The 51,570-nt window shown below is 69.2% G+C and carries 54 protein-coding genes and 2 pseudogenes; 35 read left to right on the forward strand and 21 right to left on the reverse strand.

Annotated features, from left to right (window positions below; genetic code table 11):
* The 6 genes and pseudogenes from QM572_RS14505 to QM572_RS14530 all read right to left on the reverse strand — a co-directional run.
* Positions 1–1,594, reverse strand: a pseudogene (locus tag QM572_RS14505) (hypothetical protein); the annotation flags it as partial.
* A gap of 68 nt (positions 1,595–1,662) precedes the next feature.
* Positions 1,663–2,763, reverse strand: a complete 1,101-nt coding sequence (locus QM572_RS14510) for a YgfZ/GcvT domain-containing protein (RefSeq protein ID WP_415094320.1) — start codon at positions 2,761–2,763, stop codon at positions 1,663–1,665.
* Positions 2,747–3,184 carry a Fur family transcriptional regulator gene (locus QM572_RS14515; RefSeq protein ID WP_415094322.1) on the reverse strand — a complete coding sequence of 146 codons (438 nt, stop codon included), beginning with the start codon at positions 3,182–3,184 and terminating at the stop codon, positions 2,747–2,749. Before QM572_RS14515 ends, QM572_RS14510 begins: the two co-directional genes overlap by 17 nt.
* 29 nt (positions 3,185–3,213) lie before the next feature.
* Positions 3,214–3,726, reverse strand: coding sequence for an FABP family protein (locus QM572_RS14520; protein WP_415094324.1), 513 nt, complete (start codon positions 3,724–3,726; stop codon positions 3,214–3,216).
* 10 nt (positions 3,727–3,736) lie between these two features.
* Positions 3,737–4,618 carry a mycothiol synthase gene (gene mshD, locus QM572_RS14525; protein WP_415094326.1) on the reverse strand — a complete coding sequence of 294 codons (882 nt, stop codon included), beginning with the start codon at positions 4,616–4,618 and terminating at the stop codon, positions 3,737–3,739.
* Positions 4,619–4,621: 3 nt separating this feature from the next.
* The gene (locus QM572_RS14530; protein ID WP_415094328.1) at positions 4,622–5,374 is read right to left on the reverse strand and encodes a response regulator transcription factor; all 753 of its coding nucleotides are present in this window, start codon (positions 5,372–5,374) and stop codon (positions 4,622–4,624) included.
* Between the two features lie 126 nt (positions 5,375–5,500).
* On the opposite strand from QM572_RS14530, the gene QM572_RS14535 reads away from it, so the two are divergent.
* From QM572_RS14535 to QM572_RS14595, 13 genes are all read left to right on the forward strand, one after another.
* The gene (locus QM572_RS14535; RefSeq protein ID WP_415094330.1) at positions 5,501–5,908 is read left to right on the forward strand and encodes a thioredoxin family protein; all 408 of its coding nucleotides are present in this window, start codon (positions 5,501–5,503) and stop codon (positions 5,906–5,908) included.
* Between the two features lie 78 nt (positions 5,909–5,986).
* On the forward strand, positions 5,987–6,430 hold the full coding sequence (locus QM572_RS14540) for a DUF4395 domain-containing protein (protein WP_415094332.1): 444 nt from the start codon (positions 5,987–5,989) through the stop codon (positions 6,428–6,430).
* Between the two features lie 53 nt (positions 6,431–6,483).
* The gene (locus tag QM572_RS14545) at positions 6,484–7,332 is read left to right on the forward strand and encodes a sulfurtransferase (protein ID WP_415094334.1); all 849 of its coding nucleotides are present in this window, start codon (positions 6,484–6,486) and stop codon (positions 7,330–7,332) included.
* Position 7,333: 1 nt separating this feature from the next.
* A complete protein-coding gene (locus tag QM572_RS14550) occupies positions 7,334–7,633 on the forward strand; it encodes a DUF1416 domain-containing protein (RefSeq protein WP_415094336.1) in 300 nt (99 codons plus the stop codon).
* Between the two features lie 223 nt (positions 7,634–7,856).
* Entirely contained in the window at positions 7,857–8,147 is a 291-nt protein-coding gene (locus tag QM572_RS14555; protein ID WP_415094338.1) for a hypothetical protein, read from the forward strand.
* A 91-nt stretch (positions 8,148–8,238) separates the two neighbouring features.
* Positions 8,239–9,987 carry a DUF4012 domain-containing protein gene (locus QM572_RS14560; RefSeq protein WP_415094340.1) on the forward strand — a complete coding sequence of 583 codons (1,749 nt, stop codon included), beginning with the start codon at positions 8,239–8,241 and terminating at the stop codon, positions 9,985–9,987.
* A 9-nt stretch (positions 9,988–9,996) separates the two neighbouring features.
* The gene (locus QM572_RS14565) at positions 9,997–11,427 is read left to right on the forward strand and encodes a polysaccharide biosynthesis tyrosine autokinase (protein ID WP_415094342.1); all 1,431 of its coding nucleotides are present in this window, start codon (positions 9,997–9,999) and stop codon (positions 11,425–11,427) included.
* Positions 11,424–12,542, forward strand: coding sequence for a glycosyltransferase (locus QM572_RS14570; protein ID WP_415094344.1), 1,119 nt, complete (start codon positions 11,424–11,426; stop codon positions 12,540–12,542). Before QM572_RS14565 ends, QM572_RS14570 begins: the two co-directional genes overlap by 4 nt.
* Positions 12,539–13,471 carry a glycosyltransferase gene (locus tag QM572_RS14575; protein ID WP_415094346.1) on the forward strand — a complete coding sequence of 311 codons (933 nt, stop codon included), beginning with the start codon at positions 12,539–12,541 and terminating at the stop codon, positions 13,469–13,471. The genes QM572_RS14570 and QM572_RS14575 overlap by 4 nt, the downstream gene beginning before the upstream one ends.
* Positions 13,472–13,476: 5 nt before the next feature.
* The gene (locus QM572_RS14580; protein WP_415094348.1) at positions 13,477–14,415 is read left to right on the forward strand and encodes a glycosyltransferase family 2 protein; all 939 of its coding nucleotides are present in this window, start codon (positions 13,477–13,479) and stop codon (positions 14,413–14,415) included.
* Entirely contained in the window at positions 14,415–15,830 is a 1,416-nt protein-coding gene (locus tag QM572_RS14585; RefSeq protein ID WP_415094350.1) for a Coenzyme F420 hydrogenase/dehydrogenase, beta subunit C-terminal domain, read from the forward strand. Before QM572_RS14580 ends, QM572_RS14585 begins: the two co-directional genes overlap by 1 nt.
* Entirely contained in the window at positions 15,827–16,876 is a 1,050-nt protein-coding gene (locus QM572_RS14590) for a polysaccharide pyruvyl transferase family protein (RefSeq protein WP_415094352.1), read from the forward strand. The genes QM572_RS14585 and QM572_RS14590 overlap by 4 nt, the downstream gene beginning before the upstream one ends.
* 12 nt (positions 16,877–16,888) lie before the next feature.
* The gene (locus QM572_RS14595) at positions 16,889–18,136 is read left to right on the forward strand and encodes a lipopolysaccharide biosynthesis protein (RefSeq protein WP_415094354.1); all 1,248 of its coding nucleotides are present in this window, start codon (positions 16,889–16,891) and stop codon (positions 18,134–18,136) included.
* Here QM572_RS14595 and QM572_RS14600 read toward each other — a convergent pair.
* Positions 18,102–19,397, reverse strand: coding sequence for a hypothetical protein (locus QM572_RS14600; RefSeq protein ID WP_415094356.1), 1,296 nt, complete (start codon positions 19,395–19,397; stop codon positions 18,102–18,104). The two genes, QM572_RS14595 and QM572_RS14600, sit on opposite strands and share 35 nt — an antisense overlap.
* Positions 19,398–19,487: 90 nt before the next feature.
* Here QM572_RS14600 and QM572_RS14605 point away from each other — a divergent pair, with 90 nt between their 5' ends.
* Positions 19,488–20,597, forward strand: a complete 1,110-nt coding sequence (locus QM572_RS14605) for an acyltransferase family protein (RefSeq protein ID WP_415094358.1) — start codon at positions 19,488–19,490, stop codon at positions 20,595–20,597.
* Here the strand turns inward: QM572_RS14605 and QM572_RS14610 are convergent.
* Positions 20,554–22,992: an acyltransferase family protein gene (locus QM572_RS14610; RefSeq protein ID WP_415094360.1), complete on the reverse strand. Its 2,439-nt coding sequence runs from the start codon at positions 22,990–22,992 to the stop codon at positions 20,554–20,556. The genes QM572_RS14605 and QM572_RS14610 overlap by 44 nt on opposite strands.
* Between QM572_RS14610 and QM572_RS14615 the strand changes: the two genes are divergently transcribed.
* From QM572_RS14615 to QM572_RS14625, 3 genes are read left to right on the forward strand one after another with little or no spacing between them, the layout of a single operon-like run.
* A complete protein-coding gene (locus tag QM572_RS14615; RefSeq protein WP_415094362.1) occupies positions 22,991–24,604 on the forward strand; it encodes a glycoside hydrolase family 30 beta sandwich domain-containing protein in 1,614 nt (537 codons plus the stop codon). The two genes, QM572_RS14610 and QM572_RS14615, sit on opposite strands and share 2 nt — an antisense overlap.
* A 21-nt stretch (positions 24,605–24,625) precedes the next feature.
* On the forward strand, positions 24,626–25,270 hold the full coding sequence (locus tag QM572_RS14620; RefSeq protein ID WP_415094364.1) for a hypothetical protein: 645 nt from the start codon (positions 24,626–24,628) through the stop codon (positions 25,268–25,270).
* Between the two features lie 14 nt (positions 25,271–25,284).
* Positions 25,285–25,647, forward strand: a complete 363-nt coding sequence (locus tag QM572_RS14625; RefSeq protein WP_415094366.1) for a hypothetical protein — start codon at positions 25,285–25,287, stop codon at positions 25,645–25,647.
* Between the two features lie 507 nt (positions 25,648–26,154).
* Here QM572_RS14625 and QM572_RS14630 read toward each other — a convergent pair.
* Positions 26,155–26,379, reverse strand: a complete 225-nt coding sequence (locus QM572_RS14630) for a hypothetical protein (protein ID WP_415094368.1) — start codon at positions 26,377–26,379, stop codon at positions 26,155–26,157.
* Positions 26,380–26,425: 46 nt separating this feature from the next.
* On the opposite strand from QM572_RS14630, the pseudogene QM572_RS14635 reads away from it, so the two are divergent.
* From QM572_RS14635 to QM572_RS14655, 5 genes and pseudogenes are all read left to right on the forward strand, one after another.
* Positions 26,426–26,620, forward strand: a pseudogene (locus tag QM572_RS14635) (Fic/DOC family N-terminal domain-containing protein); the annotation flags it as partial.
* Positions 26,621–26,906: 286 nt separating this feature from the next.
* Positions 26,907–27,236, forward strand: a complete 330-nt coding sequence (locus tag QM572_RS14640; RefSeq protein WP_415094423.1) for a hypothetical protein — start codon at positions 26,907–26,909, stop codon at positions 27,234–27,236.
* A gap of 50 nt (positions 27,237–27,286) precedes the next feature.
* Positions 27,287–27,526, forward strand: coding sequence for a type II toxin-antitoxin system VapB family antitoxin (locus tag QM572_RS14645; protein ID WP_415094370.1), 240 nt, complete (start codon positions 27,287–27,289; stop codon positions 27,524–27,526).
* Positions 27,513–27,941, forward strand: coding sequence for a TA system VapC family ribonuclease toxin (locus QM572_RS14650; RefSeq protein WP_415094372.1), 429 nt, complete (start codon positions 27,513–27,515; stop codon positions 27,939–27,941). The genes QM572_RS14645 and QM572_RS14650 overlap by 14 nt, the downstream gene beginning before the upstream one ends.
* Before the next feature lie 122 nt (positions 27,942–28,063).
* Positions 28,064–28,414 (forward strand): hypothetical protein, encoded by a 351-nt coding sequence (locus tag QM572_RS14655; protein WP_415094374.1) that lies wholly within the window; start codon positions 28,064–28,066, stop codon positions 28,412–28,414.
* On the opposite strand, the gene QM572_RS14660 is transcribed toward QM572_RS14655, so the two are convergent.
* The 5 genes from QM572_RS14660 to cysC form a co-directional block, all read right to left on the reverse strand.
* A complete protein-coding gene (locus tag QM572_RS14660; protein WP_415094376.1) occupies positions 28,415–29,686 on the reverse strand; it encodes a sulfate adenylyltransferase subunit 1 in 1,272 nt (423 codons plus the stop codon).
* Positions 29,686–30,594 (reverse strand): sulfate adenylyltransferase subunit CysD, encoded by a 909-nt coding sequence (gene cysD, locus QM572_RS14665; RefSeq protein WP_415094378.1) that lies wholly within the window; start codon positions 30,592–30,594, stop codon positions 29,686–29,688. The genes QM572_RS14660 and cysD overlap by 1 nt, the downstream gene beginning before the upstream one ends.
* 62 nt (positions 30,595–30,656) lie before the next feature.
* On the reverse strand, positions 30,657–31,823 hold the full coding sequence (locus QM572_RS14670) for a nucleotide sugar dehydrogenase (protein ID WP_415094380.1): 1,167 nt from the start codon (positions 31,821–31,823) through the stop codon (positions 30,657–30,659).
* Between the two features lie 10 nt (positions 31,824–31,833).
* On the reverse strand, positions 31,834–32,610 hold the full coding sequence (locus tag QM572_RS14675; RefSeq protein WP_415094382.1) for a 3'(2'),5'-bisphosphate nucleotidase CysQ: 777 nt from the start codon (positions 32,608–32,610) through the stop codon (positions 31,834–31,836).
* A 315-nt stretch (positions 32,611–32,925) separates the two neighbouring features.
* Complete coding sequence (cysC, locus tag QM572_RS14680; protein WP_415094384.1) at positions 32,926–34,299, reverse strand: adenylyl-sulfate kinase; 1,374 nt, start codon at positions 34,297–34,299, stop codon at positions 32,926–32,928.
* A 23-nt stretch (positions 34,300–34,322) separates the two neighbouring features.
* On the opposite strand from cysC, the gene QM572_RS14685 reads away from it, so the two are divergent.
* From QM572_RS14685 to QM572_RS14710, 6 genes are all read left to right on the forward strand, one after another.
* On the forward strand, positions 34,323–35,285 hold the full coding sequence (locus QM572_RS14685; RefSeq protein ID WP_415094386.1) for an asparaginase: 963 nt from the start codon (positions 34,323–34,325) through the stop codon (positions 35,283–35,285).
* Between the two features lie 58 nt (positions 35,286–35,343).
* The gene (locus tag QM572_RS14690; RefSeq protein ID WP_415094388.1) at positions 35,344–35,739 is read left to right on the forward strand and encodes a helix-turn-helix domain-containing protein; all 396 of its coding nucleotides are present in this window, start codon (positions 35,344–35,346) and stop codon (positions 35,737–35,739) included.
* 12 nt (positions 35,740–35,751) lie between these two features.
* Positions 35,752–36,144, forward strand: coding sequence for a hypothetical protein (locus QM572_RS14695; RefSeq protein ID WP_415094390.1), 393 nt, complete (start codon positions 35,752–35,754; stop codon positions 36,142–36,144).
* Between the two features lie 52 nt (positions 36,145–36,196).
* Positions 36,197–36,478, forward strand: a complete 282-nt coding sequence (locus tag QM572_RS14700) for a DUF2516 family protein (RefSeq protein WP_415094392.1) — start codon at positions 36,197–36,199, stop codon at positions 36,476–36,478.
* Between the two features lie 35 nt (positions 36,479–36,513).
* Positions 36,514–36,879, forward strand: coding sequence for a phosphomannose isomerase type II C-terminal cupin domain (locus tag QM572_RS14705; protein WP_415094394.1), 366 nt, complete (start codon positions 36,514–36,516; stop codon positions 36,877–36,879).
* Positions 36,880–37,533: 654 nt separating this feature from the next.
* Positions 37,534–38,217, forward strand: coding sequence for a hypothetical protein (locus QM572_RS14710; protein WP_415094396.1), 684 nt, complete (start codon positions 37,534–37,536; stop codon positions 38,215–38,217).
* A 120-nt stretch (positions 38,218–38,337) separates the two neighbouring features.
* Here QM572_RS14710 and QM572_RS14715 read toward each other — a convergent pair whose 3' ends face one another.
* Positions 38,338–39,759: a sugar nucleotide-binding protein gene (locus QM572_RS14715; RefSeq protein WP_415094398.1), complete on the reverse strand. Its 1,422-nt coding sequence runs from the start codon at positions 39,757–39,759 to the stop codon at positions 38,338–38,340.
* A gap of 3 nt (positions 39,760–39,762) precedes the next feature.
* On the reverse strand, positions 39,763–40,791 hold the full coding sequence (gene rfbB / locus QM572_RS14720) for a dTDP-glucose 4,6-dehydratase (RefSeq protein WP_415094400.1): 1,029 nt from the start codon (positions 40,789–40,791) through the stop codon (positions 39,763–39,765).
* A gap of 43 nt (positions 40,792–40,834) precedes the next feature.
* On the opposite strand from rfbB, the gene rfbA reads away from it, so the two are divergent.
* A complete protein-coding gene (gene rfbA, locus QM572_RS14725) occupies positions 40,835–41,698 on the forward strand; it encodes a glucose-1-phosphate thymidylyltransferase RfbA (RefSeq protein ID WP_415094401.1) in 864 nt (287 codons plus the stop codon).
* A gap of 36 nt (positions 41,699–41,734) precedes the next feature.
* Here the strand turns inward: rfbA and QM572_RS14730 are convergent, their stop codons facing one another.
* Both QM572_RS14730 and galE read right to left on the reverse strand, forming a co-directional pair.
* Positions 41,735–43,192 carry a sugar transferase gene (locus tag QM572_RS14730; RefSeq protein WP_415094403.1) on the reverse strand — a complete coding sequence of 486 codons (1,458 nt, stop codon included), beginning with the start codon at positions 43,190–43,192 and terminating at the stop codon, positions 41,735–41,737.
* A 131-nt stretch (positions 43,193–43,323) separates the two neighbouring features.
* The gene (galE, locus tag QM572_RS14735) at positions 43,324–44,283 is read right to left on the reverse strand and encodes a UDP-glucose 4-epimerase GalE (RefSeq protein ID WP_415094405.1); all 960 of its coding nucleotides are present in this window, start codon (positions 44,281–44,283) and stop codon (positions 43,324–43,326) included.
* On the opposite strand from galE, the gene QM572_RS14740 reads away from it, so the two are divergent.
* The 5 genes from QM572_RS14740 to QM572_RS14760 are packed head-to-tail and all read left to right on the forward strand — an operon-like array spanning position 44,282 to position 48,012.
* Positions 44,282–45,214: a glucosyl-3-phosphoglycerate synthase gene (locus QM572_RS14740; protein WP_415094407.1), complete on the forward strand. Its 933-nt coding sequence runs from the start codon at positions 44,282–44,284 to the stop codon at positions 45,212–45,214. The genes galE and QM572_RS14740 overlap by 2 nt on opposite strands.
* 24 nt (positions 45,215–45,238) lie before the next feature.
* Positions 45,239–46,099 (forward strand): dihydropteroate synthase, encoded by an 861-nt coding sequence (folP, locus tag QM572_RS14745; protein ID WP_415094408.1) that lies wholly within the window; start codon positions 45,239–45,241, stop codon positions 46,097–46,099.
* Positions 46,096–46,635, forward strand: a complete 540-nt coding sequence (locus QM572_RS14750; RefSeq protein ID WP_415094410.1) for a hypothetical protein — start codon at positions 46,096–46,098, stop codon at positions 46,633–46,635. The genes folP and QM572_RS14750 overlap by 4 nt, the downstream gene beginning before the upstream one ends.
* Positions 46,628–47,236 (forward strand): dihydrofolate reductase family protein, encoded by a 609-nt coding sequence (locus QM572_RS14755; protein ID WP_415094412.1) that lies wholly within the window; start codon positions 46,628–46,630, stop codon positions 47,234–47,236. The genes QM572_RS14750 and QM572_RS14755 overlap by 8 nt, the downstream gene beginning before the upstream one ends.
* Positions 47,233–48,012, forward strand: a complete 780-nt coding sequence (locus QM572_RS14760; RefSeq protein WP_415094414.1) for an enoyl-CoA hydratase-related protein — start codon at positions 47,233–47,235, stop codon at positions 48,010–48,012. The genes QM572_RS14755 and QM572_RS14760 overlap by 4 nt, the downstream gene beginning before the upstream one ends.
* A 394-nt stretch (positions 48,013–48,406) precedes the next feature.
* Here QM572_RS14760 and QM572_RS14765 read toward each other — a convergent pair whose 3' ends face one another.
* The 3 genes from QM572_RS14765 to QM572_RS14775 all read right to left on the reverse strand — a co-directional run bounded on the left by QM572_RS14765 (position 48,407) and on the right by QM572_RS14775 (position 50,280).
* Positions 48,407–48,976 (reverse strand): TetR/AcrR family transcriptional regulator, encoded by a 570-nt coding sequence (locus QM572_RS14765; protein WP_415094416.1) that lies wholly within the window; start codon positions 48,974–48,976, stop codon positions 48,407–48,409.
* A gap of 84 nt (positions 48,977–49,060) precedes the next feature.
* Entirely contained in the window at positions 49,061–49,633 is a 573-nt protein-coding gene (locus tag QM572_RS14770; protein WP_415094418.1) for a mismatch-specific DNA-glycosylase, read from the reverse strand.
* Positions 49,630–50,280, reverse strand: a complete 651-nt coding sequence (locus QM572_RS14775) for a hypothetical protein (RefSeq protein WP_415094419.1) — start codon at positions 50,278–50,280, stop codon at positions 49,630–49,632. Before QM572_RS14775 ends, QM572_RS14770 begins: the two co-directional genes overlap by 4 nt.
* 56 nt (positions 50,281–50,336) lie before the next feature.
* Between QM572_RS14775 and QM572_RS14780 the strand changes: the two genes are divergently transcribed.
* On the forward strand, positions 50,337–51,518 hold the full coding sequence (locus tag QM572_RS14780) for a site-specific DNA-methyltransferase (protein ID WP_415094421.1): 1,182 nt from the start codon (positions 50,337–50,339) through the stop codon (positions 51,516–51,518).
* Positions 51,519–51,570 lie beyond the last annotated feature (52 nt).

Raw genomic sequence — 51,570 nt, forward strand, 5'->3', positions numbered from 1 at the left:
GCGCGATCGCCTGCTCGCGCTCGGTCGCGGCGCGCGCGGCGGCCTCCTCGGCGACGATCCGCGCCGCGTGCGCCTCGGCAGCCGCGTCGCTCTGGGCCTTGGCCTCCTGTTCGGCCGACGTGCGGGCCTGGTGGGCCGACGCCGCCTCCTCGGACCGAAGACGGATCCGCTCCTCCGCACCGGCGACGAACTCCGCGTACGCCGTCTCGGCCGCGCCTCTCGCCTCATGGGCCTCGTGCGCCTCACGGGCCTTCGCGCGGGCGGCCTGCTCGGCCTCGAGCCGCGCCTCGTGGGCGGTGATCGCGACCTCGAGCTGGGTGGCGGTGGTGTGCTCGAGCTCGCTGCGGGTCTCCAGGAACGCGGTCAGCTTGCGGTCGGTCTCGGCGTGGGCCTGCTGGCTCGCGCTCGCCGCGCGCTCGGCGATCTCCCGTGCGGTGCTCAGCGCGTCAGTGGTCTCCTCGCGCACGGCGGCATGCTGTGCGGCGGTCTCGTCACGGAGCGTCGCGTGCATGGCGGCCGTCTCGTCGCGGAGCTCCGCGTGCTTCGCCTCGGTCTCCTCCCGGAGCTCTGCATGCTTGGTCGCGGTCTCCTCGGCGAGCTCGGCGAGCGAGGCGACGTGGGTGGCATGCTGCTCGTCGGTCTCGTCGCGCAGCTCGGCGTGCCTGGCCGAGGCCTCCTCGACGACCGCGAGCAGCGCGGTCAGGTGGGTGGTGTGGGCGTCGGCGAGGGAGGTCAGCTGCTCCTCGTGCAGGGCAGTCGTCTCCACCCTCGCCTGCTCCAGGAGCGCCGCGGCCGCCGCGAGGCGTGCGTCGGTCTCCCGATGGGCCTCCGCCGCGGCCTCCTCCGCCTCGGTCCGGGCCCGCTGCGCCTCCTCCGCGACGGCGGTGGCGCTCTCGACGCGGGCGAGCGCCTCGGTGGTCGCCCGCTGGGCCACCTGCTCGGCCTCGGTCCGCTCGGCCTGAGCCGCGGCCGCCGCCCGGGCGTTCTCGGCGGCGAGCGCCTCGGCGCGGTGCCGGGCCTCGAGGACCTCGCTCAGCGACTCGGCCAGGCCCTGTGCGGACCGTTCCGCCGCATCCCGGGCCACCGCCAGGTCGGTGAGACTCTGGTGCAGCTCCGCCTCCCGGGCCTGCGCGGCCTCGAGGGCCTCCTGATGGCGCCGCGTGGCTTCGGCCGTCGCGGCGTACTGCTCCGCGGCCCGCTGCTCCGCCACGCTGCGCGCCTGCTCGGCGACCAGGGCGGCGGACTGCGTCTCGCTGTGGCGCCGCAGAACGATCGCCAGCGCCTCCTCGGCCTGGATCCGCGCCGCGTGCGCGGCCGAGGCGGTCTCCGCCTGGCGGGCGGCCTGCTCCGACGCCTCCCGTGCGACTCGATGGGCCTCGGCCGCGGCCTCCTCCGCCGCGATCCGCTCCGCGGCCTGCACCGCCGCGGCCTGCTCGGCCAGAGCCCGCAGCTGATGGGCCGCCTCCGGCGACGACGCGGGCAGTGCGGAGCCGGGCGTCTCGGAGTCGTCGCCCCCACCTCGCCGGAACCAGCGACGGTCGGACGGCGACGATTCGGAGGAGCCGGACGTGGAGCCCGTCGACGAGTCGGACATAGCCCCGCGATCCTATCCGCGCGACGCGGCCCGCCCGGGGACGCTCGCACCGGCACGGCGCCGGCGGGTCAGCGGAGCGGGCGGACGTGCAGGCCGACCTCGGGATCGACGAGGATCTCCTGGGCGGCGGGCATGCCGTCGGCCGACAGCAGGGCGTCGGTCGGCACGCTCCGCTTCACCAGGCCCAGGGCGATCGGACCGAGCTCGTGGTGGCGTGCGGAGGATCCGACGAACCCGACCGGCCGTGCCGGCGCCGGGTCGCTCGTGCTCTCGCCGACCGCGATCGGTCCCACGCCGTCGAGCACCTCGGAGGCGAGATACAGCGGCGCCCCGATCGCCGGCAGACGATTCTCGGAGCCGTCCAGATGCAGCAGCGTGAGCCGGCGCGGCGGCCGCCCCAGGGTGTGGACGCGGGCGACCGTCTCCTGCCCTCGGTAGCAGCCCTTGTCCAGGTGCACCGCGGCGACCGGCCCGCCGGGCAGCCAGCCGACCTCGTTGGGGATCGTCCGGTCGTCGGTGTCGAGCCGGAAGCGCGGTTCGCCGCGGGCGATCCGGATCGCCTCGTACGCCCACATCCCAGCCGGGTCGCCCAACGCGCCCGGCAGCGCCTCGAGTTCGGAACGCGGCACGAACATCGTGCGCCCGGGCCCAGGATCGTGCATGTGTGGGATTCCGTCCGGCGTGTCAGGCCGCCCGTCGGCGTGTAATCCCGCAGATGCACGATGGGGGCCGCCGCCCGGCCGCCAGACCACCGCCAGCTCCGGCACGGACGAGACGGTCACGTCCGACCAGAACCGCATCCGGTCCAGATAGGCGACGAGCGCGGCGCCGAGGCCCGGCTCGGTCCAGGCCGTGAACGACGTGCCGTCGTCGTACCCGGAGAGGAAGTGCTCCACGTGTCCCTGCGGGGAGAGGATCAGCGCGGAGCGCCACTCCTGCGGCGCCAGCCCCTCGAAGGCCTGCGAGGTCAGCGAGTGCAGCCAGGTGAGGCGGTCGGGGCCGGAGATCCGCAGCACGTCGCGGTGCGACAGGTCCACGAACCCCGCCCCGGAGACCAGCGTGCGCTGCTCGGCGTTGAACGAGCCGTAGTGCGCCGCCACCCCGGCATCGATGCCGGAGCCCTCGACCGCGCCGGCCAGCGACAGCAGGGGGCTAGTGGTGGTGGTCATGGCTCGGCTCCTCCGGACAGTGCGTGTGGGCCCCGAAGATGGTCAGGTGGGCGACGTCGGCATCGAAGCCAAACTCCTCGCGCAGCGTCGTGGTCAACGCCGAGGCCTTCGACTCCTCAACCGAGATGACCTGGCCGCAATTCCGGCAGGACAGGTGGAAGTGGCCAGGCCCGGAGGAGACCGAGTGGTACGTCGGGGCGCGATCGCTCAGGTGCAGGTGCCGGACCAGCCCGAGCGACTCGAGCACCTCGAGGGTGCGGTAGACCGTCGAGATGTTGATCGCCGCCGACTCCTGCGACACGGCGGCGAAGATCTCGTCGGGCGTCGCGTGGCCCAGGCGGGTCACGGCGGCGAGGATCAGCTCGCGCTGGGGCGTCAGGCGGTAGCCGCGCGCTCGCAGCTCCTCCCGCCAGTCACCCACGACGCCGTCCCCTCATCGGGCCCGCCCCGTCACGCCCGCTGCAGCCGCGCCCAGCGGTGCGGCTGCATCTCCTGGCCCTCGGCCTCCATGTCGTAGGCGTAGAGGAGGTCGCCCTCGACGTTGCCGTAGAGCCGCTTGCCGGCGGTGACGTCGGGGCCGGTCTCGGTGTGGGCGACGCCGGCGGTGTGCAGTTCGATCTTGCCGTCGGCCGCCGCGCCGTACCACACCTCGATGAGGCCGGTGCTCTGCGTCAGCACGAGCTCGAGCGACGCCTGGCCGGGTGCCTCGCCCGGGAGGCAACGCAGGAAGCCGGTCTCGATGACGTCCTCGCGGATCTTCTCGCCGGTCTCGGCATCGATCACCCAGCTGCGCGACATGTAGTGGAAGAACGGCCGCCCGTCGTGGGTGAAGATCAGCTCCTGGCCGAACTGGAACGGCTCGATCGTCGGGTAGTCGCCGTGCCCGTTCCCGCGCCAGGTGCCGAGCAGCCAGGCCACCGGGCCGGCCGCGGGGGAGAGGTCATCGGGGATCTGGAAGGCCACGCTCGCGAGTCTAGGACCGCCGGCCCTGCTTGTCGGTCTCGCCGCCGGGGCGGTGAAACATGACGTGGGTGTCGGCGGGAGCATGGGTGAAGCCGAGCGACCCGTAGAGGCGTACGGCGGCGGCGTTGTCGCTCTCGACATAGAGATGCACCTCGTCGCAGTCGCTCAGGTGCTCCAGGCCGGCGACGGTCAGCAGGCGACCCAGCCCCCGCCCCTGTGCGGCGGGGTCGACCGTGACGACGTAGACCTCCCCGTGCGTGCGTCCGTCCGGCGTGCCGGGGTGCCGCTTGGTCCAGTGGAACCCCAGCAGCGCCGCCCCTTCCCAGGCCTCGATCAGCCCGGCCGGCTCGAACCAGGGCTCGGCCATGCGCTCGTGGAGGTCGGCGAGGTCCATCGATCCCTGCTCGGGGTGCCACGAGAACGCCGCCGCGTTGACCCGCAGGATCTCGGGCTCGTCGCCCGGTGCGAACCCCCGGAGAGCGACCCCGTGCGGAACGCTATGCCTGTTGGTCCGCTCGGTTGGACCACCCTGGTGGTCCAGGCGCATGACCCACAGCTCCCGCCCGGCGGTGAACCCGAACCGCGCCGCCAGCCGCCGCGCCGCCGGCGACTCCCCGTGCATCCACGCGCGGAGATGGCCGTCGCCGGTCCCGTCGAGCAGGGCCGCGGCGAGCGCGGTCCCGACCCCGTGCCCCCGGTCCTCAGGTAGTACGACGACAGCCAGCTGCCCGTCGTACGCCAGGGCGAAGCCGGCCTCGCGGACGATCGCCCGCACCGACTCCGGTCGCCTCCTGACCGCCAACGACATCGACTCGTCGAGGGGTGCGACCCCGTCAGACGCCTCGGCCGCCCCCGCGATGGCGAGGACGGCCGAGGCGTCGGACGGATCCAAGAGTCAGACGGTCTCGTCGACCCGGGGGGAGACGATGCGCGCGTCGGAGGCCGCGGAGCCGGGGCCCTCGGAGCTCTTCGTCGGCAGCACGAAGCGGTAGCCGACGTTGCGCACGGTGCCGATGAGGGTCTCGTTCTCCGAGCCGAGCTTCGCCCGGAGACGACGCACGTGGACGTCGACCGTGCGGGTGCCGCCGAAGTAGTCGTAGCCCCACACCTCCTGCAGCAGCTGCTGGCGGGAGAAGACCCGGCCGGGGTGCTGGGCGAGGAACTTCAGGAGCTCGAACTCCTTGAAGGTCAGGTCGAGGGGGCGTCCGCCGACCTTGGCGGTGTAGGTCGCGTCGTCGACGACGACCTCCCCGCTGCGGATGACGTGGGCCTCGGGGTCGGCGGCCTCGCGGAGCGCGGCCAGTCGGCCGATGGCCAGCTTGATGCGCGCCTCGAGCTCGGCCGGCCCGCAGGTGTGCAGGACGACGTCGTCCATGCCCCAGTCGTGCGAGACGACCGCCAGGCCGCCCTCGGTCACGATGAGGAGGACGGGCACATCGGTGCCCGTCGTACGGATCAGACGGCACAGGTCACGCGCATGCGCGAGATCCTGGCGCCCGTCCACCAGCAGAAGGTCGGAGTCGGGAGCCTCCAACAAAGCGCTGCCCTCGGCGGGCAGGATCTTGACGTTGTGACCAAGCAGGGAAAGCCCGGGCAGGACCTCGACGGAGGGCTGCAGGGCGCTGGTCAGCAGAAGCAGGGTGCTCATGGCGGGGGACCTCCAGTGCCATTGAGGAGCACCAAGACGCAACGCTGAGCCTCGGTGGGGTGATCGATTTGGCACTCTACCGAAACATTTCGGTCACCGTCGACGTTGTTGCGAAACGTGATAGGTGTGTGGATCGTCGCAGTCTCGGCGCTGGCCGCCGTGGCGTTCGGCGTGTATCGCCGAGTCGTCGACGGCCGCTTCCGGCCGACGTCCGCTCCGGGCACCGGGGCGCCGGCCGGTCCGGTCCTGTGGCACGGCCGCGAGCTCGGCGCGCGGGCCACGCTCGTCCAGTTCTCGACGGCCTTCTGCGCGCCCTGCCGCGTCACCCGGCGCATCCTCGAGGACGTCGCCGCCACCGAGGCCGGGGTGCGGCACCTCGATCTCGACGCCGAGCACGAGCTGGCCCTCGTGCGCGAGCTCGGCATCACCCGTACGCCGACCACGCTGATCCTGGACGCGGGCGGCCGCGAGGTGGCCCGTGCCGCGGGCGCTCCCCGCAAGGACCAGGTGCTCACCGCGCTGCCTGACGCCTGAATCTCACAATTCGGACGTAAGTCCACATTCTGGGATCTCGACTTGGACCGACACGACCGCGCCCATACCGTTGCTGCCATGTCCACCCCCGGCATCGACCCACGCGGCCCGCGCTTCACGGCGTCCGTGACGGTCGTCCTGGTCGCGCTCGCGATCCTGACGCTCGCGCCCGCTCGACCGGTCGCGCTCGTCCTGGCGGCGATCCAGACGGCGCTCTTCGCGCTCGGCGCGCTGCGCGGCGTTCAGTCCACGCCGACCGGCGTCGTGTTCCGCCGGCTCATCCGTCCGCGCCTCGCGCCTCCGATGCACCTCGAGGACCCAGCGCCCCCGCGGTTCGCCCAGACGGTGGGCCTGGTCTTCGGCGTGGCCGCGCTGGTCGGCATCGTGGCCGGACTCGAGCCGCTCGCCTACGTCGCGCTCGCCTTCGCCCTGGTCGCGGCGATCCTCAACGCCGCCTTCGGCTTCTGTCTGGGGTGCGAGCTCTACCTCATCGGCAAACGCCTCACCCCCGCAGCACGCTGACCTTCCGACTCCGGCTTCCGAGCTTCAACAGCTTCAACAGAAAGAGAATCGACATGACTCGCGAGAACGCGCTCGTCTCCGCCCAGTGGGTGGAGGACCACCTCGGTGACGACTCCATCGTCCTGATCGAGGTCGACGAGGACACCACGGCCTACGAGAAGGGCCACATCAAGGGCGCCATCAAGCTCGACTGGACCACCGACCTCCAGGACCCGGTCCGCCGCGACTTCGTCAACAAGGCGCAGTTCGAGGAGCTCCTCTCCGCCAAGGGCGTCTCCAACGACGACACCGTCGTGCTCTACGGCGGCAACAACAACTGGTTCGCCGCCTATGCGTACTGGTACTTCAAGCTCTACGGCCACCAGGACGTGAAGCTCCTCGACGGCGGTCGCAAGAAGTGGGAGCTCGACTCCCGCGAGCTGACCGACGAGACCGTGGAGCGGCCGACGACGTCGTACACGGCGCAGGACCAGGACGCGAGCATCCGCGCCTTCCGCGAGGAGGTCGTGGAGGCGATCGGCACCAAGAACCTCGTCGACGTCCGCTCGCCCGACGAGTACGCCGGCCGCCTGCTCGCGCCGGCGCACCTGCCCCAGGAGCAGGCCCAGCGGGCCGGTCACATCCCGACCGCCGCCAACGTGCCGTGGAGCAAGGCGGCCAACGACGACGGCACCTTTAAGTCCGACGCCGACCTCAAGGAGCTCTACACCGAGGCGGGTGTCGACTGGTCCAAGGACACGATCGCCTACTGCCGCATCGGCGAGCGCAGCTCGCACACGTGGTTCGTCCTTAAGGAGCTGCTCGGCCAGGAGAACGTCAAGAACTACGACGGCTCGTGGACCGAGTACGGCTCGCTCGTGGGCGTCCCGGTCGTGCTCGGCGACGAGGCCGGGGAGGCCTGACATGTGCGGAGCCACTACGGGAGGCCTGAGCCTCGCCGGCGTCGACGTCGCCAAGGAGGCCATCATCCAGGGCCAGGTCACGCGTGCCGGTGAGCCGGTGAGCGGCGCCTACGTCCGACTCCTCGATCGCAGCGGCGAGTTCACTGCGGAGGTACCCACGAGCGCCAGCGGACACTTCCGGTTCTTCGCAGGAGACGGCCAGTGGACCCTGCGGACGCTCGCTCCGCGCGCGGAGGTCACCGACCGCCTCGTCCGCGCGCAGACCGGTGAGATCGCGGAGATCGAGATCGCCCTCGCCTAGCCATCCACAGGAAACGCTGTGCCCCCGTTCACGTGTGATCGGGGGCACAGTTGCGTTTCTTCTCAAGAAAATCTGTACTGGTCTAGACCACTAGGTGAATCCTCGGTTTCGAATCCGTCCGAATGGGTCTTTCGACTTGCGTGGAGCGTTCCAATCTGCTGAGGTTGAGGCTCAACCAGAGATCGTCTGGGGATCTCGGACCCCGGCGCAGGAGGAAACAGACATGATCAAGAAGTTCATCGCAACGACTGCCGCTGCGGTGGTCCTCGGTTCTGGCGCTGTGGCCTTCACCGGCGGATCTGCCGACGCCGCTACCTACGGCCCGCCGAACCCGATCCCGGCCTCGCAGAAGAAGCCGACCATCAAGTACATCAAGAAGATCGCGAACAAGAAGGGCAAGCTCACGGTCAAGCAGACCAAGAAGCTGCTCGCGAAGATCGACGCTCTCTATGACAGCGGCCTCATCACGAGCGTGCGTCGCGCCAAGCTCCGGGTGTACGTCCTCTCTCGCTGACCCTTTTTCACATCGCTGGAATGGGCCCCCGGTCTCATAGCCGGGGGCCCGTTCTTTGCGCCATGATGACTGAGGAGGAAAGAGAGCTCTCGTGCACGTGCGACACCCCTGGCGCTGGATCCTCGGCGTACTGATCCTCTTGGCCCTGCTCTTGGCCGCGTACGCCGGCTGGCTGGCCTGGAGCACCGCCCGGAGCCTGTCGGCGGCAGCCGACGACGCCCGTGCCCTCAAGTCGGCAGCCATGGCCGGCGACGACGCGGCGACCCAGGCCGGCTTCGACGAGTTCGTCGCGCACGTGCACACCGCTCGGTCGAGGACCGACTCGAAGGTGTGGTCGCTCCTCACCCATCTGCCCGGCTACGGCGATGACGCCCACGGCGTGCGCACGGTCAGCCGGGTCGCCGACGAGCTGGCCACCGGCGGACTGGACGACCTCGTCGACCACGTAGGCAACCTCGACGCGCTGCTGCCCACCGGGGGTGGCATCGACCTCGCGCAGGTGGCGGAGCTGCAGGAGCCGGTGGCGGCGAGCAAGAAGGCGCTCGATCGGGCCAACGCCGACCTGGAGGCTGAGGACACCACCCACTTCGTCGACTCGGTCCGGCTCAAGTTCCGCGATCTGCAGGCGCAGATCTCCTCTGCGGCGAGCTCGATCGACTCCGCGGACCGAGCGCTCGCCGTGCTCCCGGCGATGCTCGGTGGCGACGGATCGCGGACCTATCTGCTCGTGATGCAGAACAACGCCGAGATCCGCGCAACCGGCGGCCTTCCGGGAGCTGTCGCGGAGATCACGGCCAAGGGCGGCAAGCTCAGCCTCGTCAAGGAGCGCTCGGGCTCGTCCTTCGGCGAGGCGTCGTCGCCGGTCCTGCCGCTCAGCGCCGCCGAGAAGACGCTCTACGGCGAGAATCTGGGACGCTACTTCCTCGACGCCAACCTGACGCCCGACTTCCCCCGCAGCGCGGACCTGTGGAAGGCCCGCTGGGAGCAGGTCGAGTCGTCGAAGGTCGACGGCGTGATCTCGATCGACGCCGTCACCCTCTCCTACCTCCTCGGGGCGTACGGCCCGGTCACGGTCGACGGGATCCAGCTGACCCAGGGCAACGTGGTCGACGAGCTGTTGAGCAAGGTCTACGTCCGTTACACCAATCCCGATCAGCAGGACGCCTTCTTCGGGGCGGTGACGACCGCGATCTTCAACGAGGTCACCACCGGGACGGCCTCACGGTCCGACCTGCTCAACGCCCTTACCAAGGCGACCAAGGAGCGCCGCGTGCTCGTGCACGACTTCCACGACGAGGAGCAGGCGAAGCTCGCGGGGACCACGATCGCCGGAGAGCTCGACGCGAAGATCGCGGATTCGCCGCAGGTCGGCGTGTATCTGTCCGATGGAACGTTGAGCAAGATGTCGTACTACCTGCGCTACAAGACGAAGGTCAGCGCCACCTCCTGCCGGAACGGAGTCCAGAGCCTGCGCGGCACCATGACGCTGACCTCCACCGCTCCCGCCGACGCGGCCTCGAGCCTGCCTGCCTACGTCCTCGGTGGCTCGACGGGCGCGGTCCCCAAGGGCGACCAGCTCGTCTACCTCACCCTCTTCGCGCCGACCGGCGGGACGATCACGCCGATCGACATGAACGGCGTGAACTTCCAGCAGCAGAACGTCGACCTCGACGGCCGAACGGTCCGGCGCACCTGGATCCAGCTCCAGCCGGGCGAGTCCGTCGACCTCTCGTGGCGGATGACGACCGGCAAGGGCCAGACCGGCGACCCCCGCGTGAACTTCACCCCCTCCATCGACCCGGGCGCTCCCGCCAGTGCCACCGTCAAGACCGCCTGCTAAGGAGTGCTCGTGGAACTCAGCGACTATCTCAAGATCCTCCGCCGCCGCTGGCTCTCGATCGCGCTCATCGCGGTCCTCTGCTGCGCCGCGGCGCTCGCACTGACGCTGACGCAGACGAAGAAGTACTCCTCGAGCGCCCGCCTCTTCGTGTCGACGACGACGTCCGACGACAGCAGCGCCCTCAACTCGGCCGGCCAGTTCTCGGTACAACGGGTGCAGTCCTACGCCGATCTGGTCAGCAGCCGCGAGCTCGCATCGACGGTCATCTCCGATCTCGGGCTCGACCTGACGCCTGGTGAGCTGGCCAGGGAGGTGAGTGCTGCAGTGACGACCAACACGGTCAACCTGACCCTGACGGCGACCGACCCGGACGCACACCAAGCCCAGCAGATCGCTCAGTCGTACGCCGAAGGCCTTGTCGACATGGTCCGGCAGCTGGAGACGCCGCCCGGTGAGACGGTGGCGCCGATCAAGGCCACGATCGTCGATCAGGCGAGCTTCTCCGCGACACCGGTCGCGCCCCAGCCGAAGCGCAACGCCGCCCTTGGACTGGTCATCGGACTTGTCCTCGGTTTCGGGCTCGCGGTCCTCCGGCAGACGCTCGACACGCGAATCAACTCCTCTGCGGACCTCCAGGAGATCACTGACAAGCCGGTCCTGGGCACGATCGGGCTCGACTCGAACGCGAAGGAGACGCCGCTCGTGACGGCGATCCCCTCGCATTCTCCCCGCGCGGAGGCCTTCCGCGTGCTGCGAACCAACCTCCAGTTCGTCGACGTCGACACCCCGAACAAGGTGTTCGTGCTCACCTCGGCCATCCCGGAGGAGGGCAAGACCTCGACCTCGATCAACCTCGCGCTGAGCATGGCGCAGGCGGGCGTGAGGACCCTGCTGATCGAGGGCGACCTGCGGAGGCCTCGCGCAGCCATGCGCCTTGGCCTCGACGGCGCGGTGGGCGTGACGAACGTGCTCGTCGGCAAGCTGAAGTTCGAGGACGCGCTCCAGCAGGACGACGAGACCGGCCTCGACTTCCTCGCGTCGGGGCCTGTTCCGCCGAACCCGGCCGAACTCCTGCAGAGCAAGGCCATGCAGGAGCTGCTCGCCCAGCTGCGTGCCACGTACGACGTCGTCATCATCGATGCGCCGCCGCTGCTGCCCGTCACGGACGCTGCGCTGCTGTCGACCCATGCCGACGGAGCGATCCTCGTCGTGCGTCACGGCAAGGTGACCCGAGACCAGGCTCGTCTCTCCCGCGACCGCCTCGAGCAGGTCGACGCTCGCCTTGTCGGCGTGGTGATGAACATGGTGCCGACGAGGGGCCGTGGATACGGGTACGGGTATGGCTACGGGTATGGCTACGGGTATGGCTACGCGCCGGACCGCGCGCCCGTCGACACGGCGGCCGGCGGCGGCGAAGCGACGACGGAGTCCGCGTCTTGACGATCCGGACACTGGTTTCGCATGAATGGGTGGAGTCGGTCGGCGGAAGCGAGAATGTCTTCCGGGAGTTCCTTCGTGCCCTGCCGCAAGCCGACGCACTGGCTCTGTGGAATGACATGCCGCAGAGCTTCGATCGAACGGTGGGGGAGACGTGGCTCGCCAGGTCGCCTCTTCGTGGTCGCAAGGCGTTGAGTCTCCCTTTCATGACGTCGGCGTGGCGGCGAATCGACCTCGCCGGGTACGACCGCGTCGTCGCCTCATCCCACGCGTTCGGCCACCAGCTTGCCTACTTTGCGGCCCTTCGTGGGTTGGAGGCGTTCTCCTACGTGCACACCCCGGCGCGCTACGTGTGGGCACCCGAGGTCGACCCGCGAGGAGCGGGGCTCTCAGTTCGCACGGCGAGCCGGCCTCTGCGCAAGTGGGATGCGGCGCACACGAGCTCGCGGGTTCGGTATGCCGCGAACAGCTACTTTCTCCGGGATCGGATCGAGCGATCCTGGAAGCAGCCATCGTCGGTGATCTACCCGCCGGTCGATGTCGAGCGCATCCGCTCAGTGCAGCGGTGGGCGGATCATCTGACGGACCAGAGCGCGGCGACCTTCGAAGCGGTGACCAAGGAGCCGTTCCTCTTCACCGCATCTCGATTGGTGAGCTACAAGCGGGTCGACGTCGCCATTCGAATCGCGGCTGACCTCGGCCTGCCGGTCGTGATCGCGGGCGGCGGCCCGGAGCTTGAGGATCTGACGAAGCTGGCCGATGAGATTGGTGCAGTGGCCCACTTCGTGGGACGAGTGGGCGACGAATTCCTCTACGCGCTCTACCAAGAGGCGATGCTGTTCGTGTTTCTCGCGATCGAAGACTTTGGGATCATGCCGGTCGAGGCCATGGCCGCTGGGACGCCGGTGCTGGTCAACAGTATTGGTGGAGCCGCCGAGTCCGCCGAGTTGCTCCGAGGGGGTCTGACAGTCCGGGCCGAAGCCCCTGCCGAAGAGCTGCGTGAGGTCGCGCGGGCGGCGTGCGCCCTGTCGATGGACGGGCTGCCCGCGAAGGCGGAGGCGAATTTCTCTCGCCAGGTCTTCGCCGACCGGATCCGTGAATGGCTGGATGAGGCATGACGCAGACTCCAGATCTTCCGAGGGCGGCGGTGCTCGTCCTGAGCTATCGGACATCGGCGATCGTGTCGGACCTTCTCGTCTCCCTGAGTCGCACTCCGTCGAGTGAGCGACTCGTGGTCTCCGTGGTCGACAACAGCGTGGACGACGTTGAGTTCGATGAGCTGATGTCGCGAGTAGCACCGTTCCAGGGGCGGTTCGCTCAACTGCGTGTCACCCGTTCTCCGTCCAATGGCGGGTATGCGACGGGCAACAACCTGGCGTTCCGAGCGGTGGCGGATGAGGTCTTCGACTGGGTGTTTGTGATCAACCCCGACGTCACGGTCGACGCCGGAGACCTGCTTGACACGGTGGCTGACCTGGATGTCAATCGACCGGATGTCTACGGCTTCCGCACCCTGCAGCACGGCGAACTGCAGTCCGGGCTCGCGCGCATGAGCCTGTGGACGGGCCGCACCTCGTGGATCCTCCACGGTGAGGAGCCGCCGTCGAAGAGCCACTCGATCGTCTACGCGGCCGGCCACTGCTTCGCCACCTCCCGCCGGACATGGGAGCAGGTAGGCGGGTTGCACGAGGATTTCTTTCTCTATTGCGAGGAGGCTGAGTACGCCTTGGCTGTCGAACTCTTGGGTGGCCGCTCGCTCGTGCTCGAGGGTCTCTCGGTCTGTCACGCCAGCGGCATCTCGACAGGCTCGCAGCAGGGCAAGTCGGCGCTCACCGCCTACAACGCGACGAGAAGCGCGGCCGTTCTTCTGCGCCTCCATCGTCGGCTGGCCTACCACCTGCCTGTCCTCGTCGTCGTACGGTCAGCCTGGGCTGCGACGTATGCGGTTCGCGGGAGGGGATCGATTGCGCGGGCGATCCTGCGTGGCCTGATCTCAGGAACCGCAGGTCGGCTCGGACTGCGGAGCGGAATGGGTAGCCCCTCATGATCGGAATGAGTGAGAGCACTGTTTCCGTGGTCATTCCGAGTGTGGGCCGGCCCGCGCTGCGGGCGGCGATCCAGTCGGCCTTGGGCCAGACCGTGCCACCCCTCGAGGTGCTGGTGTGTCTCGACACTGCCGACGATATCTCCGATGTGCTCGGCGACCTGGCCGACGACCCACGTGTGCGCCTCCTTCGCGTCGGGCCCGGACACGGCGGCAACGCTGCCCGGCAGGCGGGTATCCAGAACGCGGCGGGGCGGTTGATCGCTTTGCTGGACGACGACGATCTTTGGGAGTCGCGCAAGCTCGAGCTGCAACTATCGGCAATTGCCGGTCTTGCCGGCGACGACTGGCTCGCCACCTCCCGGCTCGTGGCCCGGACGCCGACTGGCGATCAGGTATGGCCGGCAAGGCTGATCGCAGCCCGCGAGTCCGTCCCCGACTATATTTTCCACAAGCGCAAGGTCAGGGGCGGGATCGGGTTCGTCCAGGCATCGACGTTGCTGTTTCCGGCCGCCCTCGGCAGGCGGGTGCCGTGGAACTCCGAGATCAAGTTCCACCAGGACATCGACTGGCTCGTCAGCCTCGATGAGGTGCTTCCGAACCTCACCGTCGTGCAGCTTCCCGAGGCGCTGACGATCTACCACGTCGGCCAGCCGACGGTCTCGCGCACGCTCGACCCAGAGCTCTCGTGGGCATGGGCGCTCCGTCGCCTTTCAGGAAGTCCGCGGAGCCTCGGTGACTTCGGGATGACGAGCGTGACGACGTACGCGGCTCGGCGGGCCAACCCACTCGGAGTCCTCAGGTACGCCGCCCGCGCGCGGCGTGTCGGCGCGCCGAGCCTCGCAGCGACAGCGTTCGCCGGGTATCAGTTCGCCATGGCCGTTCGACTCTGGACAACCTTGCGGCTGCGTAGGCTGATCGCGAACCGACGGAGAGGGAAGCACTGATGGGCAGTCTCGAGAAGGTCATCGATGCCGATGCGTGCGTGGGGTGCGGGGGCTGTTCGGTGGCGACAGGCGGGGCGATTCCCATCACCCTCACGCCGTATGGGACCTACCTGCCGGAACTCGACGGTGTGGCGCCGGAAGTCGAGGAGGTCGGAGCGCTGGCGTGCCCGTTCGCCGACACGACGCCCGACGAGGACGAGCTCGGCGCTGCGCTGTATCCCCAAGCCGATTCCGACCCGCGGATCGGCCGCTTCACCGGTCTCTACGTGGCGAGGATCGAGGACGACGAGACCGTGGTAGGCAGCAGCTCGGGCGGTCTGACGACATGGATCGTCGCCCAGTGGCTACGCGACGGCGTCATCGATGGTGTCATTCATGCTGGCCCAGGCGACGATCTCCTCTTCATGTACGTCGTCTCGACGACCGCGGACGAGCTCTACGGCCGCCGCAAGTCGCGCTATCACGCCGTGGAGTTCTCCCAGGCCGTGTCGCAGATTCGTGGCGACGGGAAGAAATACGCCTTCGTGGGGGTCCCCTGCATGGTCAAGAGCGTCCGGCACATCTGCCAGGGGGACGAGGTCCTCGCCGGACAGATCGTCCGGACCGTCGGTCTGGTGTGCGGGCACATGAAGTCGGCGGCCTATGGCGAGTCGATGGCCTGGCAGCTCGGAGTCTCTCCGACCGAGGTCGAGACGGTGGACTTCCGTGTCAAGAACCCTGGCATGCTCTCTCGGCAATACAGCTTCGGGGCGCTCGGGCCGGGCGGCTGGAAGACGGCGCAGACCGCCTCGCTCGTCGGTGGGAACTGGGGGCACGCGGTCTTCCAACTCGGGGCCTGCAACTACTGCGACGACATCTTCGCCGAGGGGGCCGACGTGGCGGTGGGCGACGCATGGCTGCCTCGGTTCGAAGGTGACTGGCGCGGCACGAATGTCATCGTCACTCGCCGGACGGACGTCGACGAGATGTTCGCCGCAGGGTCGACAAATGGGGAGTTGTGGGTCGAGTCCGTCTCCGCCGACGCCGTCGCGCACACGCAGGCGGGCAACTTCCGTCACCGGAGGCAGGGGCTGGCGGTTCGTCTCCACGACGACGACTCCGCAGGTCGCTGGCGCCCGCGCAAGCGGGTCGAGGCATCGGTGGATGGTCCCGATCGCCGTCGAATCGAGCTCATCCGACGCCGCCGCGAGCTCTCCCACGTCAGCCACGACCTCTTCCTCGAGGCCAAGCGTGCGGGAGACCTGTCGCGCTATCTGACCCGGGTGCGTCCGTACCTGGACCGGCTGGACCGCCTGGGCAAGCCTTCGCTGCTCTCGCGTGTCACGCTGCGTCTCCAGCGGGAGTTCTGGCGGTCCATGGCGTGGCTGCGGGAGCGCACTCGACACGTCCGCCACCGCGAGATTCAGGGGAAATGATGACGGACTCTCGGCTCTTCGTGTCGATCACTGGTGACTACCCGAACATTGGCGACGCCTTCATCCGACGTCAGGCGGTGACGTGGGTTCGTCCCGCAGGGAGGGCGACCGTATATGCGCGCAGCGCGCCGGAGTCGTGGAAGCGGTCGGTGGGTATCACACCTGAGGACCGCGAGATCGATAGCGGTCGTTTCAGGTGGCTGCGTGCGATTCTGACCTCTCGCCGTGCTCCGGTCGTCGCCTTCGAGCCGGGCGCGATCGATCTCGACTTGGCTGCTCTCCCGCGTGAGCTCTCCTTCCTCGTCATGGCGCTGTTGGTCCGACTGCGCGGCGGCACGGTCGTCCTGCCTCCTCGCGCTGTGGCTGCGCACCACCCGCTGACCGTCCTCGTGCATCGTCTCCTGTGCAGAGTTGCGACCGTAGCGCTCTGGCGTGACAAGCGAAGCCTCGAGCTGGTGGCCGCGGGCTCCCTCTCCCCCGACATCGCTTTCGATGGCGACGCGAGGCCGGGACTGGTCCCCAGCGACCGACGCTTCCTGGGCGTGAGCCTGCGCGGCAAGCGGCAGAACGTCGGCGATGAGTGGATCGGCATCGTGCGCCAGTTCGCCGCGGCCAACGATCTGGAGATCCTGACCTTCGCCCAGGTCGTCGACGACATCGAGCGAGCGCGAGACCTTGCCGGTCGCCTCGGCGGAACCTATTCGGAGTGGGTGGGCGACGATCTGGCCCAGGAGGCGGAACTGCGCGCGTTGTACGACGAGTGCCGCTGTGTCGTCTCGGATCGCCTGCACGTGCTGATCATCTCGAGTCTGAGCGGATCGGTCCCGATCGAGTTCGTGCCGGAGCCGACGCCGAAGGTCTCGGAGACTTTCGCGATCGTCGGATACGCGGGCATGAGCGAGTCGAGCGATCGTCTGGGGGACGACGACGCGCTGGCCTTCCTTGGCGCGCAGATCGGTCGACAGGACGAGCTCCGCGCGGCGATGGAACGAGGCAGGTCTGAGCTGTCTTCTTTCCGCGACCGAGCACGTGCCCGGGTCGAGTGAGGCTCCGCGGGGTTGAAGCGAAACGCGACTGCCATCGCAGTCCAAGCGGCCGGGCAGCTTGCGCTGATCGGCGCCGTGCCGATCCTCACTCGGGTCTACGGACCAGCGTCACTGGGCAGCTACCAGCTGGCGACCTCCATCGCTCTCGTGGTGCAGCCCATCGCTTCCAGGAGGCTCGAATTTCGAATCCCGGTGGAGCCGCACGGGGGCGGGGCGGTAAGGCAGTACCGGAGCGGTGTCCTCTTCGCAGCGGTGCTCTCTGCCGTCCTGGCGGGTGGTGCCCTGGCTGCGCGCTGGCAGGGCCACCCGCACCTCGCAGGGACGCTTCTCATGGTCGGCACGCTGCTCTTCGCCACGGCGCTGGCGGTGCTGGACAACGCACTCCTCGTTCGAGACCGGGCGTTCATGAGACTCGGTGTTCGGAACTTCGTGTCGGCTGTTGTGGCGGTCTTGATCCAGCTGGCGTTCGCATGGGCCGGTGGTCCGGTCGTCGGCCTCGCGTTCGCCATCCTCGGAGGTCGGCTCGCCGGGATCCTCACCACCCGCGTCGCCGTCTCGTCGGGCGTGGCCCCCGTGCCGGAGAGCGCGTCGGCGAGCTCCCGCTCGCTCACGACGACGGTCGTCACGATCATGGCCGGCGTCGTGTCCAACAGCAGTGTGTACGGCCTGACGATCCTCACTGCGGCGCTTGCGTCTCCGATGGAGACCGGGCAGGTTGGCACGGCGCAGCGGATCACCTCGAGCCCGGTCGGGCTGATCGGCCAAGCCCTCTCCCAGCAGTACCAGGGGCTCGCTTCCGCCAACGTCCGGGATGGCAGGCCCGTGCTCGCGCCGTTGACCCGCCGGTTCGTCTGGCGGATCGGCGCAGTTGCGCTGGCCTTGGCGGCGACCATGGCGGTGCTCGGGCCGATCCTTGCAACCCCGGTACTCGGGCGAGAGTGGCACGACGCCGGCGTGGTCATTGCGCTCCTTGCGTTGCCGGTTGCGATGCAGATCGCGATCGCGCCCACGATTCCGTTGCTGGTCATGCTCGGCCGCGAGAGGGTGCTGCTGACGAACCAGCTGGTTCGGTTGTGCGGAGGCCTCCTGGCTGGCGGCATTCCCGTCCTGGTCTTCCACGCGAACTACCTGTGGATGGTGGGCGGCTACGCGCTCGCGACCACCGCGGCCTACCTTGCGACATTGGTGTTGACGCTCAGAGTCGCCGCGGCGCACGACGCGACGGTCAGGTCAGCGGCGTCGGCTCGGCAGCGGTCGTGATGCTCGGGCGGGCCTTGTCGCCTCGCTTGCCGACGATCAACGTCGTCGCCCAAGCTATCCCGCCGAGGAAGAGCACCACAGCCACGTTGTTGAGCACGATGTACGCGAACTCGCCCTTCGAGACCCAGCGGTAGAGGCAGAGACAGAGCAGGCTCAGGAGCGTCCCGGAGGTGACGGTCTTCGGAACTGTCACCTCGGCCCGCCCCAGGATGAAGCCGACCACGGCCATCAACGCCAGGGCCGGAATCACGGTGATCGTCAGCACGGCTTCGGCGAATCCCGAGACGGTCACGGGCACGATGAAGACCGTCGACTCAGGAGAGACCCCGATGATCGAAGCCGACACCGCGTGTTCCAGTGTGTAGTTGATGTCAGTCGGCAGATGCGCGTACTTCCCGAGCAGGTAGGAGAAGTCGGTGAGGATCGGCGGTCCGCCGGTCGTGACGAAGTGGTGATTGAGTGCGTAGTAGGTCGGTTGTGAGGGAACGGTCGTGAGCCGATCCCACAGCAGGGCGAGAGAGCTCTTCCCGGTCTTCGACGTCGTGCCGTACAGGCTGGCAACGAACCCGAAGTAGATGATCGGCAGCGGCACAAGGCTGATCAGCCGGGCGACCAGCGCGCCAAGACGCCGAGGATTCGCACGGAGCACGGCGTTGACGCCGATCCACACCACGATGAGCGTGAACATCCCTCCCTTGAAGCCGCCGAGGAGTCCCGTCAAGACCTGAAAGACGGTGGCGAGTCGCCATGGGCGATATTCACGCCAGCGGACTCCTCGTGAGCTCGCGTTGGCCGACGCGAGCATCCAGGCTGCGGTGGTGCCGTAGCCATACATCCGACCGGGGATTCCGAAGAGGCCCGACGAGGTGAAGTCGAAGCGCCTGGTCTCGACGTCGCTCGCGAAGATCGGGAAACCGAGCTTGTACAGGTGGTAGATCGCCAGAACGCCGGCAACGACTACCACCGCGTAAACCCCTTCGTCGGCCCACGGCCGACCGATTCGGCGAGGTTTGTCGGTCGCGGCCGCGGCCGCGGTCGCCCGTGTCCGGCGCGAGGCGAAAAGGTAGCCGGCGCACAGCGACACCACCGAGGCTGCCGCTAGAAGGTAGGTCGAGTTCGGCCAGCCCAGCGACGTGTCCAGATCCTGCAACCCGACGACCCGCAGTGCTTGTGTTGCCACGATCACGGCCGCGAACCCTGCGCGGAATCGCCAAAGTCCGGCCACGACGACCATGACAGCAAGTAGATTGACGAATGCCATGGACCCTCACCCCTCGCACGCTTTGGCCGCGACCAGGTTGGCGGACGCTTGGCGCACGAACATACCAGCGTCACACACGCCAGGCGGGCGATGCGACCGATCGCACAGGACTGGACATTGACGCGCCAAACACCCGCGACACGCCGCCGCGATGCGACGTTCGATATCGCCAAGGGTCTGGCCATGGTGGCGATCGTGCTGGGACATGTGAACCGTGGACTCGGTGCTGCCGGCATGGTGTCCACCAGCTCATGGTGGTACGAGATCCTCGACACGGGGCTCTATCTCGTCCATCTCTGCGTTTTCGCCTTCGTCGCTGGTCTCTTCGTGGAGCGGGGCGTCCGACGGTCTCGCGGAGAGTACCTCCGCGCGCGGATCGGCCAGGCGGTCTATCTCTACCTCCTCTGGTCCGTGCTGCAGCGCGCCACGGGAATTCTTGCCGGAGGGGCTGCGAACGACGCCCCCGTGGTCTCGGATCTCTACCGGTTCTGGGTTCCGCCGGGGCAGTTGTGGTTCTTCGGCTGGCTCTGCATCGCCGCCGTCGCAGGGGCCGTGTTGGAGCCATGGCGCGGGCGTGCGCATCGAGGAGCGACTGTTGTCGTGATCGCACTGTCGTGTGTCGTATGGGGTTGGAACGGCCACTACGTCGGAACCTGGGGCATCGCGCTACTGGCGCCCTACCTGGTGGGTGTTCTCCTCGGAGTCGAGCGTGTCCAGCGAGCGCTTTCAGCGTCCGTGGCGTGGCGGTGCGTTGCGACAATCGGATGCGCACTTGTGTTTGCGGCACTCCTCCCGGAATTGCCGACTCCGCCGAGACCCGGCGGTCCGGTCCACACCCATGACCTCGTCTCGGGCGTCCTGGGCGGGATCCTTGCCTCGGCGGTGGGAACGGCCGGGATCGTGATCGCGTGTGCGTTCGTTGCCGAGTGGCGGGCCTTTGGTTGGCTTGCGTTCGTGGGCAAGCGGAGTCTGGAGATCTTTGTCGCGCACATCACCGTGACCGCCTCTGTGCGCTCCGCGCTGCGCGCCGTCGGCGTTCACAACCTGCCTGTCCACTACGTCGTGGCCACGGTCGCCGGGGTCGTCGCGCCTTTGCTGCTCGCAGCGCTGCTGGAGCAGCTGCGTCTGCCGTTCTTCTTCACCGCACCCCCGTGGGTTACGAACCGGCGGGTGCGGACGACGTCTCGGACTCGGGTGTAGGGCTGCCGCTCGCTGACGACGGTTCTGCGGAGGGAAGCAGTGAGAGACGGAGCAAGGGCGCTAAAGCCTCCGCATAGGTGGCGGTGAGGTGCAGCTCGTCGGTGCGGACGGGCGAGGTGCCGACGAAGATCGGGCATCGTCCGGAGTCGGCCGCGCAGAACCACGAGCTGGTGTCGACGAGACGCGCACCGGTGGCCGTCGCGGCCGCGATGTCCCCGGCGACCATGTCCTTCCACGTCCGCCCGATGCCGGAGACGCAGTCGGCGGGCGCGCTTCCGGCTCCCGCGCAGTCGTCGGCCGCCTTGCCGACGGGGGGCGGTGTGAGGATCACGATGTCCCGTCCGGACGCCGAGACTGAGCGGATGGCGTCGGAACGCGCCTCGGTCCACGCCGTGACAGCCTCCTGTCCTGTGGCTCCGCTGGCCAGCGAGTTGATCGCGCCCTGGTTGTTGGTGAGGATGATCAGGTCGGGTGCGAGGCTGTTCACCAGATTCACGACTGCCTCGCGGTCGGAGTTGCATCGGCGTTCGGCTGTCGGGTCGGAGAGCTTGCGGTCAGTCGCCAGGAAGGCGCACGACCCGTAACCGATATCACGGACGCGCCACCGGTGGCCGAGAGCGGTCCGGATGCCAGGCATCCAACTGACGCCGATGGAGTCGCCGATGACCACGGCGAGCTTTGGCCCCTTGCCGAAGGTGCATGCGGTCCGGTCGGTTGGGTCGGGGTACATGCAGTCGTACTTGGCTGCGAACTCGGGGGCCTTGTCACTCGCGGCCTCGCCGATGGGCGGCGAGAGCGTCGGCCAACTGGTGGCGCTGAGCGCCTGGAGGATCTCTACCTGCTTCGCCGTCTCCGGCGTCGCCTCTTCGGTCGCGGTCTCGGTGGCCTGCACCAGTTGGCTGAGAGCGGCGCTCTCGGCCTCTGACTCCGCCGCGCCCACCACCGGCTTGAGAGTCGGCGCGAAGAGCCCTACACACAGGCTGGCTCCGGCCGCCAGCGCTCCCATCTGGAGACGACGACGGGCGTCGGGTGAGAATCTGAGCAGCGAGCCGAGCGGGTCACGCCAGGAGATGATGCGAAGTGGATTCTCGACCAGCTCGAAGGCAGTGATGGAGACCAGCAGCGTCAGAATGAGTGCGCTGGCGTAGTACGTGGCGGTCGGCGCGTTCGCCAGCACCGGCTGGAGGAAGACGATGATCGGGAAGTGCCAGAGGTACAGCGAATACGACGCGTCGCCCAGATAGACCATGACCTGGTTGGTCAGGACGGGCACGTCCTCCTGCGGCCCCCGGATCCCCGCGGCTAGCACGAGCGCCGAGCCGAGCACCGGGATGGCGGCAGCTGGAGCGGGAAAGCCGGAGTCACCGCCGACGACGAAGGCCCCGACCGCGATCACGACCAGCCCGGCCCATGCCATCACCGTGCCGGTCACATAGTTGAGCTTCGCCCACACCGGAGTGGTGATGGCTAGGAGTGCGCCAAGTCCGAGCTCCCACGCACGTGCGGGGCTGGAGAAGTACGCGAGAGTCGCATTGCTGGACGTCAGCAGCAGCGCATACCCGAACGACGCCACGATGATCAGGCCCATCGCCCCGCCGGCTACGACGCGGGCCGCGCCAAGCCGACCGGTCCGTGCCACGAGACCGAACACGATGAAGAGCAGCAGTGGCCACACGAAGTAGAACTGCTCCTCCACGGACAGCGACCAGAAGTGCTGCACCGGTGAGACGGCAGCCGTCTCGCCGAAGTAGTCGGTCCCGAGCTTGGCGAAGTGGATGTTCGCGCCGAAGAGTGCGGCCCAGGTTGCCGCGGTTCTCGCGTCAGCGGCACGAGTGGCCGTGAACAGGAAGTGTGCGGCAACCACGATCGACACCAGGACGAGCAGCGCAGCGGGCAGGATGCGCTTGATCCGTTTGCGGTAGAAGTCTCCGATGGCGATGACTGCGCTGCGCGGGCCCCGGATCCGGCTTTCGCTTCGCATCAGGTTGCCGGTAATGAGGAATCCGCTGATGACGAAGAAGACGTCGACTCCGATGAACCCGCCCCGCGGCTGGCCGGTCAGGTGGTTGGCGATCACCAGCCCGACAGCCACGGTCCGGAGGCCCTGGATGTCCAGTCGCTTGACGTGAGTTCGGTCACTAAGGACTCGCGGTCGTCGGGACGTCTCGAATGACCCGCGGAACCGGTTTTGCTTGGTATTCACGCGCTGTTCGTCTCCCGCTTCGTGTCGCCTGCCTCGTGCCGTCGCGGACCAGCGCTGGCCCCTGACCAGCACGGTAGCGGACGCGTCGAGCCGCTCGGAATTGCCTCGTCCGCCAGTTGGGCCAAAGCCCCGCGCGTCGATGGGCTCGCGTGCCAGGATGTCGCCGAGCCTTTGTTGGGGGGTATGACTCATGACGACGATTCGGCTGCGTCGCGGCACCGCGCAGCAGTGGGACGCAGCGAATCCGGTATTGGCGGCCGGCGAGCCTGGATTCGACCTGGATCGCCAGGTCCTGAAGATCGGTGACGGCCGCTCGCGTTGGACCGACTTGCCCGCCATCATCGGGTTGACGGACGCCAATGGCTCCGTTGTCTCCGGTGCTGCGCCGGCTGCGGCTAGTGCCTTCACCACGCAGAACAAGGCGGATGTCCGCCTCGCGCGTACTACGAGCCCGGTCTGGGGGGCGGTCGACTCGTCGAGCGCGTCGACGGTCGTCGTCCACCGGAACCGTCGGCGACAGACCTTCCACGGAGTGGGGGCATCCATCTCCGGCGCGGCGGCCTGGCTGCTCAACAACAAGCTCACCGCCGACCAGCGCCAGAGCCTTCTGACACATCTGTACGGACAGGTTCGCAACGGACACTGTGGCTGGAACACCACGCGGATCAGCATCGGATCGACGGAGACGTTCCGGTCGCCGACCACGCCGGCCATCTATACGCTCGACGACGTCGCCTCTGGCCAAACGGACTTCAACCTCACATCGTTCTCGCTTACCCCGGACCTGGATCGCATCGGCAGCGTGCTCTCGGAGATTCTGGCCATCCGGCCGGGCCTCCAGATCCACGCCACGGTGTCCGTCAGGCCATCGTGGTTGCAGGTCGACGGGTTCGGCGGTCAGTACTTCCGCACGATCGATCCGACGGACAAGGGGCTCAAGCAGTCGCAGTTCGCGAAGGCGTACGCGGACTACTGCGTTGCAGCGCTTCAGGCGTACTACGACCGCGGGATCCACATCTACTCGTTCTCGCCGTTCAATGAGCCCTTCTACTCCGGTCGATGGCCACCCACAGCCATTGCGAACTTCGCGACCGACTTCCTGGGGCCCGCCTTGGAGAAATCCGGCCTTCCGACCAAGCTCCTGTTGGGCGAGGATCTCCCCGATCACGCCAACGCGGTTGACACCTTGGTCAGCTCGACGGGGCGCGTGAGTAGCGGACTGTCCTGGCACTCCTATAACGATCAGCTCAGCGGTGTGTCCCGATTCGCCGACGACGATCGGGTGGGCGAGATGCACATGACGGAGGCCAGGAACCTTCTCACCGAGGCCTGGGCCGCGGCGTGGTCGGTGATGGCTCGTCGCACTGTCATCGGATGCACCCAGGCCGGATGCTCGTCGCTGACCCTGTGGAATCTTGCGCTGGACGAGAACGGCGATGCCAAGGCCGACGATGGCACGTCGTACGTCGTCCTGCCCAAGCGCCAGGGGGTCGTGACGGTCCCTGCCGACGGCTCCGGTGCCGTGGAGTACAACACCGGCTACTGGGCGCTCAATCACGTGTCGAAGTTCGTGACACCCGGTGCTTACGTTCTCGACGTGACCGGGGGTCTGGCGTTGAGCGACGCCAGCGGCGCGGGTGTCGCCGCGACGGCCTTCGAGAACCAGAACGGGAGCGTGGTGGCCGTGCTCCACAACGCAAGCAATGCCGTCGTGAAGTCTCAGATCGTCGATTCCAACTCCGGGCTCGCACTCCCGCTGTCGATGGAGCCGCGGGAGACGAGAAGCCTGGTGTGGACGTCATGAGAAACGAGAGCTGATCAACGCATGGCCATCTCGCTCTATTCGGGCACCGCTGACTGGCATGACGGTGTCTGCGTGACCTGGTTGGGTCGCCTCACCATCAATATCCGACTGCCGGCCCTGTCCCAGAGGGCCGTGGCCCTGGTCGGCGTGTGGTGCGCCGGGTCGACGAAACGGGCGCTCACGGTGACGTTCGCGGGCAGGTCGGCGTCGATGATCGTCGAATCCTGGGTGAACGGGCACGGCGTTGCTCTCTTCTCCCTCACAGATCCGCCCGCCGGAGAGCAGGAGGTGATCGTGCAAGCGGACAATCCCAGCAATACGTCGCTGATCTTCGGCGCTGTCGCCCTGCTTGGCGTCAGCGCCGACACCGTCCTCGGTGCATCCACCACCGCAAGCGGGGCCGCGAAGTCCCAAACCGACGTCGGCCTCCCCGTCGCTGGCGTGGACGATGTGGTCGTTCTCATCGCCGGCTCCGGCGATACCGTCACGATCTCGGATGCTCGCCTCAGCCAGATCGACGCCGATAAGCACAATCGTGATAGCAACCGAACCGTGCTCGGCATGATCAGCGGGACCGACGCAGCCTCGGGGCCGGTGACCATCGTCGCCGGAACACGGCCGATGGTTGCAGCGGCCGTAACCATTTCCGGGCAGGCAAGCATATGAAGCAGGGTTGGGAGTTGCCCAAGAGCAGCACTCGCAGAGCTGTGGTCGGCGGGGTCCTCGGGGCCGTTGCCATCAACGTGGCGATGCCCGAGGGTAGTGCGGTTGCAGCCAACACCCATGTGGTCAAGGCCGCCGGCCTTCGACGGGGGGACGTCATCATGGGTCCGCGGGGTGATCTCGTCTGGATCGCCTCGGTGGTTCGGGTCAGCCGGCGCGTCCGCGAGCTTCGGTACTCAGCCACCGTGGGAGGAGTTGCCAAAGTGGTAAGCCTTCGCCTCAGCGCTTCCCGCCGCGTACTCGTGCTCGCTCGCCGTGTGCCACACGATGTCGTCATCTCAAGCTCGATCGACGATGTGATCGAGGGAGGGACGCCCTGAGGTTTCCGAACGTTGGAGTTCGTATCGCGATATGCGCAGCGGTAGCAATCACTCTCGCCCTTGGAGGCGGGGCCTGGGTCTTCGCATCCACGGACAGCAAGATGGTCAACGTCTGCGTCGGTAAGCACAACACTGTGGTAGGGGCCAGCAAGAAGGGCAGATGTCCCAAGGGCTCTCAGAAGACTGCTATCAACCAGATCGGCCCACAGGGCCCTCGTGGTGTGCCTGGACCGGCCGGGCCAAGCGGCGCTCCGGGCCAGAATGGCACAGATGCTAGTCCGATGGCGACTACTACCGCGACGGCCACGGTGACCGTCACCGAGGCACCGCGGGATGGCGATATCCTCGATGGAGGTTCGCCGTGAGCGCCGGCTCGAATGAGCAGCCGGGCCCCGGCCGTCGAGGACTTCTTGCCCTGATTCTCGGAGGGGCGACCGTGGCCCTGACCGCTACGCCGCCTGCGGAGGCCGAGCCCGTTGACGAGATCGACGGCGGAGCCCCCTGACGTCACCTGTCCGAGTTGTGACGCCCGCCGAGGATCAGCATGACGGCGATGGCCACGCAGACCACCCAGCAGGCGACGATGAGGAGGTCGTCGCGGTGGACGCCGTGGGTCGAGCTGACGCTGAAGAGGATCGGGCCCGACAGCCGGGACGTGCCCGCGACGCCGTACACGGCCATGACGGTGGCGGATAGCGCGAGGGCGGTGGCGGCGAGCACGCGTCCGAGCATGGGGAGAGCCTAGGGTCTCGTTCCCGGTGGCTACGGAGAAACGTCGGTGCTCGGGCATGGTGTTGTCTGCAGGACGGTCGAAGCGCGCACCGCGCTCGCCACGCTTGCTCAAGCCGGGCAGCTCCTGCCGAACCCGAACATCCTGATCCATGCTGTCCCTCTGCTCGAGGCCCAGGCGAGTTCTGAGATCGAGAACATCGTGACGACTGCCGACGAGCTCTTCAAGCATGTGGGATCAGGTGGCGGTGACCACGCGACGAAGGAAGCACTGCGCTACAGGAGTGTTCTGTTCGCCGGCGTCGATTCGATCCGCCCGTACGCATGGCTGTTGCGCACTACCAGTTCGAGGCGATTCACCCCTTCCATGACGGCAACGGTCGCACCGGTCGCGTGATCAACATCCTCATGCTGATCCAGGAAGGACTACTGGCCGAGCCCATCCTCTATCTCTCTCGCGCCATCATCGCGCGCAAGAACGACTACTACCGGCTGCTTCGCGTGGTGACCGCGGAGGACGCCTGGGTCGAATGGATTCTCTACATGCTCGAGATCGTTCGAGACTCTGCCACCTCGACCACGCGCAAGATCGGGGCGATCCGTGTCTGCCAGGAAGACATCGTCGACCGCGCCCGCGCCGCCACCCCCGGCGGCCGAGATCGCAGTTCTTGGCTGTCCCCTTCGAGCAGCCCTACTGTCGCATCAACACCGTGGCCGACCGGTGCGACGTCTCGCGGCAGACCGCTTCGGCATGGCTCCATGCGCTTGTCGAGGCCGGGCTTCTCCGTGGCCTCAAAGTAGGTCGCGAACTGCTGTTCATGAATCACGAGTTCCTCGAGGTGCTCACTCGCCCGGAGTGACGGTCAACTCCTACATCATGATGTGACACCCATGATGATATGATGCGAACGTGCGTACGACGGTCAACATCGACGAGGCTCTCCTGGCTGAGGCCAAGGTGCGCGCTTCGCGTGCGCACCGCACGATCGGCGATCTCCTCGATGACGCGCTCCGCGACTACTTCGCGCGGGACCACGTCACGACGGCCCCGCCGAGCCTTCCCGACTTCGGGTACAGCGGAGCTGTGCACGTCGACCTGTACGACAAGGATGCCCTGCACGCGCTCATGGACGGCGATGCTCTTCCCTGACGTCAACGTGCTGGTCGGAGCCCAGCGCAACGACGACAGTCCCCACGCCCGGACGATGCGCACCTGGCTCGAGGGTGCCCTGGCCGGGCACGAGCCGGTAGGTGTCAGTGAGCTCGTGCTCAGTGGGATGATCAGGATCGTCACGCATCCTCGTGTCTTCGCTCAGCCCTCGACGCCGTCGCAGGCCCTCGCCTTTGTCGACGCCCTCATCGCGTCACCGGCCGTTAGGGTCGTGCGGCCGGCAGTGAGGCACTGGGAGATCTTCGCCGCCCTCGTCGGCGACCTCCGTCTCCGAGGTAACGACGTCTCCGATGCCTACCTCGCCTCGCTGGCGACCGAGCAGGGTGCCACCGTCGTCACTGCCGATCGCGGCTTCGGCCGCTTCGCGGTGAAGGTGCTCGACCCGACGCGCTGACCGTTCCGGCCGCCGCGGATGTCGACCGCGCTCTCCTGGCCGACCGGTCTTGTCGGTGCGGCAGCGTAGCTTCTGGCCGAGGACGACGACTTCCGTTGCTGACAGGAGAAGAGGAAGTCATCATGGAGATTGTGAACTCGTGGATCCAGGTGCTCGTCGGCCTTGCAGCGCTCATCGCTGCTTTGGTCGGGCTTGGGCGCTGGTCGGTGGTGACGCTCGACGCGCGCGATCGGCGCCGCGACGACGCTGCTGACGAGCGCACGCGCCGGATCGTTCGCGAGGAGATCGCCGGGGTGCGTACGGACCTGGGTGCTGAGATCGCTGGGCTGCGTACGGACCTGGGTGCTGAGATCGCCGGGCTGAAGGACGGGATCACAGATCTCAGGCATCACGCGGAGCTCACCAACCAGCGGCTCGGGGCACTAGAGGCTGACGTGTTGCTGATCAAGCAGCGCCTGATCGGTGTTGCATGATCAGCCGTTGATCATCCCCGCCCCGACGGTGACGCCGGTGGCCTCGTCGATCAGGATGAACGAGCCGGTGGTGCGGTTCTTCGAGTAGGGGTCGGCCAGCAGCGGCAGGGTGGTGCGCAGCTGGACGCGACCGATCTCGTTGAGGCCGAGCTCGTGAGTCTCCTGGTCGCGGTGGAGGGTGTTCACGTCCAGCCGGTACTGCACGTCCTTGACCAGCGCGCGGGCTGAGCGGGTGGTGTGCTTGATCGCGAGCTTCTGGCGGGGCCGCAGCGGCTGAGTGGTCATCCAGCAGATCATCGCGTCGACGTCCTGCGTGGGCTCGGGCGCGTTGTGCACGCGGGCGATCATGTCGCCGCGGCTCACGTCGACGTCGTCGGCGAGCCGGACCGTCACCGACATCGGAGGGAAGGCCTGCTCGACCTCGGCGTCGAAGAGGTCGATGCCCTCGATGGTCGACGTCATCCCGCTCGGCAGCACGATGACCTCGTCGCCCGGGCGGAGCACGCCGCCGGCGACCTGGCCGGCATAGCCGCGGTAGTCGTGGTGGTCGTCGGACTTGGGCCGGACGACGTACTGCACGGGGAAGCGCACGTCGACCAGGTCGCGGTCGGAGGCGACGTGCACGTTCTCAAGGTGATGCATGAGCGTGGGGCCGGAGTACCACGGCATGTTCGTGGAGCGCTCGACGACGTTGTCGCCCTGGAGCGCGCTGATCGGGATGACCTCGAGGTCGGGCACGTTGAGCTTCGTCGTGAAGGCCGTGAACTCGCGGTGGATGCGGTCGTAGACCTCCTCGCTGTAGTCGACGAGGTCCATCTTGTTGATGCACAGCACCAAGTGAGGCACGCGCAGCAGGGAGAGCAGTACGGCGTGGCGGCGGCTCTGCTCGGTCAGCCCGTGCCGCGCGTCCACGAGCACCAGGCCCAGGTCGGCGGTCGAGGCGCCGGTCACCATGTTGCGGGTGTACTGCACGTGGCCGGGGGTGTCGGCGATGATGAACTTCCGCTTCGGCGTCGCGAAGTAGCGGTAGGCGACGTCGATGGTGATGCCCTGCTCGCGCTCGGAGCGGAGCCCGTCGGTCAGCAGCGAGAGGTCGGTGTAGTCGTGGCCCTTCGCCTCCGACGTGCGCTCCACGGACTCGAGCTGGTCGTCGAAGATGGCCTTCGAGTCGAGCAGCAGCCGTCCGATGAGGGTCGACTTGCCGTCGTCGACGGAGCCGGCCGTGGCGAAGCGGAGGAGGTCCATGTCCTCGAGAACGGTGGGGGTGGCCATCAGAAGTAGCCCTCCTTCTTGCGGTCTTCCATGGCCGCCTCGCTGAAGCGGTCGTCGCCGCGGGTCGCGCCGCGCTCGGTGACCCGGGCGGTCGCGACCTCGGCGATGATCTCGTCGATCGTGCTGGCGGTCGACTCGACGCAGCCGGTCAGCGTGAGGTCGCCGACGGTGCGGAACCGGACGGTGCGCTCCTCGGCGACCTCGCCGGGACGGCAGGGGTTGAACTCCGACTCGGTCAGCAGCATCCCGTCGCGCTCGAAGACGCGGCGCCGGTGGGAGTAGTAGATGGAGGGGATCTCGATGCCCTCGCGGCCGATGTAGTCCCAGATGTCGAGCTCGGTCCAGTTCGAGATCGGGAAGATCCGCATGTGCTCGCCCACGTGCAGCCGCCCGTTGTAGAGCGACCAGAGCTCGGGGCGCTGGTTCTTCGGGTCCCACTGGCCGAACTCGTCGCGGTGGGAGTAGACCCGCTCCTTCGCGCGGGCCTTCTCCTCGTCGCGCCGGCCGCCGCCGAACGCCGCGGTGAACTGACCCTCCTCGAGGGCGTTGAGGAGGGTGCCGATCTGGTGGCGGTTGCGGCTGGTCTTGCCGTCGTCCACAACGATGCCGCTCTTCAGCGCCTCCTCGACGCTCGCGACGATGAGCTTCACGCCCAGGCGTGCGACCCAGTGGTCGCGCGTCGCGAGGACCTCCGGGAAGTCGTAGCCGGTGTCCACCTGGAGCACGGGGAAGGGGATCTTCGCGGGGTAGAACGCCTTCTCGGCCAGGCGCATCATCACGATGCTGTCCTTGCCGCCGCTGAACATCAGCACCGGTCGTTCGAACTCCGCGGCGACCTCGCGGAAGATGTGGATCGACTCCGCCTCCAGCTGGTCGAGCTGGCTCAGTCGATAGTTCGTCGTGCTCATCGGGCGGGAGTCTACGGGAGCGGGCTGAGAGCGGCCCAAGCGTCCCGCGACGGGCGGGCGGCTCAGTCGCGTCCGTAGATGTCGCGGGTGTAGACCTTCTCCGCCACGTCGTCCAGCACGTCCGTACGCCGGTTGGCGATGATGACGTCAGCGCGGGCCTTGAACTCGGCGAGATCGGTGATGACCTCGGAGTTGAAGAAGCTCTCCTCGGCCAGCGCGGGCTCGTAGATCACGACCTCGATGCCCTTGGCCTTGATCCGCTTCATCACGCCCTGGATGGAGCTCATCCGGAAGTTGTCGCTGCCCGCCTTCATGATCAGCCGGTAGACGCCGACCGTCTTCGGCGCCCGGCGCAGGATGTCCTCGGCGATGAAGTCCTTGCGGGTGGTGTTGGCGTCCACGATCGCGCCGATGAGGTTCTGGGGGACGTCTCGGTAGTTGGCCTGCAGCTGCCGGGTGTCCTTGGGCAGGCAGTAGCCGCCGTACCCGAAGCTGGGGTTGTTGTAGTGCGAGCCGATCCGCGGGTCCAGGCCCACGCCCTCGATGATCTCCGCGGTGTTGAGGCCGTGCAGCGCGGCATAGGTGTCGAGCTCGTTGAAGTAGGCGACGCGGAGCGCGAGGTAGGTGTTCGCGAAGAGCTTGATCGCCTCGGCCTCGGTGCTGCCGGTGAAGAGCACCGGCATGTCGTCGTCGATCGCGCCCTCGACGAGCAGGTCGGCGAACCGCTTGCCCTCGGGCGCGTTCGAGCCGACGACGATCCGGCTCGGGTGGAGGTTGTCGTAGAGCGCCTTCCCCTCGCGGAGGAACTCCGGGCTGAACACGATGCTCGCGCCGGGGTGCTCCTCGCGCATCCGCGCGGTGAAGCCCACCGGCACCGTCGACTTGATCACCATCGTGGCGGTGGGCTCGATCGCCAGCACGTCGGCGATGACCGCCTCCACCGAGCCGGTGTCGAAGTAGTTGGTCTTCGGGTCGTAGTCGGTCGGGGTCGCGATCACGACGAAGCTCGCTCCGGCGTACGCCTCGGCCTTGTCGAGGGTGGCGGTGAGGTCGAGCTCGCGATGCGCGAGGTAGTCCTCGAGCTCGACGTCCTCGATCGGACTGACCCGGGCGTTGATCTGCTCGACCTTGGCGGGCACGAGGTCCAGCGCCCAGACCTCGTGGTGCTGCGCGAGGATCACGGCGTTGCTCAAGCCGACGTACCCGGTCCCTGCCACCGCGATCTTCATGGCGCGCAGCCTACGTGAGGTCGAGGGTCGCGAGGATGCCGAGCACGGTGTTGGCGAGCTCGGGCCGGCACACGACCAGGTCGGGGAGGTAGGGGTTGGCGCGGTTGTACGCCAGCGGCGATCCGTTCACACGGGACGTGTGCAGCCCGGCGGCCCTCGCAACGGCAACGGGCGCGGCGGAGTCCCATTCGTACTGTCCGCCCGCGTGGACGTAGAGGTCGCTCAGCCCGCGGACGACCGAGAGCACCTTGACGCCGGCGGAGCCCATCGGGACGAGGTCCGCGCCGAGACGCTCGACGAGGTCGTTGACGAAGGCCGGCGGGCGGGAGCGGCTCACCGCGATGCGCAGGTTGCCATCGGCCGGGGCGGGCGGGACCGGAGCCTGGAGGCCGGTGACGAACACCTCGCCCAGCGCGGGCTGCGCGACGGCGCCGGCGACCAGGTCGCCGCCCTCGGCCTCCTCGCTCCACTGCCACAGCGCGACGTGGACGGCCCAGTCCTCGCGCGGGGGCTCGGAGAACTCGCGGGTGCCGTCGAGCGGGTCGATGATCCACACCCGGTCGGCCGACAGCCGGGTGGGGGAGTCGGCCGCCTCCTCCGAGAGCACGGCGTCGCCGGGGGCGAAGGCGGCCAGGAGGTCGGCGAGGACCTCCTGCGCGGCAGCGTCGCCCGCGTCCTTGAGCTCCTTGCCCTCGAGCCCCGAGGTGGCGCGGACGTTCAGGAGGCGCTCCCCGGCCTGGGCGGCGAGCCAGGCGGCGAGGTCGTGGTCGGAAGCGAAGTCGGGCACGGTTCGTGAGCGTAGGGCATCACCCTCGCCCGGTCCTCAGGTCCGGCTCGGGAGGCAGGACGCCCGGGCGAGGTGTCCTACGCCACAGAACCGTCTCAGGAATGCGACACCCGCGCTTAACCTCCGGGGTGCAGAATCGATGGGTGCGATGGTTCAGGAGGATGCGGCGACGGTACGAGTGCCGTCGCAAGTACGGCGATCGCTGCCCGCACGTCGAGCGGCACTCCCTGCTGCGGCCGGAGGGAACCCCACGGGTGGTGCCGCCGCGACCGCGGACCGAGTCGCCGGGACCCACCTCGATCTTCGCGTCGGACCTCAGGCCAGAGCAGGAAGCACCGAAGACAACAGACGAGTGATCTGCTCGGCGCACGCCCGTGCTGCCTCGGGGCCGCGGCGGTAGGGGTCGGTGACGTCAGTGCCGGAGCTCGCGGCGCCGCGGTTGCTCGCCAGCCGCTCGAGCACCTCGTCGCGTCCCAGCCCCGGCTCGACCCGCTCCAGCGCGGCCGCGGCCTGGCCCAGGGTGAGCACCTTGCGGAAGAGGCCGGGGTGGTCGTCGAGGATCCAGGTCCGGTGATGCGCCTCGGCGGTCAGGATGAGGTCCGCGTCCTCCAGCAGCGCGCGCGTCACCGGCTTGCTGCGGAACTCCGCCGCCGAGGCACGGGCGAGGTGGGCCGCCATGTCGGCGTCCATCGGCTCGGCGTCGAAGCCCATCGTGCCGGCGGAGTCGAAGACGAGGCCCTCGAGCCCCATCGCGCGAGCGGTCAGCTCCATGAAGGGGCTGCGGCAGATGTTGGCCGTGCAGACGAACAGCACCTTCAGCGGCTCGGTCGGCCCGGCTGGATCCGTCGCCCGGCCGTCGACCAGGGCCTCCACCCGGGCCACGGCCTCGGCGACCGGGACCTCGACGGTGTCGATCACGAGATCGGCGTCCTCGGGTGCCTCGTAGGGGCTCGAGATCCCGGTGAACTCGGGGATCTCGCCTGCGCGCGCCTTGGCGTAGAGGCCCTTGCGGTCGCGGCGCTCGCACTCCTCGAGCGACGTCGCGACGTGCACGAGGACGAACCGTCCCCCCGCCTCCTCGACCATCCGGCGTACGTCCTTGCGGGTCGCGTCGAAGGGGGCGATCGGGCTGCAGATCGCGGTGCCGCCGTTGCGGGCGATCTCCGCCGCCACCCATCCGATTCGGCGGATGTTCGTCTCGCGATCCTCCTTGCTGAAGGTGAGTCCCGCGGACAGGTGCCGGCGTACGACGTCGCCGTCGAGCGACGTGTAGAGCCGGCCGCTTGCGTCGTAGGCCTCCATGAGCGAGCGCGCGATGGTCGACTTGCCGCTGCCGGACAGGCCGGTGAAGAAGACGACGAGGCCACCGCTCGGCTTCGGGGCGGCCTCGACGACCACCGGGCCGCCGAGCCGCCCGAGGACGGTCGCGGCCTCGGGGTCGTCGGGTGCCATCGGGATCGCGACCGTTCCGGTGGGCAGCCCGGCCAGCGCGGCACGCCGGTCGCGGAGGTGGCCGACGAACGCGACCCGCCGGGGGCGGCCGGGCGCCGGCGCGAGCACGAGCGGTGCGCCCTCGGCGTCCACCAGCTCCGCCTCCTCGGCGATCTCGTCGACGGGTCCGTCGACGAGTCCCCAGTGCACGAGCGTCAGCCGGTCGACGACGGACTGGGGCGGATGGATCTGGGTCACGGCAGTGATCTTAGGGTTGAGCCATGGCGGAGGTGCTGGCGGAGATCGTCCGGTCGGGGTTCGTCGAGGGCCACCACTACGGCACTGCGGTGACCCTCACGGCCGACGGCGACGTCGGCCTCAGCGTCGGCGATCCGGGGGCCGCCTTCCTCCCGCGATCGGCGAACAAGCCGCTCCAGGCGCTCGCCATGCTCGGGCTCGGCCTCGACCTCGAGCCGCACCAGCTGGCACTCGCCTGCGCCTCGCACGCGGGGGAGGAGATGCACCTGCGCGTGGTGCGCGAGATCCTGGGCGGCGCCGGCCTCTCCGAGCAGGCGCTCGGCAACATCAAGGGCTACCCGTTCGACCCGTTCGACTCCCGGGTGCGCGACGACTGGGTCCGGGCGGGCCGCGAGCCCAGCCGGATCGGGCAGAACTGCAGCGGCAAGCATGCGGCCATGCTCGCGACCTGTGTGACCCGCGACTGGCAGCTGTCCGGCTACTTCGAGTTCGATCACCCGCTGCAGCTGGGCATCAAGGCGGGGTTCGAGCGCGTGACCGGCGAGCCCGCCGCCGTGACCGTCGACGGGTGCGGGGCGCCCCTGCTCTCGGTCTCGCTGGTCGGCCTCGCGCGGGCCTTCCGCTCGCTCGCGCTGGCGGGCGACGGCGACGAGTGGAAGGTGGCCACCGCCATCCGGTCCTATCCCGAGCTCGTCTCCGGGACCTATCGCGACGAGCTCCGGCTGCTGACCGCCCTGCCGGGCGCGATCGGCAAGCTCGGTGCCGAGGCCGTGTACGTCGTCGCGCTCGCCGACGGGCGCACCGCGGCGCTCAAGATCGACGACGGCGGCGACCGTGCGAGGCCGGTCGTCATGGCCGCCCTGCTGCGTTCGCTGGGAGTGGACTCGGCGGAGGTCGACGCGATCGGGACGCACGTCCTGACCGGTGGCGGCGTTCCGGTCGGGGAGATCCGAGCCGCGTCGTCGGTGGGCTCTTTACCGATGTGACCAGTGCCACCGGCGTACTGCTTGCAACTGTTAGCACTGTGTTAGCAGACTGGTGAGCATGGCCAAGAGCAAGGGCATCCCGGTCGCCGCAACGGCGCGCGTCCTGGGTGAGTACCTCAAGGAGCAGCGAGTCACGGCGCATCTCTCGCTGCGCCAGCTCGCTGACCTGGCTGGCGTGTCGAACCCCTACCTCAGCCAGATCGAGAGGGGACTGCGCAAGCCGTCCGCAGAGGTGCTGCAACAGATCGCCAAGGCTCTGCGGATCTCCGCGGAGTCGCTCTATGTCCGTGCCGGCATCCTCAGTCCCGAGGACGGCGTGGGCGGCTCAGTCGAGCTGGCCGTGTTGGGAGACAGTCGACTCACCGAGCGGCAGAAGCAGTCGCTGCTCGATGTCTACGACTCGTTCCTGGCACTCAACGAAGGCGCCACTGAGACCGTCGCCACCAACCATTAAGAGGAGATTGCAATGCCGAAGATCGCCCTGCCTGACATCAAGCTTCCCGAGGTCAAGCTGCCCAAGTACCCCAAGATCGAGCTGCCCTCGGTGAAGCTGAAGGCCGTCAAGCTGCCGACGGTCAAGCTGCCCGAGTTCAAGCTGCCGGAGTTCAAGAAGCCCGACGTCAAGCTCCCGGAGCTCAAGCTCACCGTCGTCACCGAGTCGCCGCTGGTGAAGCGTGGCGAGGAGATCGTCGCCAAGCTCCGCAAGAGCGAGCCGGCGAAGAAGACGACTGCCGCCAAGAAGACGGCCACCAAGAAGGCCACCACGGCCAAGAAGACCGCCGCCAAGAAGGCTCCGGCCAAGAAGACCACCACGGCGAAGAAGACCACGGCCAAGAAGGCTCCGGCCAAGAAGGCCTGACACGACGCCGACCTGGCGACGTACCTCGACGGACGCTCAGTAGGATCCAGCCATGGACCTGCTGGGCGTTCCGTCGTTGGTGGAGAACGTGGTGTTCTACGTCCTGCTGGCCGTCAAGGTCTTCGCGTTCGTGAACTCCCTGCTCTGGTCCTCCGAGCACTACCGGGCCGCGGACAAGTGGACCAAGCCCGGCTGGGCCATCGTGCTCGGGATCGCGGCGGGTCTGCAGCTCGTCGTGGGTATCCCCGTGATCGTCAGCCTGGCGCTCACGATCGCCGCCTTCGTCTACCTCGCCGACGTGCGTCCTGCGATGGCGTCGCTCCGGCGTCGCTGACGTCGGTCGCTCGCGGAGCCGCTAGGGTTGCGCGCGTGATCGGGGATCAGGTCGGCGACCGCGACGAGCGACCGTGGGGCACCTGGGAGGTGCTCGCCGTGGGCGAGGGCTACAAGGTCAAGCGGATCCGCGTGAACGCGCAGTCGCGGCTGTCGTACCAGACCCATGAGCACCGCGGCGAGCACTGGGTCGTCGCCGCCGGGACCGCCACCTGCGTCCTCGACGGCGAGACCGTCGTCGCCTCGGTGGGCGGGTGCATCGACGTGCCCGTGGGCGTGCCGCATCGCATCGGCAACGCCCACGACGAGGAGCTCGTGATCATCGAGGTGATGCGCGGCTCCTACGTGGGCGAGGACGACATCGTCCGCCTCGAGGACGACTTCGGGCGCGCCGGCGCCTGAAGCGAGGGCGGAGCGGGCGCGCTGCGGCTGACGGCTCATCGGCCGTCTTTCCCGCCTTTTCACACGCGTCGAGGGACCTTTCGGCCCTTCTCGGCTGCTCTGAGGGGCCGGAAGGTCCCGTCGGGGTTGGGATTTCGGGAGTGGCGGGTACGCCGGCGCGACCGCGTCTGTGGATAACCAGCGCCGCCGCGTGCGGAGGTGGCGCACGCTGTGGGCATGGGTCGCCGAAGGGATCATGTCCAGTTGACGCCGAGCGAGGACGGGCTCGTCGTGCCGGTGCGCGTCGACCCTGCGGGTGAGCGCGGTCCGACGAGGAAGCAGGCGCGAGGACCGGCGTGGCGACGTACGTCACAGGGCCTGTACGTCCCGTCCCACGTGCCGTCGACGCCGCACCAGCGGATCCTCGAGGCCTCGATGCGAGTGCCGGCCGGTGGTGCCGTGACCGGGTGGGCGGCGCTGCATCTGTGGGGAGCGCGGTGGAGTGAGGGGGTGAATGCCGATGGGACGTTCCGGCCCGTCCCCGTCGTCGTTCCCGGCCATCGGATCCGGGCCGTGCGGGAGATCGAGCTCTCGGAGGAGTCTCTCCCGAGTTCACTCCCTGTGTGGGACTTCTCGGCCCGTAGAAGGCCGTGGGAACGGCCGGATGGTCCCCCTTTGGGTGGGAAAACGGACTTCCTCGGGATCATCGGCCGCTTCGTGGTCACCTCGCCGCTGAGGTCGGTCTGCTACGCGGCGAGGCACGCCCCCGACGTACGGGAGGCGGTCGCCTGGATCGATCGCGCCACCGCCGCGGATCTCGTGTCGCGCGAGGAGATGCGGGAGTTCGCCGCCGGGCTCGACGGGATGCGCGGTGCCGGGCAGTGTCGCCGGGCGATCGACTGGGCAAGCGAGAACTGCTGGACGCCGACGGAGTCGGCGATGCGCATGATCCTCACCCTCGATCTCGGAATCGGTGGGGTGGTGAGCAACCAGCCGGTGTTCGACGGGCGGGGTCGCCATCTCGGAACGCCCGACCTACTGGATCCGGTGGCCGGGATCGCGTGGGAGTACGACGGCGAGGTCCACTGGCGGCAGCGGGCCGCGGACCTCCGGCGCGACAGCCGGTTCCGTGCGGCGGGCATCGAGACGGTGTCGATGGTCGGTGCCGACCTGGGCGATCCGACCGATTTCGTGCAGCGCACGGAGCTGGCCTACGAGGCGGCGGCTCGGCGGCCGGCCGGCTCTGCGGCCTGGACGGTGAGGGCGCCGCAGCGGTGGGCCTCCACTACGACGGTCGAGCGGCGTCGGGCACTGGACGACCGGAACCGGGATCGACTGCTCGGGTGGCAGGTCGCGTAGGCGGCGTACGGCGGCCGATGTGCTCCGAAAACCCACCGCTGGAGGGACGTAACGGCCGCGGAGCGAGGCCGCGAGGGGCCATAAGGTCCCCGGATGGGTGTGAAAACGGGGGCGTCCGCCTCAGCTGAGGTAGGCGTGCAGGGCGTCGAGCTGGGCGGGGGGCTGGAAGCCCGTCGCCTCGAGCTTGTCGAGCGCGAGCACCGAGTTCAGCGGACGGGGGCTGATCGGCTTGCCGGAGCCCGCGGCGTCGCGGAAGTAGTCCTCGGTGCTGGTCGCCCCGACGTCCTCCCGCGAGCGGCCGGCGACGGCGAAGACCTCGGCGGCGACCTGCTGCCAGGAGAGCGGCTCCCCTCCGGAGGTCACGTTGTAGGTGCCGTACGGCGCCTCGGAGCCGACCAGGTGGGCGATCGCGTCCGCGAGCGTGGTCGTGAAGGTCAGCCGTCCGATCTGGTCGTCCACGACGGCCGGCGAGACGCCCTGCTCGGCGAGGGACTTCATCGTCAGCACGAAGTTGCGGCCCTCGCCGATCACCCACGAGGTGCGCACGACGTAGTGGCGCGGCGTGGTCGCCACCGCGATGTCGCCGGCGGCCTTCGACTGGCCGTAGACGCCGAGAGGCGAGAACGGCTCGTCCTCGGTGTGGATCTCGGAGGTGCCGTCGAAGACGTAGTCGGAGGAGACGTGCACGAGGGTGAGCCGGTGCTCGGTCGCGGCCCTCGCCAGGAGCGCGGGGGCGACGGCGTTGGCGGCCCACGCGATGGCGCGGCCCTCGGGGGTCTCGGCCTGGTCCACGGCGGTGTAGGCGGCGGCGTTCAGCACGACGGCGTACTCGCTCCAGGGCCATGCCTCGACGGCTTCCGGGGACGAGACGTCCAGGCTCTGCACATCGCCGTCGGCGGGGCCGAGGTCGACCAGGTCGGCCTCGGGGAAGACGGCGGCGAGCGCGCGGCCGAGCTGGCCCCTGGCGCCCACGATGAGCGTCTTCTTCGGCTTCATCGGCGTCACGTCGGCGAGCCGGGGGTTGGCGCGGTCCTTCTCGGAGATCTCGACCTCGTCGGATTCCAACGGGATGGGCCACGCGATCGCGGCGGTCTCGTCGGCGAGGTTGAGCGCCGGGTAGGTTCGCCCGGCCACGAAGTGGTCGTTGACGAGATAGGAGTAGACGGTGCCGTCCTCGAGCGCCTGGTAGGAGTTGCCGACCCCGCGCGGCACGAAGACCGCCACGTCGGGCCCGATCTCGATCGAGAACGTCGCCCCGAGCGACGGGCCCTCCCGCATGTCCACCCAGGCGGCGAAGACGCGGCCGGTGGCCACCGAGACGAACTTGTCCCACGGCTCGGTGTGGATGCCGCGCGTCGCGCCGCGACTCGCGTTGAAGCTCATGTTGTTCTGCACCGGCCCGAAGTCGGGCAGGCCGAGCGCGGTCATCTTCGCGCGCTGCCAGTTCTCCTTGAACCAGCCGCGGGCATCGCCGTGCACCGGCAGGCGGACGACGAGCAGGCCGGGGATGTCGGTGGGGTCGACGCTGAGCTCGGTGGACATCGATCAGTGTCCCTTCGCGGCGTACTTGGCCTCGGTCTCGGCCTTGTGCGGGCCCCACCAGGCCTCGTTGTCGCGATACCAGTCGATGGTCTCGGCGATGCCGGCCTCGAAGTCCTGGAAGGCCGGCTTCCAGCCCAGCTCCTCGCGCAGCTTGGTGGAGTCGATGGCGTAGCGCAGGTCGTGACCGGGACGGTCCCTGACCCACTCGATGTCGTCCGCGTCGCGGCCGAGGTAGGCGTTGATCGCGCGGACGACGTCGACGTTGCTCTTCTCGCCGTCGGCGCCGATGAGGTAGGTCTCCCCGATCCGGCCCTGCTCGAGGATGGTGAGGACGGCCGAGGAGTGGTCCTCGGTGTGGATCCAGTCGCGGACGTTCAGCCCGTCGCCGTACAGGCGCGGCCTGCGGCCCTGGAGGATCTCGGTGATCTGGCGGGGGATGAACTTCTCGATGTGCTGCCAGGGGCCGTAGTTGTTGGAGCAGTTCGAGATCGTCGCCCGCACCCCGAAGCTGCGCACCCACGCCCGGACGAGGAGGTCGGAGCCCGCCTTCGTCGAGGAGTACGGCGAGGAGGGGTTGTACGGCGTCGACTCGGTGAACCGCTCGGGATCGTCCAGCTCCAGGTCGCCGTAGACCTCGTCGGTGGAGACGTGGTGGAAGCGCGTCTCGTGCTTGCGCACCGCCTCGAGCAGCGTGTAGGTGCCGACGATGTTGGTGATGAGGAAGGGGCTCGGGTCCGAGAGCGAGTTGTCGTTGTGCGACTCGGCGGCGTAGTGCACGACGGCGTCGGCCTCGGCGACCAGCGGGTCGACCGTGCCGGCGTCGGCGATGTCGCCGACCACGAGCGTCACCCGGTCCTCGGGCAGCCCGGCGAGCGACTCCTCCGTCGAGGCGTAGGTCAGCTTGTCGAGCACCGTGACGTGGTCGTCGGTGTGTCGGACGAGGTGGTGGACGAAGTTCGAGCCGATGAAGCCGGCACCACCCGTGACCAGAATTCGTCGACCCGACCCAGAACTGTTCGAAAGCTTACGCACCGCGCCACCCTAGCGGGGCCGGGTTTCTCTAGGATGACGCAGCGTGAAGGGAATCATCCTCGCCGGTGGCACCGGCTCGCGCCTGCACCCCATCACCCTCGCGGTGAGCAAGCAGTTGATGCCGGTCTACGACAAGCCGATGATCTACTACCCGCTGTCCACGCTGATGCTGGCGGGGATCCGGGACATCCTCATCATCACCACCCCGCACGACGCCGTCGCCTTCGAGCGGCTGCTCGGCGACGGCTCCCAGCTCGGGGTCGACATCAGCTACGCGCAGCAGCCCTCTCCCGACGGGCTCGCCCAGGCCTTCACCATCGGCGCCGACCACATCGGGGACGACCGGGTCGGGCTGGTGCTCGGCGACAACATCTTCTACGGCTCCGGGCTGGGGTCGCAGCTGGCGCGCTTCGAGACCCTGGAGGGCGCGGCCGTCTTCGGCTACCGGGTCGCCGACCCGTCGTCGTACGGCGTCGTGGAGTTCGACGAGAACAACGTGGCGATCTCCCTGGAGGAGAAGCCGGAGAAGCCCAGGAGCAACTACGCGGTGCCGGGCCTCTACTTCTACGACAACTCGGTGGTCGAGCACGCCGCCGCGCTGAAGCCGTCGGCCCGTGGCGAGCTGGAGATCACCGACCTCAACCGGATCTATCTCGAGGCCGGCACGCTGTCGGTCGAGGTGCTGCCGCGCGGGACGGCCTGGCTCGACACCGGGACGGTCGGGGACCTCAACGAGGCGGCCAACTACATCCGGGCGATCGAGCACCGCCAGGGCACCAAGATCGGCGCTCCCGAGGAGATCGCCTGGCGGCGTGGCTGGCTGAGCGACGACGAGCTGGCGCGGCTCGCGCAGCCGCTCGTGAAGAGCGGGTACGGCGCCTACCTGCTCGGCCTCCTGGAGCGCTGAGCCCGCGGCAGGAGGCGGTCAGCGGACGGCGGGCCGTCAGTAGGCGCCGCGGGAGCTCATCACGGCCCCGACGGTGCGCGCCAGGATCGAGAGATCCTGCGTCATCGACCAGTTGTCGATGTAGTACAGGTCGAGGCGGACCGACTCCTCGACCGTCAGGTCGTTGCGGCCCGAGACCTGCCAGAGGCCGGTCATGCCAGGGCGGACGTGCAGCCGCCGGCGGAGGACCTCGTCGTAGAGCGCGACCTCCCGCGGGACCTGGGGCCGCGGGCCGACCAGGCTCATGTCGCCGAGGAAGACGTTGAAGAGCTGCGGGAGCTCGTCGATGGAGAACCGGCGCAGCCAGGTGCCCGGCTTCGTGATGCGGGGGTCGTCCTTCATCTTGAACAGGAGTGCGTCGACACCCTGCTCGGCCTGGAGCTGGGCGACCATCGCCTCGGCGTTGACGACCATGGTCCGGAACTTGAAGCAGCCGAACTCCCGACCGTCCTTGCCCACCCGGGTCTGGCGGAAGAAGACGGGTCCGCGGTCGTGGAGCTTCACCTGAAGCGCGGCGAAGGCGATGATCGGGGCGAACGCGAGGATGAGGGCGCCCGACCCCAGCAGGTCGAAGGAGCGCTTCGCCCAGCGACCGGCGAACTCGTAGCGCGGCGACTCCATGTGGATCATCGGGAGTCCGCCGACGGGGCGGGTCCGGACGCGCTCGGCGGCGAAGTCGGTCATGGCGGGGGCCATCACGAGCTGGGTGTCGTGGGACTCGAGCTCCCAGACCACCTTGCGGAGGTCGGCGGCCGAGCGGCGGGAGCCGCCGGTGAAGAAGATGACGTCGATGCCCTCGAGGCCGACGATGTCGTCGTGCCGGTCGGCGTCGCCGAGGATCGGGATGCCCGACGCGGTCTCCGTGCCGGGGACGCCGGCGGGCGTCAGGGCGCCGACCAGGTGGTAGCCGAGCCACTTCTCGCGGCGCAGCACGGCCGCGACGTCGTCGATCTGGGCCTCGCCGCCGGCGATCACGACCTGCTGGAGCAGCGCCCCGTTGGCGCGAGCCACGTGGAGCGCGCGGCGCAGCATCCAGCGGCCGGCGAGGAGCAGGATCGTGCCGATGACGAAGATGAGGACGAAGAAGCCGCGAGACAGCTGGTACTTCATCAGGTAGCAGGTGACCCCGACCAGGGCGGCGGTGTAGACGCCCGCGTTGAGGATCCGCTTGAACTCGTCGGTCCCCTCGCCGAAGACCGACCGTCGGTAGCCGCCCACGATCGCGATCATGAGGATCCAGCCGACGGCGAGGAAGGGCGCGACGTCGTTCACCATGCTGGTGAGGTTCGTCGACTCGTCCAGCCACGTGAGGTTGGCGCGGCCGATCATCGCGGCGATGCTGGCGATGAGCAGAAGGACCATGTCGATCCCGAAGGCCGTCACCGGGAGGGCCTGGAGAGCGCGGCTGGGCGCGCTCTTCGCCAGCCGTGTGCTGCGTTCGGACAGGATCGTCACGTTCCCACCCCCGTGGAGTTCTCGTTCGTCACGATATCGATCGTCGGGCCCGATCGCGACTCAGCTCACTCTAGGGAAGATCGCCCTTTGGAACGTTAACTTCACGAAAACCTTGGACAGTGTGTGCGGGATCACGCCCGTGGGGCGGACTCCCAGGCGGTGCGGACCATGTCGACCAGGGAGTGGCGCATCCACCAGTCGAGATCGCGGCGGGCCAGCTCGCCCGTGGCGACGATCCGTGCCGGGTCGCCCGGTCGCCGTGGCCCGATCTCGGGCTCGAAGTCGATGCCGGTGACCTCGCGGACGGCGTCCATGATCTGGCGCACCGACGCCCCGTCGCCGGAGCCGAGGTTGTAGACGGGCTCCAGCGCCTCGCCCGCCTCGAGGCGGCGGGCGGCGACCACGTGGGAGCGGGCGAGGTCGGAGACGTGGACGTAGTCGCGCACGCAGGTGCCGTCGGGCGTCGGGTAGTCGTCGCCGTTGATCCGCGGGGTCCGGCCCTCGGCGAGTGCCGCGAAGACGAGCGGGAACAGGTTGTGCGGGCTGGAGTCGTACAGCTCCGGGGCACCCGAGCCGACGACGTTGAAGTAGCGCAGGCTGGTGTGCCGGAGGCCGTGGGCTCTCGCCACGTCGCGGATCAGCCATTCGCCGATCAGCTTGCTCTCGCCGTACGGGCTCTCGGGGGACGTGGGGGTGGTCTCGGTCACGAGGTCGACGTCGGGGGTGCCGAAGGTCGCGGCACTGCTGGAGAAGACGATCGCCCCGACGCCCTGCGCGAGCATCGCCTCCAGGAGGGTGCCGGTGCCCTGCACGTTCTGGGCGTAGGTGTGCAGGGGGCGGCTGACGCTGACGCCGGCGTACTTGAACCCGGCGAGGTGGATGACGCCGGTGACGCCGTGGTGGTCGAGCGTCTTCTCCAGGAGCGGCTGGTCGAGGATCGTGCCCTCGACGAAGGGCACGTCGTCGGGCACGAAGCCGGCGTGACCGGTGCTGAGATCGTCGAGCACGACGGGGGCGAGGCCGTCCTCCAGCAGCGCCTTCACCACGTGGGAGCCGATGTAGCCCGCTCCGCCGGTCACAAGCCAGGTCATGGGTGGAGGGTACTTTGAGGCGGTGCTCGGCATGCATCGCTGGTCGGACTGGACGCTCTCGGAGCTGGTGGAGCTCAAGGGCGCCCAGCGGGTCTCCCTGGTGGTCCCGGCCCGCAACGAGGCGGCGACCGTCGGGTCGGTGGTCTCCCGGGTGCGGGCCGCGCTGGTCGAGTCGGTGGCTCTGGTCGACGAGATCGTGGTGATCGACTCCGACTCGGTCGACGCCACCGCCTCGGTGGCCGCCGCGGCCGGGGCGGCGGTCTTCGCGTCGTCCTCGATCCGGCCCGACCTGGGGTCGTATCCGGGCAAGGGCGAGGCGATGTGGAAGTCGCTCTTCGTGACCACCGGCGACGTGATCGTCTTCATGGACGCCGACCTCGTCGAGTGGGACGCGCACTTCGTGCCGGGGCTGCTGGGACCGCTGCTGTCGTGCTCGTCCGTGGACCTCGTGAAGGGGTTCTACGAGCGGCCCGGCGAGCGCGGCCCGCTGGACGGCGGGCGGGTGACCGAGCTGGTCGCACGGCCCGCGCTCGCCCTGTGGTGGCCCGCGCTCGCGGGCGTGGTGCAGCCGCTGGCGGGGGAGTGGGCGGCCCGGCGGTCGCTGCTGGAGTCGCTGTCGATGCCGGTGGGGTACGCCGTCGAGATCGCCGCCCTGATCGACACGCTGTCGCTGCGTGGCGTGGAGGCGATCGCCCAGGTGGACCTCGGGGTGCGCGGTCACCGGCACCAGGCGCTGCTCGACCTGGGCGTGATGGCCGCGCAGCTCCTCGCCGCGATGGACCGGCGTCGGGTCGGCGTCGGCGGAACGGCCGGCGCCTCGGTGGACCTGGTGCAGTGGGCACGCGGAGCGACCGGCGCGATCGAGCCGGCCGTGGCCGGCGTACGCGTGGCGGAGCGTCCGCCGGCCGGAACGGTCGCTCCGGCGGGCTGAGGGTGCCTCAGTAGGGTCGGAGCCATGCTGCGGCTGGGGGGGCACACGTTCGGGGACGACGAGACGCTGATGATGGCGATCGTCAACCGGACGCCCGACTCGTTCTTCGACAAGGGGGCGACGTGGGAGGAGTCGGCGGCGCTGGCCCGGGTGCGCTCGGTGGTCGCGGAGGGCGCCGAGATCGTCGACATCGGTGGGATCAAGGCCGCTCCCGGCGTGGAGATCCCGGAGGCCGAGGAGCGCGCGCGGGTCGTGGACTTCGTCGCGACGGTGCGCGCTGAGTTCCCGGAGCTCGTGATCTCGGTGGACACGTGGCGGGCCTCGGTGGCCGACGCGGTGTGCGCCGCGGGCGCCGACGTGATCAACGACGCGTGGGGCGGCGCCGATCCGGAGCTCGTGTCGGTCGCGGCCGCCCACGACGTCGCGCTGGTGTGCACGCACACCGGCGGCGCCGCGGTGCGGACGCGGCCCTACCGGCGGGAGTACGACGACGTGATGGCCTCCGTCGTCGCCGACTGCCTCGCCTACGCCTCACGGGCGCTGGCCGCCGGTGTGGCGACCGAGTCGATCGTCATCGACCCCGCGCACGACTTCGGCAAGAACACCTTCCACTCGCTCGAGGTGACGCGGCGGCTGGGGGAGATGACGGGTCTGGGGTATCCGGTGCTGGTGTCGCTGTCGAACAAGGACTTCGTCGGCGAGACGCTCGACCTGCCGGTCGGGTCGCGCCTGATCGGGACGCTCGCCGCCACCGCCGTGTGCGCGCTGGCGGGCGCGCGGATCTATCGCGTCCACCAGGTGGGCCCGACGCGGGAGACCGTCGACATGGTGTGGTCGATCGCCGGGCGGCGTCCGCCGGCGCGGGCCATCCGGGGGTTGCAGTGAGCTTCGCGCGGATCGTGCTGGTGCCCGGCGTGCTCGCGCTGAAGCCGGAGCTCGCCTCGCTCTCGGACCCGGTCCCCGAGCTGCGGCGTGCGGTCCTGGCGGCGCTGGAGTGGGTCGGGCCGTCGCCCGTCGTGGCCGGCGACGCCCAGGGGGTCGTGGCGGCGCTCGGTCACGGTCACCTCGGGTGGCCGGCACCCCCACGACGGGCCGACGTCGCCGTGGTCTCGGGGGAGGGGCTGGTCGTCGTCGGGAACGGGTCGGCCAAGCGGAGCGAGCGGGCGCCGGGGCACTTCGACGAGCGGGCGGCGGGCTTCGACGACTGGCTGCGCGAGGCGCTCACCGTCGAGCCGGGACTGCTGGCCGATCTCGACGTCGCGCTCGCCGAGGATCTCTGGGCCGACGTCGGGGCACTGCCGGTGCTGGCACGAGAGCTCGGCGAGGCGGGCCTGGTGTCGGTGGACTACGACGACGACCCGTACGGCGTGAAGTACTGGGTGATGAGGTGGGAGGTCTCCGATGACGACTGGCGTGGGTGACGCGGATGACGCGGATGACGGGGGCGCTCGGATGCGCGCGCTGATCGGCGAGGCGTCGTGGGAGTGGCCCGACGGGCCGTGGCTGCGGGTCACCATGGTGAGCTCGGCCGACGGCGCGGCGACCGGCTCCGACGGGCTCTCCGGGTCGATCAACAACGAGGCGGACGCGGCGGTCTTCTCCGCGCTGCGCGAGGGTGCCGACGCGGTGGTCGTCGGCGCCGGCACCGCGCGCGCGGAGGGCTACGGCCCGGCGGGGAAGCCGCTGATCGTGATCGGCCACGCGCTGCCGGACTCGCTCGAGGGGGCTGACGGCGTACGGCTCGTCGAGGGCGGTGAGGCCGAGGATCTGCGCTCCCTCGTCGCCGGCCTTCGCGCCGAGGGGCTGGACTCGCTGCTGTGCGAGGGCGGCCCGTCGCTGCTGGGCACGCTGTTGAAGGCGGGTCTCGTGGACGAGCTCTGCCTGACCTTCACGCCGCGGATCGTCTCCGGCGACGGCCGGCGGATCGTGACCGGTGCGCCGCTCGACGTGCCGCTCACGCTCACCGCCCTCGTCGAGGCCGACTCGACGTTGATCGGGCGGTGGCTAGTCTCCTCCGCGTGACCGACACGACCGCATCGCCCGCCGACGAGCTGCTGATCCGCCGTGAGGGCGCGGTCGTGGAGGTGACCTTCAACCGGCCGGAGCGGATGAACGCCTTCAGCTTCGCGATGTACCGGGGCCTGCACGACCTCTGCGACACCCTCGCCGCCGACGACGAGGTGCGGGTGCTCGTGCTGCGGGGCGCGGGCGGCCGGGCGTTCGCGGCGGGAAACCAGATCTCGGACTTCCTGGAGCGGGACGCGGTCGACTACGAGGGCTGGCTGCAGGAGCTCTTCGTGAAGATCCAGGGCCTGCCGCAGGTGTCGATCGCCGTGATCGACGGCGTCTGCGTCGGGGGCGGACTCGCGGTGGCGACCCACTGCGACGTCCGAGTGGCCTCGCCGTCGGCACGCTTCGGCTACCCGATCGGACGGACGCTCGGGAATGCGCTGTCGTCGGGAGTGCTCTACCGCTGCGCCTCGATCTTCGGCGAGGCGCTGACCCGCGAGATGCTGCTGACCGCGCGCCTGATCGGCGCTGATCGCGCGTACGCCGTGGGTGCGCTCGCCCACGTCGGCGAGGACCTCGACGCCGAGGTCGCGTCGATCGTGGCCTCGGTGACGTCGATGTCGCGGGTCACGATCGGCCAGACGAAGAAGCAGCTCGGGCATCTGGTCTCGACGCTGGAGGTGGCCGCCGACGGCGAGGAGGCCGAGCTCCGCGCCATCTACAGCGGGCCCGACTTCCGCGAGGGCGTCCGGGCGTTCATGGCGAAGGAGAAGCCGAGGTTCGGCTGACCCTGCGCGGCAACGCTCATTTCCGTCGGGGCGGCCCCACCCTCCGAAATTCAACGGGTGTTTCTCCGCCTCCGCTGCCTCCATCGACTGCTGTGCCTCCGCCGGCTGCGTCGGGCTGGCAACGGACGTTTCCACGCCGCGCGGCCCGCACGTCGGATCAACGGGTGTAGCGCCACGCGCCTTGTCGCGCCCTCGGGTGAACATTCGTTCGCCGCACACGCGTTGCCTGTGTTCCCGAGTTGCCTGTGTTCCCGCGTTGCCCGAGCGGAGCGGCAACGAGTGTTGAATCGGCGGGCCGGAAACGATCGTTCAACGGGCGAGCCGGAGCCGTCCGGCACGGAAACGAGTGTCGAATCCGGCGCCCAGGCGGCCGCGCGGGGAAACGGACGGTGCCCTACGAGGCGAGATCGGGCGGCGGGTATCTGCTGCGGAAGTCGTCGTACGTTCGAGTCCAGAGCGTGAGCCACGGCTCGTGACTCGTCGACTGCTCACGGCGGGCCACGGCGTCCCAGATGCCGATCAGGTAGGCGTGGATCGCGGTGACCGTCAGGTCGGACAGGCCGTCGCCGAACGCGGCGCGGAGGATCGCCCACTCGTCGGCGAGCAGCTGGTCGAAGACCTGAGCGACACCCGCGTCGTGACGGGCGAGCTCCGCCCAGGCCATCCGCAGCCGGAGCCGCGCGGTGTCACCATCCGCGTCGACGCCCGGGACGAACCCTCGGCGGCGCCAGCTTCCGCTGACCATCTGGCTGCGGAGCTCGTAGGTGAACCGGTAGGCGGCCGGGTAGGCGGCGCGACGAGCCAGCTGACCGCGGCCGCCGAACCACTTGGTGAGCGTCGCGGGACTCACGTTCGCCGCGGCCGCGATCGCCCGGGAGCTGGGAATCTGGAGGCCTCCTCGGACGAGGAGGTGCTCGAGCGCCTGCCGGGCGTGGTCGCCCTCGAAGTCGGTGAACGGTTCCATGACCAGGACGGTAGGCGGCGCGCGGCCGAGTCTCGACCCCCGGCCGATCGGGCTGTGGACAACTCCGCGCCGGGGCGAGGGACCTCAGAGGATGCCGGCGGCGCGGGCGGGGGCGGCGTACTTCTCCGCCAGGGTGGCGACGGTCTCGTGGGCGTTGAGGCCGCTGGGGTTGGGCACGACCCAGACCTCGGTGGCGCCCCAGCGGTCGGGCTGGAGCCCGGGGACGGCCTTCGGCAGGCCGAAGGCGGCGCGGTAGGCGGTGATGCCTGCGACGGCCACGACGGGAGGCTGCAGGCGGTCGACCAGCTCGCGGAGGCGGAGGCCGCCGGCGGCGTACTCCTCCCGGGAGAGCTCGTCGGCGCGTGCCGTGGCGCGGCGGACGATGTTGGTGATCCCGATCCCCCGCTCGACGAGGTGGGCCCGGTCGGCGTCGGTCATGCCGGTCGAGGGGATGTCGAGGGTGATGATGCCGGCGGCGCGGAGGGCGGGGTAGAAGCGGTTGCCGGGATGCGCGAAGTGGGTCTGCGTGGCGGCGGTCCACAGTCCCGGGTTGATGCCGACGAAGAGCAGCCGCAGGCCCGGGCCGATGAGGTCCGGCACCTCGACGTCGCGGTAGGACTCCAGCTGGGCGCGGGTGAAGGTCGGTGCGATGCTCATGACGGGCCTATCGTGCCCTGCTCGTCACAGGAGTTGGCGCGCAGGACCCGCAGGCCCTCCAGGTCGCCCGGCCCGAACTCGGTCCGGCCCACGTTGTCCTCGTTCATCAGCTCGCCGTCGTCGTGGACGTGCGCGAGTCCGAGCACATGGCCGAGCTCGTGCATGACGATCGCCTGCCGTTCGGCCAGATCGGGCGTGTCGGCGTACTTCACCGAGTCGAGCATGATCGAGCCGGTGCCGTAGTGGGCGCCGTCCGGGCCGACGACGCTGCCGCCCAGCCCGATCACGTCGCCGGCGAACTGGCCGGCCTCGCTGGAGTTCGCGAAGCCGATCAGCACCGGGCCCGAGCTGCCCGGGATCCGGTGCGCGTCGAAGTTCCGGTCGGGCGTCATGCCGTCGAAGTAGAACCGGAAGCCCGTGGCCGCCGACACCTTCCCGATCGCCCCGTCGACGACCGTGCGGAAGTCGTCGGGCAGCTGGGCCTCGCTGATCAGGTAGTGGATCGGGCCACAGCCGTAGGTCATCCCGCCGTCGCGCAGCTCGTAGGGCCCCTCGGTGTCCGTGGCCTGCAGCGAGCCGCGCCCGGCGACGACGGCGACCAGCACGCCGACGCTCGCGCCGGCGAGGCGCCAGCCCGCCCTGCTCACGACGCGATCCCCACGTCACGACAACGTCCGGCTCCGCCGGGCGTTACCGTCGGATCGTGCCGGCGACGAACACCTTCATCGAGGGGGACAACCTCGCGGTGCTCGCGAGCATGGGCGAGGCGTCGTACGACCTGATCTACATCGACCCGCCCTACAACACCGGCAACGACTTCGCGTACGCCGACAGGCACGCGGACTGGAGCGCGATGATGCGCCCCCGGCTCGTCGAGGCCCGGCGCGTGCTGGCGCGGACGGGCGCGATCGCGGTCTCCATCGACGACAACGAGCAGGTCGCGCTCCGGCTGCTGATGGACGAGGTCTTCGGCCGCGAGCAGCTGCTGGCGCAGATCGTGGTCAACCTCAACCCCAAGGGGCGGCAGCTGGGGAGGGGCTTCGCGCTGTCGCACGAGTACCTCGTGGTCTATGCCCGCGACGCCCGCGCGTGCGTGCTCGAGGCGTCCTCGCCGGCGCTGGTCGACGAGGCCGACTTCCCCCACGCCGAGGGCGACGGCGGGAGGCGCTTCCGCCACCTCCCCCTGCGCAACACCAACAAGCGGTTCAACCCGGTCAGCGCGCCGACGCTGCACTTCTCCGTGTGGGGCGACCCCGAGACGGGGCGGGTCGCGACCGAGCCGTTCGACGGCGCGATCGAGATCAAGCCGGTCTTCGGCGACGGGGCTCCGGCGGTGTGGCGATGGAGCCCTCCGCTGGTGGCGGCCCGCGCGGCCGATCTCGTGTGCCGCCGGGTCAGAGGAGTGCTGGGGGAGCGGGTCGACGTCTACCAGAAAGACTGGCTCGACCTCGTCGACGGCCGGGCGCGACGCAAGAAGCTGCGCACGATCTGGCTGGCCGAGGAGATCGGCTCGACCGACGTCGCGGTCGCGGAGCTGAAGGCGCTGTGCGGTCACGTCTTCGAGACGCCGAAGCCCACGGGCCTCCTCCGGCGGCTGCTCGACACGATGCCCGCCGACGCGCGGGTGCTCGACTTCTTCGCCGGATCGGGCACGACCGGTCACGCGGTCGCCCTGGCCAACGTGGCCGACGGCGGCACCCGCACCTGCACGTCGGTGGACGTCGGCGTCCCGGTCCGCGCGGGCTCCAACGCAGCCCTCGCCGGGCACGCCACGATCGCCGACATCACCCGCGCCCGGCTGCGGGCGGTCGACGCCGCCCTCGGCGGCGGGCTGGAGGAGCTCGTGCTCCCGGTCGCAGCGCACGAAGCCGGGTCGCGAGGATGAGGGGCGCGTCGCTGCGCCGCGCGCTCGCCCGTTGGCGCGCGCGGCGGTGGCA

The organism is Nocardioides sp. (assembly GCF_047607365.1).
Lineage (GTDB): Bacteria > Actinomycetota > Actinomycetes > Propionibacteriales > Nocardioidaceae > Nocardioides.

Coding starts and splice junctions, on each gene's coding strand:
- QM572_RS14530 (WP_415094328.1), bottom strand. CDS start 5,374: ATGAGCACCCTGCTTCTGCTGACCAGCGCCCTGCAGCCCTCCGTCGAG.
- QM572_RS14765 (WP_415094416.1), bottom strand. CDS start 48,976: ATGGAACCGTTCACCGACTTCGAGGGCGACCACGCCCGGCAGGCGCTC.
- QM572_RS14700 (WP_415094392.1), top strand. CDS start 36,197: ATGGACCTGCTGGGCGTTCCGTCGTTGGTGGAGAACGTGGTGTTCTAC.
- QM572_RS14545 (WP_415094334.1), top strand. CDS start 6,484: ATGACTCGCGAGAACGCGCTCGTCTCCGCCCAGTGGGTGGAGGACCAC.
- QM572_RS14580 (WP_415094348.1), top strand. CDS start 13,477: ATGAGTGAGAGCACTGTTTCCGTGGTCATTCCGAGTGTGGGCCGGCCC.
- QM572_RS14770 (WP_415094418.1), bottom strand. CDS start 49,633: ATGAGCATCGCACCGACCTTCACCCGCGCCCAGCTGGAGTCCTACCGC.
- QM572_RS14695 (WP_415094390.1), top strand. CDS start 35,752: ATGCCGAAGATCGCCCTGCCTGACATCAAGCTTCCCGAGGTCAAGCTG.
- QM572_RS14690 (WP_415094388.1), top strand. CDS start 35,344: ATGGCCAAGAGCAAGGGCATCCCGGTCGCCGCAACGGCGCGCGTCCTG.
- QM572_RS14600 (WP_415094356.1), bottom strand. CDS start 19,397: ATGGCATTCGTCAATCTACTTGCTGTCATGGTCGTCGTGGCCGGACTT.
- QM572_RS14605 (WP_415094358.1), top strand. CDS start 19,488: ATGCGACCGATCGCACAGGACTGGACATTGACGCGCCAAACACCCGCG.
- QM572_RS14555 (WP_415094338.1), top strand. CDS start 7,857: ATGATCAAGAAGTTCATCGCAACGACTGCCGCTGCGGTGGTCCTCGGT.
- QM572_RS14650 (WP_415094372.1), top strand. CDS start 27,513: ATGCTCTTCCCTGACGTCAACGTGCTGGTCGGAGCCCAGCGCAACGAC.
- QM572_RS14660 (WP_415094376.1), bottom strand. CDS start 29,686: ATGGCCACCCCCACCGTTCTCGAGGACATGGACCTCCTCCGCTTCGCC.
- folP (WP_415094408.1), top strand. CDS start 45,239: ATGCTGCGGCTGGGGGGGCACACGTTCGGGGACGACGAGACGCTGATG.
- QM572_RS14630 (WP_415094368.1), bottom strand. CDS start 26,379: ATGCTCGGACGCGTGCTCGCCGCCACCGCCCTCGCGCTATCCGCCACC.
- QM572_RS14585 (WP_415094350.1), top strand. CDS start 14,415: ATGGGCAGTCTCGAGAAGGTCATCGATGCCGATGCGTGCGTGGGGTGC.
- QM572_RS14655 (WP_415094374.1), top strand. CDS start 28,064: ATGGAGATTGTGAACTCGTGGATCCAGGTGCTCGTCGGCCTTGCAGCG.
- QM572_RS14620 (WP_415094364.1), top strand. CDS start 24,626: ATGGCCATCTCGCTCTATTCGGGCACCGCTGACTGGCATGACGGTGTC.
- QM572_RS14575 (WP_415094346.1), top strand. CDS start 12,539: ATGACGCAGACTCCAGATCTTCCGAGGGCGGCGGTGCTCGTCCTGAGC.
- QM572_RS14550 (WP_415094336.1), top strand. CDS start 7,334: ATGTGCGGAGCCACTACGGGAGGCCTGAGCCTCGCCGGCGTCGACGTC.
- QM572_RS14615 (WP_415094362.1), top strand. CDS start 22,991: ATGACGACGATTCGGCTGCGTCGCGGCACCGCGCAGCAGTGGGACGCA.
- cysD (WP_415094378.1), bottom strand. CDS start 30,594: ATGAGCACGACGAACTATCGACTGAGCCAGCTCGACCAGCTGGAGGCG.
- QM572_RS14590 (WP_415094352.1), top strand. CDS start 15,827: ATGATGACGGACTCTCGGCTCTTCGTGTCGATCACTGGTGACTACCCG.
- QM572_RS14640 (WP_415094423.1), top strand. CDS start 26,907: ATGGATTCTCTACATGCTCGAGATCGTTCGAGACTCTGCCACCTCGAC.
- QM572_RS14685 (WP_415094386.1), top strand. CDS start 34,323: ATGGCGGAGGTGCTGGCGGAGATCGTCCGGTCGGGGTTCGTCGAGGGC.
- QM572_RS14740 (WP_415094407.1), top strand. CDS start 44,282: ATGGGTGGAGGGTACTTTGAGGCGGTGCTCGGCATGCATCGCTGGTCG.
- QM572_RS14715 (WP_415094398.1), bottom strand. CDS start 39,759: ATGTCCACCGAGCTCAGCGTCGACCCCACCGACATCCCCGGCCTGCTC.
- QM572_RS14510 (WP_415094320.1), bottom strand. CDS start 2,763: ATGACCACCACCACTAGCCCCCTGCTGTCGCTGGCCGGCGCGGTCGAG.
- QM572_RS14670 (WP_415094380.1), bottom strand. CDS start 31,823: ATGAAGATCGCGGTGGCAGGGACCGGGTACGTCGGCTTGAGCAACGCC.
- QM572_RS14540 (WP_415094332.1), top strand. CDS start 5,987: ATGTCCACCCCCGGCATCGACCCACGCGGCCCGCGCTTCACGGCGTCC.
- QM572_RS14610 (WP_415094360.1), bottom strand. CDS start 22,992: ATGAGTCATACCCCCCAACAAAGGCTCGGCGACATCCTGGCACGCGAG.
- galE (WP_415094405.1), bottom strand. CDS start 44,283: ATGACCTGGCTTGTGACCGGCGGAGCGGGCTACATCGGCTCCCACGTG.